The organism is Hydrogenophaga sp. 70-12 (assembly GCF_001897365.1).
In the GTDB taxonomy this organism is placed as follows: Bacteria; Pseudomonadota; Gammaproteobacteria; order Burkholderiales; family Burkholderiaceae_C; genus Hydrogenophaga; species Hydrogenophaga borbori.
Window position 1 is genome coordinate 1 of sequence record NZ_MKSS01000022.1, and the last position, 55,837, is coordinate 55,837.

Consider the following 55,837-nt stretch of genomic DNA (forward strand, 5'->3'; position numbering starts at 1 on the left):
CATCGCGCGCTTGCCGTACAACGTGGAGCGCGACCTTACCCCGGTGTCCCAACTGTTCCATGCGCCGCTGCTGCTGGTGACCAACCAGCCCGTGGCCAATGCGCAGGAGCTCATCGCGCGAATCAAGGAGAAGCCGGGCAAGTTCGCCTACGCGTCCATCGGCGCCGGCACCTCGACGCACATCGCCGCCGAGCTGCTGTCCCTCCAGGCGGGTCTGGACATGGTCCACGTGCCCTACAAGGGCAGCGCGCCGGCCGTCACCGATCTGGTGGGCAAACAGGTCCAGCTCATGTTCGACGGCGGCACCTCGTCGTTGCCTTTCGTGCGCGAAGGCAAGCTCAATCTGCTGGCGGTGACGACGCCCAAGCGATTCCCCTATCTGCCCGATGTGCCCACCATGGCCGAGGTGGGCTTGAAGGACTACGACGTCACGGCCTGGTGGGGGATCGTTGCGCCCGCCGGCACGCCAAAGGACATCGTGGAGCGGCTGGCGCGGGAGCTCAAGGCGGTCACGGAGGACGCCGCCCTGCGCGAGCAGCTGGCCCCGAACGGCGTCGTGCTGCAGGCCGACGGGCCGCGCGAATTCCGCGAGTTCATCCAGTCCGAGACCGTGCGTTGGCGCGCCTTGCTGAAGAAGACCAAGATCGACCTGGAGAACTGACATGGATCTCCAAGACCGCATCGCTGCCCTGATCGGCGATCGCGCCGACGAGGGGTGGTTCGATGTGCACCGGGACGTCTTCCGTGACCCGGCCATCTTTCAGCTGGAGTTGGAGCACATCTTCGAGGGCACCTGGGTCTTTGTCGGCCTGGAGTCCCAGGTGCCCCGGGCGCACGACTTCCTGACGACCTGGGTGGGCCGAACGCCCGTCGTGGTGACCCGGGCCGGCGATGGGCAACTGCACTGCGTGATCAACAGCTGCCGCCATCGGGGGGCGGCGCTGTTCCAGACCCGGCAGGGCAATCGAAAATTCCACGCCTGCCCCTACCACGGCTGGGTCTACGACTCGGGCGGCAAGTGCATCGACATCAAGGACCAGTCCTCCGGCGGCTACCCGGCGGCGTTTGACTGCCTCGATCACAACCTGGTGCCGGTCGCGCGCTTTGGCAACTACCGCGGGTTCCTGTTCGCCAGCCTGCGGCCGGACGTACCGGACCTGCTCGACCACCTCGGTGATGCGCGGCGGTTCCTGGACCTTGTGGTGGACCAAAGCGAGGAGGGCGTCGAGATCGTTCCCGGCGAGGTGGTCTACACCTACCAGGGCAACTGGAAGATGCAGGTGGAGAACGCCCTGGACCTGTACCACTTCACATCGACCCATCCGTCGTATCTGCAGGTTCTGCAGCAGCGTGGCCGCCGCCGGCAGCGAGACGGCGCGGGCCAATCTGGGGCGGCACAGTCGATCTACGAAAACCTGGGGGCGCAGCGGCAGGCCCAGCGCGGCAGCATGTCCTTCGCGCACGGCCACGTGGCGTACTGGGGTGACAACCCCAATGCCGCGGAGCGGCCGCTGTACGCGGGGTATGAACCCCTCGTGCAGCGGGTGGGCCGGGAGGTGGCCGACTGGATGCTGCGCGTGCGCAACCTGGTGATCTACCCGAACCTGCAGATCGTGGAGAACGCGTCCCTGCAGATGCGGGTGCTGCGGCCGCTGGCGGTGGACCGCACCGAGGTGACGTCCTATTGCCTGGCGCCCCGCAACGAGCCGGCACAGGCGCGCGAGAAACGCATCCGCCAGTACGAGGAGTTCTACAACCCCAGCGGCATGGCGACACCCGACGACGTGGCCGTGTACGAGGCCTGTCAGCGTGGCCATGGTGCCCGCGGCCTGAGCGACCAGCAGGGCTATCTGCGTGGCCTGGGGCTGGGCGCGGTGGCGCCCGGGCAAGGCGCGCGGGAACTGGGCATCGCGCCCGTGAGCGCCATGCAGGGCGGCTACGACCTCGCGGACGAGACCTGCTTTCACGCGGGCTACCGCGAATGGCAGCGGCTGATCCTCAAGGGGGTCGAACATGCATGAGGCCATGGCCGAAGCGCAAAGGCTGATCTACCAGGAGGCGCTGGCGCTCGATGAGCAGCGCTGGACCGATTGGCTGGACGGCCTGCACAGCGAGGCGGTGTTCTGGGTGCCGGCCTGGCGCAGTGACCATGAAACCACCGCGGACCCGCAGCGCGAAGTGTCCTTGATCTACTGCGCTGGGGTGCAGTCCTTGCGGGATCGGGTGGATCGGGTGCGCGGCGGCCGTTCGCCGGCCGGCACGCCCCTGCCGCGCACCGTGCACGCGGTCTCCAATGTCCTGGTGGAAGAAGCCAGCGACACGCTGTTGCGCGCGACATCGGTGTTCACCAGCACGGTCTACGACCTTCGGCGCGGCGAGTCGCACGCCTTCGTGGGGCGCTACGAGCACCGATTCGTGCGGGAGGCCCCGGGCCAAGCCTGGCGCATCGGGCGCAAGCACGTCGTTCTGGTGAACGACCGCATCCCGGGCATGCTCGATTTCTACTCCGTGTGAGGCGGCGATGGTGATGAAGCAATTGGGGCCCGTCGGCGGCTTTGCCCCCGGAACGGTCACGCAGGTATGGGTCGACGACGAGCCGGTGGCCGTCTTTCATCTGGACGACGGCCGCCTCTGCGCGACCAGCGACCAGTGCACGCACGGCAACGGCCTGCTGTCGGACGGATTCCTGTGCGGCAGCGAGATCGAGTGTCCGCTGCACCAGGGGCGGTTCGATGTGGTGACGGGCCGCGCCGTGGGCGTGCCCTGCACGCAAGACGTGCGCACCTTTGCCCTGAGCGTTGAGGACGGCGTGCTGTGGCTGCACACGCAGGAGGCCGCGCCATGAGCGGTGTCTGGGTGGTGGGCACGGGGCTGGCCGGCCACACGCTCGCGCGCGAGCTGCGCAAGTTGCGGCCCGAGGTGGAGATCACCCTGGTCACGCGCGATGCCGGCGACTTCTATTCGAAGCCGGCGCTGTCCAATGCCGTGTCGGCCGGGCTGGCGCCCGAGCAGCTCGTGCAGCGCTCGGCCGAACAGATGGCCGCTCAACTGCAGGTCCGCATCCTGCAGCAGGCCACGGTCGAATCGCTGGACACGGCCGGGCAGCGCCTGTGCATCGACGGCGAATGGCATCGCTACGACCAACTGGTGCTCGCGCTGGGCGCGGACGCGGTGGTGCCGCCCGTGGCGGGCCTGGCGCCTGATGCGCTGCTGCGCCTCAACGACCTCGACGACTACCGGGCGTTGTGGGCTCGCCTGGGCGGCGCGCGCCGGATCGCGGTCCTGGGCGCCGGGCTCATTGGTTGCGAAATCGCCGACGACCTGTCTCGCGCCGGTCACCAGGTGTGCCTGTTCGACCTGGCCGAGCACCCTCTGTCGCGCTTGGTGCCCCGGGAAATCGGGGAGGGCTTGCGCGCCGCCCTGCAAGCGCGGGGAATCGTCTGCCACTTCGGGGCCCCGGTCACGCACGCCCAGGCGCAGGGCGCTGCCTGGTGGCTGTTCACATCGAGGGGCGACAGCACGGTCGCCGATGTCGTGCTGGGCGCGGCGGGGGTGAGGCCCCGCGTTGAACTGGCCCGGCAGGCGGGCCTTTTGACGGACAAGGGCATCGTGGTGGACCGCCGCTTGAAAACCTCCGCCGAGCGGGTGTACGCCTTGGGGGACTGCGCGCAGATCGACGGGCTGCTGCTGCCGTTCGTGATGCCACTGATGCGCTCGGCCAAAGCGCTGGCGCGCACGCTCGCGGGCGATCCCACCGACGTGGTCTTTCCCTGCATGCCGGTGGTGGCGAAGACGCCCTCGTTTCCCGTGGTGGTCGCGCCGGTGGTCGACGGCTCGCCGTTCCGCTGGGAGAAGGCCGGGGAGGGCAGCGGCCACCGCGCCTGGTGCAAGGACGCCAACGATCAGGTCCGGGGCTTCGCGCTGGGGGGCGAGGCGGTCGGTGAGCGGTTCCGCTGGGAGCGCAGCGTTGCGGCCTGGCTCGCGGCGGACGCACCCATCTCCGAGGCCGCGCCGGCCCAGGCGTCAAACCCCTGAGGGGTTCAGCGCGTCATCCACCGCCGCGCCCCATGGCTGGCCGCGTCCACCAGCGCCACCATCAGCAGCATCGCGCCCAGGATGGTGGCCGTCTTGCCCATGTGGAACAGGCCCATGTGAAAGGCCAGCATCTGGCCCAGGCCGCCCGCGCCCACCACGCCCAGCACGGCGGCGGCGCGGATGTTGTTCTCCCAGCGGTAGAGCGTGTAGCTCAGCAGCTGCGGCAGCACCTGCGGCAGCGTGGCGTAGAAGAAGACCCGCGCGCCGCCCACGCCCTGCACGCGCAGCGCGGCGGCCGGGCCGGGCGGGGCGTTTTCGATCGCTTCGGCGAACAGACGGCCCAGCACGCCGGCCGTGTGGAAGGCCAGGGCCAGGGTGCCGGCGAAGGGCCCTAGGCCCGCGCTGATGAGCAGCAGCGCGGCCCACACCAGCTCGGGGATGCTGCGCAGGGCGTTGAGCAGCAACCGCGTTGGGCCGCGAGCCCAGGACGCGCCACCGTCCCCGCGCCGGCTGGCCGGCAGCGCGAGCGCCAGGCCCGCCACCGCCGCCAGGCCCGTGCCCAGGGCCGACATGGCCAGCGTTTCCCAGGTGCCCTGGACCACGCGGCGCAGGAACTCGGGTGAGGTGTCGGGCGGGAAGAACTCGCCGAGGAAACGGCCCATGCTGCGCGCCGCGTCCAGCGACAGGAATTCGCGCCACTGCAGGTCGAGCGACCAGAAGCTGGCGACGACCAGCGCCGCCAGCGCCAGCAAAAACCACAGGGCCTTGCTGTGCCAGCCCAGGAGCGCGGACGACCCAGGGGCGCCGGGGAGCCGGCTTTGCCGGGCCCCAGGTGCCGCCCCCTTGAGGGGGTCGCGGGAAGCGCGGCGGGGGTGTTTCAACCCAGTGCCTTTCGCAGTCCCGCGCTCACGCGGTCGGCCAGCCCCACCAGCAGCATGAAGACCAGCAGCATGGTGGCCACCTCGCCGCCGTTGAACATCTTCATGGAGTTGTCGAGCTGCTGTCCCAGGCCGCCCGCGCCCACGAAGCCCAGCACCACCGAGGATCGGATGGCGCATTCCCAGCGGTAGACGGTGTAGCTGGTGAGCTCGGCCGCGTTGGTGGGCAGCAGGCCGTAGCAGAAGGCCTGCAGGCGCGAGGCGCCGTTGCGCAGCAGGGTCTGCGTGGCGTGGGCTTCGCCGCTTTCCAGGATCTCGCCGTAGACCTTGCCGAGCATGCCGCCGTAGGTGAGGGCGATGGCCAGCACGCCGGCGGTGGGCCCCAGGCCCACCACGCGCACGAAGACCAGGGCCCAGACCAGCTCGGGGACGCTGCGCAGCACGATCAGCAGCCAGCGCACCGCCTGGCGCCCCACCCAGGGCCCGCGCGCCATGCGCCCCGACAGGGCGGACAGCGAGAGCACGCGGGTGGCGGCGAGCGTGAGCGGCGCGGCGATCAACAGGGCCAGCGCCATGCCGGCGGTGGCGATGGCCACGGTGCGCCAGGTCTCGCGCGCCACCAGCGCGAGGAAGTCGCCGTCCAGTGTGGGCGGCAGAAAGCTGCCGAGGAACTGCGCCGAGACCCGCAGGTTGCGGGGCTCGAACAGCACCCAGGGCCGGAACTCGGTGGCCACGCCCAGCGGCCACAGCAGCACCAGCGCGGCGCCGATCCAGAACACCCGGGTCAGCCAGGCCGGGTCGCGGGTGGGGGCGGCGCGGGGCGCCGTGGCGGTGTTCATCGCAGGCTTCAGCGGCACATCAACACGGGTGGCACGGCCGCCTCGGGCTCGGGCGATGGGTTCGCGGGCGCGCCGCCTTGCAGCTCGTGCTCGAACCGGTCGTACAGGCCCGCCAGGCGCTCGCGCGTGACCTCGGCCGCGGGCAGGTCGAAGGCCAGGCGGCCGTCGCGCAGGCCCACGATGCGCGGGAAATGCGCCAGCGCCACGTCCACCTGGTGCAGGGTGGCCACCAGCGTGGCGCGGCGCTCGCGCGCGCCCTCGACGAGGGTGTGGATGGCCTGGCGCGCGCGCGTCGGGTCGAGGGCCGAGAGCGGTTCGTCCACCAGCCAGGCCGTGGCCGGCGCCAGCAGGGTGCGCGCCAGGCCCACGCGCTGGCGCTCGCCGCCGGAGAGGCGGTCCACGCGCTCGAAGAGCTTGTCGCCCAGGTCGAAGCGCTCCAGCGCGGCGAAGGCGGCGGGGATGTCGGACGGGTGCAGCAGCGAACGCAGGCTGGCCCACAGGCCCATGGCGGGCAGCCGGCCCGCCAGCACGGCCGTGACCACGCGCTGGCGCGGCGGCAGCGGCGGGACCTGCGGCGCGAGCAGGAGGCGCCCGCGCAGACGGCGCAGCTCGGCGCGTGGCAGCGACCAGGGATCGGCGCCATCGAGCCGCAGGGCCCCTTCGCTGGGCGGCATGGCGCAGGCCATGAGCTGCAGCAGCGTGGTCTTGCCAGCGCCCGACGGGCCGATCACCGCGAGTTGTTCGCCCGCGGCCACGCGCAGGCTCAGGCCCTGCACGGCGGCGGGCTGGGCGGCGCGCGCGGCGGGGTGGCGCGCGCTGAGCTGTTCGAGGGCGATCTGCAAGACGACTGGCTCCGGTGCGGGGGCGAAGCCCGGATTAGACCGCGAACGCCCCACCCGGCCGCGGGGGCGGTGTTCAGCGCGGGGCCGGCAGCGCCACGCTGCGAAAGCCCGCCAGGATGTCGGTGCGCGGCGCGCCGAAGAAATTGCGGTAGCGCGGGTGGCGCATCTGCGGCGCGGTGGCCCAGCTCGCGCCCTTGAGCACGGGCCGGCCGTCGAACCAGGGCTGGGAGTAGTCGCGGTAGGGGTGCGGCTCGAAGCCCGGGTGCGGGGCGAAGGCGCTGGCGGTCCACTCCCAGACCTGGCCCCAGGCGAAGCCGGGCGCGCTGAGCGCCGCGCGCTCCCACTCGGCTTCGCTGGGCAGGCGCCGGCCGGCCCAGGCGCACCAGGCCTGTGCTTCGGTGGCGCTGACGTGGCAGACCGGGGCCCGCGGGTCCAGGGCCCGCCAGCGGCCCTGGGCGCGCTGCCACCAGCCGCCGGCCTCGCGTTGGAGGAAACGCGGCACGGGCACGGCGCCGGCCTCGACGGCGGGCAGGTAGCGCGCCCAGTTCACTGGGGCCGCATCGATGTCGACGGCGGCGAGCTCGACCGTCTGGCCTGGCAACTCGTTGTCGAAGGCGAAGCCCGGGCCGTGCCAGCCCAGGGTCCAGGGACCGGCCGGCAGGCGCAGCGTGCCTTCGCACGCGGCCAGCGGCGGCGCGGTCTCGCCCGGGTCGATGTCCAGCACCTGGGCCATGTACACCCAGGCCTCGCCGTGCATGTCCTCGTGGAAGAGGGCCAGGCGAAAGGCGTACAGGCCGTCGTCGGTTTCGGGCGCGTGCGCCAGCAGGGCCAGGGTGTCGTCCAGGCTGGCCTGCAGGTCGGCGCGGGTAGCGGCCAGGTCGGGCAGGGGCAGCGACCATCGGGTGTCGTGCGGCACCGCGCTGCTGTCGTAGAGCGCGTCGGCGTCGAGGCCGCGCATGGCCTGGCGCGCCGGAGCCAGCGGCGCCGTGGGGTCGGCGCGCGCGCCGCGCTCGCGTTGCGGTGCGGGCTGGCGCGCGATCCAGCGGTCGGCGAACCAGCCGAGGTGGCCCAGCTCCCACAGCGGCGGGTTGAGTTCGGGCGACCGCGGCACGCGCAGGCGGGGGCCCAGCGCGGCCTCGTAGGCCTGGGCCAGGCGCAGGGTGCGCGCGCGCGTGCGGCGCAGCAGGGCGGCCAGCGTTTCCCGACCGCCCCGGCGGGCCTGCTCGGCCGCCGCGCCGGGGGCGTCGCCGGGCTCCGACACAATCCCTTGTTCGATGGCCACCATCCACAAACCCCTGTTGTGCCTTGTCACGCCGGCGCTGGCCGACGCGAACAACGGCAATTGGCAGACCGCGCGGCGCTGGGCGCGCCTGCTGGCGGGGCATTATCGGGTGGTGGTCGTGCGCGAATGGCCCGAGGCCACGCTGCACGAGACGCCGGCGGTGCTGATCGCGCTGCACGCTCGGCGCTCGGCGGCGTCCATCGCGGCCTGGGCAAGGGCGCATCCGCTCGTGCCCCTGGTGGTGGTGCTGACGGGCACCGACCTGTACCGCGACATCCAGGGCGACGCCGACGCCCGCCGCTCGCTGGCACTCGCGCACCGCCTGGTGGTGCTGCAGGAGCGCGGGCCGCTGGCGCTGCCGCCGCCGCTGCGCGAGCGCTGCCGGGTGGTGTTCCAGTCCGGGCCCGCGCGCGCGCCCCTGCCCAAGCCCCGCCGCTTCCTGCGCGCGCTGATGGTGGGCCACCTGCGCGAAGAGAAATCGCCGCAGACGCTGTTCGAGGCGGCGCGGCTGATCGCCCCGGGCGAAGGCATCCGCATCGACCACATCGGCGAGGCCCTGGACCCCGCGCTCGGCGCGGCCGCGCGGGCCACCGCCGCGGCCTGCCCGCACTACCGCTGGCTGGGCCCGCTGCCGCACGCCGAGGTGCTGCGCCGCCTGCAGCGCGCGCACGTGCTGGTGCACGCCAGCCGACTGGAGGGCGGCGCGCACGCCGTGCTGGAGGCGGTGCGCGGCGGCACGCCGGTGCTGGCCTCGCGCATCGACGGCAACCTCGGCATGCTCGGCGAGGCCTATGGCGGCTACTTTCCGGTGGGCGATGCGCCCGCCCTGGTGGCCCTGCTGCGCGGATGCCGTGCGGACATGGCCGCGCCCGATGGCAGGCTCGCGCGCCTGGCCGCACAATGCGCCGCACGCGCGCCGCTGTTCGAGCCCGAGGCCGAACGCCAGGCGCTGCTGGCCCTGTTGAACGACGTCCGCCCGCGCGAGCCCGCGCCGGCCACCGAACCGGAGACCCCTTCGTGAACGCCCCCATCCCCACCGCCGCCGCCCAACCCCGCCTCACCAGCCTGTCGCATGGCGGCGGCTGCGGCTGCAAGATCGCCCCCGGCGTGCTCAGCGACATCCTCAAGGGCAGCACCGGCATGCCCATGCCCAAGGAGTTGCTGGTGGGCATCGAAACCGCCGACGACGCGGCCGTCTACCGCCTCAACGACGAGCAGGCGCTGATCGCCACCACCGACTTCTTCATGCCCATCGTGGACGACCCCTACGAGTTCGGGCGCATCGCGGCCACCAACGCCATCAGCGACGTCTACGCCATGGGCGGCACGCCCATCATGGCGCTGGCGCTGGTGGGCATGCCCATCAGCGTGCTGAGCACCGAGACCATCGGCCGCATCCTGCAGGGCGGGCAGGACGTGTGCCGCGCCGCCGGCATCCCCATCGCGGGCGGCCACACCATCGATTCGGTGGAGCCCATCTACGGCCTGGTGGCCATGGGCCTGGTGCACCCGGCGCGGGTCAAGCGCAACGCCGACGCCCAGGCTGGCGACCGCCTGGTGCTGGGCAAGCCGCTGGGCGTGGGTGTGCTGTCGGCCGCGCTCAAGAAGGAGCGGCTCGATCCGGCCGGCTATGCCGCCATGATCGACACCACCACCCGCCTGAACACGCCAGGCCCCGACCTGGCCAAGCTGCCCGGCGTGCACGCCCTGACCGACGTGACCGGCTTCGGCCTCGCGGGCCACGCGATGGAGATGGCGCGCGGCGCGAACAAGACCGTGCGCCTGGACTGGTCGCGCGTGCCGCTGATCCCCGGCGTGCGCGAGCTGGCGGGCGCCGGCATGGTGACGGGCGCCTCGGGCCGCAACTGGGCGGCCTATGGGCACGAGGTGCGCCTGGGCGCGGGCCTGCAGTCGGTCGATCAGGCCTTGCTGAGCGACCCCCAGACCAGCGGCGGCCTGCTGGTGGCCTGCGAGGCCGCCAGCGTGGACGAGGTGCTGGCCACCTTCCGCCGCCATGGCTTCGAGCAGGCGGCCGAGATCGGCGAGGTGCTGGACGCCACCGGCGATGGCGCGCGCCTGCGGGTGGATTGAGGCCGGGGGCGCGGCCGGCGCCCTCAATGGCCTTCGAGCGTTTCCAGCAGCTCCGTCTCGATCTGGATCTGCCGCTTGTTCACCTGCAGCTCGGGCCCGCTGATGAGGAAGGTGTCCTCCACGCGTTCGCCCAGGGTGGTGATCTTGGCCAGTTGCACGCTGATCTCGTGGCGCGCCAGCACGCGCGAGATGCCGTAGAGCAGGCCCGCGCGGTCGCTGGCCGACACCGACAGCAGCCAGCGCTGGGCCTTCTCGTCGGGCCGCAGGTCCACGCGCGGCGTGATCGGAAAGCTCTTCACGCGCCGCGACAGCCGGCCCTTGGTGGGGGGCGGCAGCGGGCCGCGCTCGTCGATGACCTGCGGCAGCCGGGCCTCGACCATGGCCACCAGTTCGCGGTAGTGCTCGGCCATCTCGGGCACGATGACCTGGAAGGTGTCCAGGGCGTGGCCGGTCAGGGTGGTGTGCACGCGCGCGTCCAGGATGCTGAACTGCGACATGTCGAAGTAGCCGCAGATGCGCGCGAACAGGTCGGCCTGGTCGGCCGCGTACACCAGCACCTGCAGGCCTTCGCCGGCCGGTGAGAGGCGCGCGCGCACGATGGCGCGGCTCGGGTCGCGCCCGGGCTTGGCGAGCTCGCGCGTGAGCACCCGCGTGTGCCAGGCGATCTCGTCGGCCTGGTGGCGCATGAAGTAGCTCACGTCCAGCGTGTCCCACAGGGCCTTGTGCGCGTTGTGGGGCAGGGCGTGCAGCGCGAGCATCTGCAGCGCCTCGCGCTTGCGGCCTTCGATCTCGGCGCCCGGGTCGGGCGCGCGCCCGCCCAGCACGCGCAGCGTGTAGCGGTACAGGTCTTCCAGCAGCTTGCCCTTCCAGGCGTTCCACACCTTGGGGCTGGTGCCGCGGATGTCGGCCACGGTGAGCAGGTACAGCGCCGTGAGGCGGCGCTCGTCGCCCACGCGCTGCGCGAAGGCGGCGATGACGTCGGGGTCGGACAGGTCGGCCTTCTGCGCCAGCCGGCTCATGGTGAGGTGCTCGGCCACCAGGAATTCGATGAGGCGCGTGTCCTCGCGCGGGATGCCGTGCTGGCGGCAGAAGCTGCGCACGTCGCGCGCGCCGAGCTCGGAGTGGTCGCCGCCGCGGCCCTTGGCGATGTCGTGGAAGAGGGCGGCGATGTAGAGCAGCCAGGGCTTGTCCCAGCCGGCCGCGAGCTGCGAGCAGAAGGGGTACTCGTGCGAGTGCTCGGGGATGAAGAAGCGGCGCATGTTGCGCAGCACCATCAGGATGTGCTGGTCCACGGTGTAGACGTGGAACAGGTCGTGCTGCATCTGCCCCACGATGTGGCGGAACACCCAGAGGTAGCGGCCCAGCACCGAGGTCTGGTTCATCAGCCGCATGGCGTGCGTGATGCCCTGCGGCTCCATCAGGATGCGCAGGAACAGGGCGCGATTGGCCGGGTCGGCGCGGAACTTCGCGTTCATCACGGGGCGCGCGTTGTACAGCGCGCGCAGGGTGCGCGCCGACAGGCCCTTGATGCCGACCGTGGTCTGGTAAATGTGGAAGGTCTCGAGGATGGCGTGCGGCTGCTGGAAGTAGAGGTTGTCGCTGGCCACCTCCAGCATGCCGGCCTTGTCGAAGAAGCGCTCGTTGATGGGGCGCAGGCGCATCACGCCGGGCTCGGTGTCGCCCAGGCGCTCCTCGATGTTGAGCAGCAGGATCTGGTTGAGCTGCGCCACCGCCTTGGCCGCCCAGTAGTAGCGCTTCATCAGCGCCTCGCTGGCGCGGCGCGTGCCGCGCGGGTTGGTTTCGCCGGGTGCGGGCAGCTGGGGCTTGAAGCCGAAGGTCTCGGCCACGGCGGTCTGCAGGTCGAAGACCAGGCGGTCCTCGCGGCGGTGGGCGAGCAGGTGCAGGCGCGCGCGGATCAGGCTCAGCAGGGCCTCGTTGGCCTTGATCTGGCGCGCCTCCAGCGGCGTGGCCAGGCCGCGGCGGGCGAGCTCGTCCCAGCTGCGGCCCAGGCCGGCGGCTTTCGCCACCCAGAGGATCATCTGCAGGTCGCGCAGGCCGCCGGGCGATTCCTTGCAGTTGGGCTCCAGCGCGTAGGGCGTGTTCTCGAACTTGTGGTGGCGCTGTCGCATCTCCAGCGTCTTGGCCACGAAGAAGGCCTTGGGGTCCATGGCCTCGCCCAGGCGGGCCACCAGGCGCCGGAAGCCCTCCTGGTGACCGGCGATGAGCCGGCACTCGAGCAGCGAGGTCTGGACGGTCACGTCCTTCTCGGCTTCGGTGGCGCACTCGTCGACGGTGCGCACGCTGGAGCCGATCTCCAGGCCGAGGTCCCAGCAGGCACCGATGAAGCCTTCGATGCGGGCCTTGAGGGCGTCGTCGGCGTCGGGCTCGCAGCCCTCGGGCAGCAGCACCAGCACGTCGACGTCGGAATGCGGGAACAGCTCGCCGCGCCCATAGCCGCCCACGGCCACCAGGGCGAAGCGCGGGCCGAAGCCGGCGCGCTGCCACAGGGTGCGCAGGGTCTGGTCGGTCAGGCGGGCGAGCTGGTGCAGGGCCCGGCGCACGCCGCGGGTGGAGGCCCCGGTCTGCAGCAGGGCGGCGAATACCGCCTGCTTGTGCTCGCGGTACTGCTGGCGCAGGCTGGCCAGGTCGTCCACCGGGACGCCCCTTCAGGCCGCGACGCTGGCCGGGGCCGGGTTCACGAAGGCCGGCGGCGCGATGTTGCCGGCCGACCAGGTGAGCACCTCGTAGCCGGTCTCGGTGACCAGCACGGTGTGCTCCCACTGGGCCGAGAGCGAGCGGTCGCGCGTGACGATGGTCCAGCCATCGCCCAGTTCCTTGATCTCGCGCCGGCCGGCGTTGATCATGGGCTCGATGGTGAAGGTCATGCCGGGCCTGAGCTCTTCCAGCGTGCCCGGGCGGCCGTAGTGCAGCACCTGGGGTTCTTCGTGGAAGCGCTGGCCGATGCCGTGGCCGCAGAACTCGCGCACCACGCTGAAGCCGTTGCCTTCGGCGTAGGTCTGGATGGCGTGGCCAATGTCGCCCAGGCGCGCGCCCGGGCGCACCAGCACGATGCCCTTCCACATGGCCTCGAAGGTCACCTGGCACAGGCGGCGGGCCTGGAGGGAGCAGGCGGCCTCGCCGCCGATCAGGAACATGCGGCTGTTGTCGCCGTACCAGCCCTCGGGCGTGATGACGGTGACATCCACGTTGAGGATGTCGCCCTTCTTGAGCGGCTTTTCGTTCGGGATGCCGTGGCAGACCACCTGGTTGATGGAGGTGCACAGGTGGCCGGGGTAGGGCGGGTAGCCGCTGGGCTGGTAGCCGATGGTGGCCGAGCGGGTGCCCTGCTGCTTCATGTAGTCGGCCGCCAGGCGGTCGATCTCGAGCGTGGTCATGCCGGGCTGGATCAGCGGCGTGAGGTAGTCCAGCACTTCGGAGGCGAGGCGGCAGGCGGTGCGCATGCCCTCGATGCCGGCGGCGTCCTTGTAGGTGATGCTCATGGGGCGCGATTATCCCACCGGACCCCGCCCGCACACGCCCCGCCGGGCCAATCGCCATGGGGGCGGCGGGTAGAATTCGAGGCTTCCCAACGCCTTAGCCAACCACTTCGCTTCGCGCGACCCGCACCGCTTGCCGGGGTCGAACCAAGAGGCACCACGGAACCGGCTTTGCCGGGCCGCAGGTGCCGCCCCCTGGAGGGGGGCGCGCGCAGCGCGGCGGGGGTGATTCCATTTCATGTCCCTGCACCTGCGCACTTTTGATGGCGGGCACGCCATCAGCGACTTCAAAGTCCAGCAGCTCCTCCCCCGCCTTCAAGCCATCCACGACAGGATCGTCGGCCTCAGCGCCCGTTTCGTGCACCTGGCGGCCTTCGACGCCGCGCCCGACGCCGCCACCGAGCAACGCCTGGGCGAGCTGCTCACCTACGGCGAGCCCGCGCAGCCCGCCCACCTGGCGCTCGAGACCGAGGGCGCGCCGGCCCTGCTGGTGATGCCCCGCCTGGGCACCGTCTCGCCCTGGGCCTCCAAGGCCACCGACATCGCCCGCAACTGCGGCCTGGTGGTGCACCGGGTGGAGCGCCTCGTCGAGTACCGCCTGGCGCTCAAGCCCGGCCTGCTCGGCGGCAAGCCCAGCCTCGCGCCGGAGCAGACCTGGGCCGTGGCCAGCCTGTTGCACGACCGCATGACGGAGGCCGTGGTGGCCACGCGCGAGGAGGCCCACGCCCTGTTCACCGAGCTGCAGGCCGCGCCCATGGAGCGCGTGGACGTGCTGGGCGGTGGCCGGGCGGCGCTGGAGCGCGCCAACGCCGACTGGGGCCTGGCCCTGGCCGAGGACGAGATTCACTACCTCATCGAGGCCTTCCAGGGTCTGGGCCGCAACCCCACCGACGTGGAGTTGATGATGTTCGCGCAGGCCAACAGCGAGCACTGCCGCCACAAGATCTTCAACGCCCAGTTCACCATCGACGGCGTGGCGCAGGACAAGAGCCTGTTCGGCATGATCCGCCACACCCACCAGCGCAGCCCGCAGCACACGGTGATCGCCTACGCCGACAACGCCTCGGTGATGGAAGGCCACGCGGTGCAGCGCTTCGTGGCGCGCTACGACGGCGGCCAGGCGCCGGCCTACCGCGCCGAGCCCATCACCCAGCACGTGCTCATGAAGGTGGAGACCCACAACCACCCCACGGCCATCTCGCCCTTCCCGGGCGCCTCTACCGGCGCCGGCGGCGAGATCCGCGACGAGGGCGCCACCGGCCGCGGCGCCAAGCCCAAGGCCGGCCTCACGGGCTTCACGGTCGGCAAACTCTGGGGCGGCCTGAGCGACCAGCCGGGCGGCAAGCCCGAGCACATCGCCAGCCCGCTGCAGATCATGACCGAGGGCCCGCTGGGTGGCGCGGCCTTCAACAACGAGTTCGGCCGACCCAACCTGCTGGGTTACTTCCGCGAGTACGAGCAGCTCGTCGACGGCGTTCAGCGCGGCTACCACAAGCCCATCATGATCGCCGGCGGCGTCGGCACCATCGACGCCGCGCTCACCCAGAAGGTGCTGTTCCCGGCCGGCACGCTGCTCATCCAGCTCGGGGGGCCGGGCATGAAGATCGGCATGGGCGGCGGCGCGGCCAGCTCCATGGCCACCGGCACCAACGCCGCCTCGCTCGACTTCGACTCCGTGCAGCGCGGCAACCCCGAGATCGAGCGCCGCGCGCAAGAGGTCATCAACCACTGCTGGGCGCAGGGCGAGAAGAACCCCATCCTCGCCATCCACGACGTGGGCGCGGGCGGCCTGTCCAACGCCTTCCCCGAAATCACCCACGACGCCGGCCGTGGCGCGCGCTTCGACCTGCGCGCCGTGCCGTTGGAAGAAAGCGGTCTGGCACCCAAGGAGATTTGGAGCAACGAGAGCCAGGAGCGCTACGTGCTGGCGATCGCGCCCGAATCGCTGCCGCAGTTCCAGGCCTTCTGCGAGCGCGAGCGCTGCCCCTTCGCGGTGGTCGGCGTGGCCACCGAGGAACGCCAGTTGCAGCTGGTCGACGAAGGCCAGGACAGCCCTGTGGACATGCCCATGGACGTGCTGCTCGGCAAGCCGCCCAAGATGCACCGCGACGTGACGACCGTGGCGCGCCACTCGCCGGCCATCGACCTCACCGGCGTTGACCTGCAGAAGAGCGTGATCGACGTGCTGAGCCACCCCACGGTGGCCTCCAAGCGCTTTCTCATCACCATCGGCGACCGCACGGTGGGCGCCTTCAGCCACCGCGACCAGATGGTGGGCCCCTGGCAGTTGCCCGTGGCCGATTGCGCCGTGACCCTGGCCGACCACGCCGGCTTCGCGGGCGAGGCCATGGCCATGGGCGAGCGCACGCCGCTGGCCGCCACCAACGGCGCCGCCTCGGGCCGCATGGCCGTGGCCGAGGCCATCACCAACCTGCTGGCCGCGCCCATCGAGCTGCCGCGCGTGAAGCTCAGCGCCAACTGGATGGCGGCCTGCGGCGAACCCGGCGAGGACGCCGCCCTGTACGAGACCGTGAAGGCCGTGGGCATGGAGCTGTGTCCCGCGCTGGACGTGTCCATTCCCGTGGGCAAGGACAGCCTGTCCATGCGCACCCAGTGGCAGGCCGATGGGCAGACGAAGAAGGTCACCGCACCGGTGAGCCTGATCGTCAGCGCCTTCGCCTCGCTGGCCGACGTGCGCGGCACCTTCACGCCCCAGCTGAACCGCGACATCGACGACACCACCCTGGTGCTGATCGACCTCGGCAAGGGCCGCCACCGCCTGGGCGGCAGCGTCCTGGCCCAGACCCTGGGCCACCCCGGCGGCGAGGTGCCCGACCTCGACAGCCCGCAGGACCTGAAGAACCTGGTGAACGCGGTGAACGCCCTGCGCGCGCAGGGCCGGGTGCTGGCCTACCACGACCGCAGCGACGGCGGCCTGCTGGCCACCGTGGCCGAGATGGCCTTCGCTGGACGGGTGGGCGTGGCGCTCAACATCGACCAGCTGATCACCGAGGGCGACGGCATCAGCGACAGCCGCGCCGAGACCGGCGACGCCAAGAACTGGGCCCAGCAGGTGGGCGCGCGGCGCGAAGAGCTCACGCTGCGGGCCCTGTTCAACGAAGAGCTGGGCGTGGTGCTGCAGGTGCGCACCGAGCAGCGCAACGAGGTGATGCAGGTGCTGCGCGAGCACGGCCTGTCCAAACACAGCCACTTCATCGGCAAGACCCGTCCGGCCTCGTCGGCGATGGACGCTGGCAAGGGCGAGCTGCAGGTCTGGCGCGACACCAAGGCGGTGTTCAGCGCCAGTCTGTACGACCTGCAGCAGGTCTGGGACAGCGTGAGCTGGAAGATCAACCAGCGGCGCGACAACCCCGAGTGCGCCGACGCCGAGCACGCGGCGGCCGGCGACCCGGCCGACACCGGCCTGCACACGCTCCTCACCTTCGACCCCAAGGAGGACGTGGCCGCGCCCTTCCTGAACCTCTCGCGCCCCCGGGTGGCGATCCTGCGCGAGCAGGGCGTCAACTCGCACGTGGAGATGGCCTGGTGCTTCACCCAGGCCGGCTTCGAGGCCTTGGACGTGCACATGACCGACCTGCAGGCCGGTCGCGCCGACCTGAAGGACGTGCGCGGCGTGGTGGCCTGTGGCGGCTTCAGCTACGGCGACACGCTGGGCGCGGGCATCGGCTGGGCGCGCTCCATCACCTTCAACCCGCGCCTGGCCGATCAGTTCCAGGCCTTCTTCGCGCGAGCCGACACCTTCGGCCTGGGCGTGTGCAACGGCTGCCAGATGTTCGCCGAGCTGGCCGACATCATTCCCGGGGCCCAGGCCTGGCCGCGCTTCACCACCAACCGCAGCGAGCGTTTCGAGGCGCGCCTGTCGCAGGTGGAGGTGCTCGATTCGCCCAGCCTGTTCTTCCAGGGCATGGCCGGCACGCGCCTGCCCATCGCCGTGGCGCACGGCGAGGGCTACGCCAACTTCCGCCACCGGGGCGACCCGGCCCAGGCCATCGCCGCCATGCGCTTCGTCGACAGCCAGGGCCAGGCCACCGAGCGCTACCCCTACAACCCCAACGGCAGCCCGGCCGGCCTCACGGCCGTCACCACCGCCGATGGCCGTTTCACCGCGCTCATGCCGCACCCCGAGCGTGTCTTCCGCAACGCGCTCATGAGCTGGACCGACCAGGACGTGTCCGCCCCCAGCGGCTGGACGCGCATGTGGCGCAACGCGCGCCGATGGGTGGGCTGAACATGCCCCCCCGAAGCGCCTGCGGCGCCTCCCACCGGGGGGCAACACCTGCAGCCCGGCGGAGCCGGTTCTGTGGTGTTCCCGATGAAGGCACGGCACATGGCCCGCACCCACACGCTTGACCTGCCCACCATTGAGGCCTACGCGCGCGACGGCGCCGTGGTGCTGCGCGGCGTCTTCACCCCGGCGGAGCTGCGGCGCCTGGAGGAGGGCATCGAGCACAACCTGGCGCACCTGAGCCCGCTGGCCCTGGTGGCCAGCGAACCCGACGACCCGGGCCGCTTCGTCGAGGACTTCTGCACCTGGACCCACAACCCGGCCTACGCGGACGTGCTGCGCCACTCCGCGCTGCCGCACCTGTCGGCCCAGCTCATGGGCAGCCGCCAGGTGCGGCTGTACCACGACCACCTGCTGGTCAAGGAAGCCGGCACGCGCCAGCCCACGCCCTGGCACCAGGACCAGCCCTACTACAACGTGGACGGCGCGCAGAACGTGAGCTTCTGGATCCCGGTGGACCCGGTGCCGCTGGCGAGCACGCTGCGCTTCGTGGCCGGCTCGCACCACGGCACCTGGTACATGCCGCGCACCTTCCGCGACCAGCAGGCCAAGTGGTTTCCCGAGGGCACGCTGGCCGAGCTGCCGCCGGTGGAGCAGGAGCCGCAGCGCTACCCCCAACTGGCCTGGGCCCTGGAGCCAGGCGACTGCGTGGCCTTCCACATGCTCGCGCTGCACGCCTCCAGCGGCACCGGCCCGGGCGCGCGCCGCCGCGTGTTCTCGGCCCGCTACCTGGGCGACGACAGCGTGCACGCGCCGCGCCGCTGGCGCACCTCGCCCCCGTTCCCGGGGCTGGACGCCCGCCTGTCCCCCGGCGCGGCCATGGACGATCCCCTGTTTCCCGTGGTCTGGCCCCCAACGCCCACCTAAACCCGCGGAGCCCCCATGGCCGGAACCAGCCTGCTCGCCCTCATCGACGACATCGCCACGCTGCTCGACGACGTGTCGGTCATGACCAAGGTCGCGGCCAAGAAGACGGCGGGCGTGCTGGGCGACGACCTCGCGCTCAACGCCCAGCAGGTCACCGGCGTAAAGGCCGACCGCGAGCTGCCCGTGGTGTGGGCGGTGGCCAAAGGCTCGCTGCTGAACAAGGCCATCCTGGTGCCGGCGGCGCTGCTCATCAGTGCCTTCGTGCCCGCGCTCATCACGCCGCTGCTCATGCTCGGCGGCCTGTTCCTGTGCTTCGAGGGCGTGGAGAAGCTGGCCCACGCGCTGGGCGCGCACAAAGCCGAGGACACGAAGGGCCGCGAGGCGCTGGTGAAGGCCGCGGCCGACCAGGCCGTGGACCTCGTGGCCTACGAAAAGGCGAAGATCAAGGGGGCCATCCGCACCGACTTCATCCTCTCGGCCGAGATCATCGTCATCAGCCTGGGCACGGTGGCCAGCGCCACCATGGGGCAGCGCATCGGTGTGCTGGTGGGCATCGCCCTGGTGATGACCGCGGGCGTGTACGGCCTGGTGGCCGGCATCGTGAAGCTCGACGACCTGGGCCTGCACCTGACCCGGCAGGCGCAGGCCTGGAAGCAGGCCATCGGCCGCGGCATCCTGGCCTTCGCGCCCTGGCTGATGAAGTCGCTGTCGGTGCTGGGCACGGCCGCCATGTTCCTGGTGGGCGGCGGCATCCTGCTGCACGGCCTGCCGCTGCTGGCGCACGGCGTGGACACCTGGGCCGAGAGCCTGGGCTGGTTCGGCGCCTTCGTGCCCAGCCTGGCCGGCGCGCTGATGGGCATCGCGGCCGGCGCGGTGGTGCTGGCCGTGGTGGAAGGCATCCAGCGCCTGCGCGGCGCGCGGTCCACGGCCGGCTGAGCTTTGTGGCCTTGACCTGGGTCAAGGCGCCGCGGCGGGCGCGGCATAGACTGGATTGGCCCACCGATTCCGCAGGAGTCCTGCCATGAACAGCACCGCCACCCCCGATCAAGCGCCCCTGACCAACTTCACGCAATGCCACGCGGGCATCGTGCGCCGGCTGCACGCGCTCGATGGGTTGCCCGCGCTGCTGGAGCCCGCCATGCAGGCCCGGCGCATTGCCGAGGAGTCGCTTGCCTTTTTCCGCGAAGCCATCTTCGAGCACCACCTCGACGAGGAGCGTGAGCTCTTTCCCGCCGTGCTGGCCAGCGCCGAGCCGGGGCCGGAGCGCGAGCGCGCACAACGACTGGTGGAGCACCTGACCACCCAGCACCGACAGTTGGAGGCGCTGTGGCGCTCGCTGGAGCGAGAGCTCAAGCGCGTGGCGCGCGGGCAGGACAGCGAACTCGATGTCGGCGACGTGCGCCGGCTGGTGGCGGACTACACGGCGCACGCGCGGCTGGAAGAGTCGGAGTTCCTGCCACTGGCCGAGGCCATCCTCGGGCGCAACGGCAACCACATGGCGGCGCTGGGCCTGTCGCTGCACCTGCGGCACGCGCCGCAACCGGTGCCCTACGTCTGAACCTGGGCCGACGCCTTGAGCGCCTCATTCAGTTCGTTCACCGCGACTCGCAAAGCAAGGGTGTTGGTGGTTCTCTTCAGATGGATATACCCCTGCAAGTTGCTGGCCGCTTCTCGAACCCGGGGATCCGCATGCCAGCGCTTCAGGACCCTGCAAGCAATGTTCAGTTGCCCGGCACCCCGTTGTTGTTCTTTCTTATAGGTGAAGGGGTTGCTATGAAAAAAGCCCTTTACCGCCACACGCAGCCGTCCCTCGGAGTTGGGGCCCATGACGATGGCTTTGTTCACATGGCTGTTATAGAGGACACCATAGATGCTATCCATCACTACGGTCGCGCCCCTGAGCGCCTGCTCCTTCGCGTCGTGGCGGGAGACCTTGCGGCGGTCGTAGATGAGGGTGAGCGAATGGCCATCAAAGTTGGCCGGCAACTGCTGGGCCGCTCGCTGCCGGGCTTTCTTGATCGCCCTGACCAAGGGAACACAAGAAAAGTGTGGGGAGCTTGTGCTGATGTGGCCCGCGGGAACGTGGTGTTTGCTGCTGGAAGGTCTCATACAAAAGGAAGCGGTACAAAGACAATGCCTTCTTCTGTAATAGGGGGGAGGGCTTGGTTCCAGGATCGGCCATGAGGCCGTGGAGTACGGCGGCAGCGGCTTGGCGCGTGAACCTCCCGTCGAGACTCAGTGCGCGCCGCGCGCGGTGGGTCGCGTGCGGTGGAAGGTGATGGGGCTGGCCGCCGCGGCCTTCATCACCGAGGGCTTGATGCGGCCCACCACATGCATCTCGCAGGGCTTGCAGTCGAAGCGCAGGGTGAGCTTCTCATCGTTGTGGGTGATGGTCAGCGGCTCGGCGCGCACCGTGCCCTGCACGCCGGTGACGCCCTTGGCCTGCTTGGGGCACAGGCTGAGCGAGAAGCGCACGCAGTGCTTGGTGATCATGAGGCTGACCTCGCCGGTCTCCTCGTGCGACTCATAGGCGCTGGCGATCACCTTCACGCCGTGCTTTTCGTAGAAGGCGCGCGCCCGGTGGTTGAACACGTTGGCCAGGTAGGTCAGCGTGTCCTCGGGGTAGGGCGCGGGCGGCTTCACCGCCTGGCCGCGCGGCAGGCGTTTGAAGGCCTTGGCGCGCGCGGCTTCCAGCGCAGCCACGGCCTCGCGGCGCAGCGGGTTCAGCAGCGAGGCCGGCACGAACCAGGGCTCGCTGAAGGCGAGCGAGATGTCGATGGGCGCGAACAGCGTGTCACCCAGCCGGCCCAGGGCCTCGCGCAGCTTGTCGTGCGCCTGCGCGGCGTCGCGCGCGGGCTCCAGCGCGCAGGCCAGCTCGGCGTGGGCGGCGTGGCCGTCTTCGTCGGTGAGGTCCAGGCGCAGGCCCTCGGCCGTGCGGGAGAGGGCCATCCAGACGCCGATGCGGCGCTCGGCGGACTTCTTGTCCAGCGCGCGCACCCAGTCCATGTCGCGGTTGCGGTTCACCACCGTGCCACGCTTGAGGTGGCGCAGGCCTTCCAGGGCGTCCTTGGGGAAGACGCGGAAGCGGCCCGGCGCGCCAGCGGGCTCGGCGCGGTTGATCTGCAGGCCCACGAGTTCGCGGTGCAGGTCCAGGTAGCACAGGCCGTCGCCGTTGTGGATGACCGTGGCCTCGTCGTCGCACTGCAGCTCGACCCAGTTCGGGCCCAGCTGCGTGACGAAGCCGATGGGGCGGCCCGGGTTCTTGGGCGTGTCGAAGGCGCCGATGTCGTCCTGGCGGCCATTGACGAAGTAGTCGGTGAATTCGCGGTTGAAGTTCTGGTCGGGGTCGGGCGCGAAGCTGAAGTGGCAGCGGCCCGAGGAGGCGCGGCCCAGCTCGGGGCGCTCTTCCAGGATCTCGTCGAACAGCCGGCGGTAGTGCGCGGTGATGTTCTTGACGTAGCCCAGGTCCTTGTAGCGGCCCTCGATCTTGAAGCTGCGCGCGCCGGCCTCGATGAGGGCGCGCAGGTTGCCGCTCTGGTTGTTGTCCTTCATCGAGAGCACGTGCTTGTCGTGCGCCACGATGCGGCCCTGGCTGTCCTTCACCTCGTAGGGCAGGCGGCAGGCCTGCGAGCAGTCGCCGCGGTTGGCGCTGCGGCCGGTGTGGGCGTGGCTCACGTAGCACTGCCCGCTGTAGGCCACGCACAGCGCGCCGTGGATGAAGAACTCGACGAGGCAGCGCTGCTCGTCCAGGGCCTCATAGATGGCGCGGATCTGCGGCAGCGTGAGTTCGCGCGCCAGCACCAGCTTGGACAGGCCCGCGTTCTGCAGGAACACGGCCTTGTCCACCGTGCGGATGTCGGTCTGCGTGCTGGCGTGCAACTGGATGGGCGGCAGGTCGATTTCCAGCAGGCCCATGTCCTGGACGATGAGCGCGTCGGCGCCCGCGTCGTAGAGCTGGTGGATGAGCTTTCGCGCGGGCTCCAGCTCGTCGTCGCGCAGGATGGTGTTGACCGTGACGTAGATGCGGCTGCCGAAGCGGTGCGCGTGCTTGGCCAGGCGGGCGATGTCCTGCACGCTGTTGTCGGCCGAGGTGCGCGCGCCGAACGAGGGGCCGCCGATGTAGACGGCGTCGGCGCCGTGGTTGACGGCCTCGATGCCGATGTCGGCCGTGCGGGCGGGGGAGAGCAGCTCGATCTGGTGGGGCAGCATGGGGGCGGGCAGAATCGCGGAACCGCGTATTGTCCCGGAGAAGGCCTTTGTCCGCACACACGTCCATCGTCCTGGTCCACGGCGCCTGGCACGGCGCCTGGTGCTGGCGCCGCGTGTTGCCGCTGCTGCGCGCGGCCGGCGCCGAGGCGCACGCCGTTACGCTCACCGGCCTGGGCGAGCGGGCCCATCTCATGGGCCCGGCCATCGACCTGCACACGCACATCCAGGACGTGGTGGGCCTGATCGAGGCCGAAGAGCTGGGCCGCGTGGTGCTGGTGGGCCACAGCTACGCGGGCATGGTCATCACCGGCGTGGCCGACCGCCTGCTGCGCGAGCGCCCGGGCTGTCTGGCGCAGCTGGTCTACCTGGACGCCGCGCTGCCGTACCCCGGCGACAGCTGGAGCAGCCACCACAGCGAAGAAACGAAGGCCGCGCGCACCGCCGCCGCCCAACCCAGCGGCGGCCTGCACTTTGCGCCGCCGGATGCCTCGCTGTTCGGCCTGCAGGGCGCGGACCGCGATTGGGTCAACCGCCGCCAGACGCCGCAGCCGTTCCGGCTCTACCAGCAGCCGCTGGAATTCGACGGCGAGGCCTGGGCCCGCGTGCCGCGCTGCTTCATCGACTGCACCGCGCCGGCCCTGGCCACCATCGCGCCGTCGCGGGCGCGCGTGCGGCAGGAGCCTGGCTGGCGGCTCATCGAAATGGCCACCGGCCACGACCCCATGGTGAGCGAGCCCCAGGCCCTGGCAGGGCACCTGCTGGCGCTCTGGCGCGGCGCTTCGGCATGAGCGGCACCCGGTACGACCGCATCGACCAGCTGCGCGCCCTGGCGCTGCTGTGGATGACGGTCTACCACTTCTGTTTCGACCTCGATTACTTCGGCCTGATCCACCAGGCCTTCCTCAGCGACCCCTTCTGGACCATGCAGCGCACGGCCATCGTGAGCCTGTTCCTGTTCACGGCCGGCCTGTCGCAGGCGGTGGCGCTGCAACAGGGCCAGGGCTGGCCGCGCTTCTGGCGCCGCTGGGCGCAGGTGGCGGGCGCGGCGCTGCTGGTCACGCTGGGCTCGTGGTTCATGTTCCCCAAGAGCTTCATCTACTTCGGCGTGCTGCACGGCATCGCGGCGATGCTGGTGGTGGCGCGGCTCACCGGCGGCTGGGGGCGCTGGCTGTGGCCGCTGGGCGCGCTGGCGATCGTGCTGCCCTGGCTGGCGCCTGCCGCCATGGCGCAATGGCCCGCGCTGGAGGTGCTCAACCTACGCGGCTGGAACGCGCTGGGCTTCATCAGCCGCAAGCCCTTCACCGAGGACTACGTGCCCCTGCTGCCGTGGATGGGCGTGGTGTGGTGGGGCCTGGCCGCCGGGCGCTGGGTGGGGGCGAACCGCCCGCAGTGGCTGGGCGGTTCGGGGCAGGGCGGCGCGCTGGGCCGCTTCATGGCCCGCTGGGGCCGCTGGAGCCTGAGCTACTACCTGCTGCACCAGCCCGTGCTGATGGGGCTGGTGGGGCTGGCGGTGATGGTCGGACCGGACTGAGGCGCTGCGCTCACTGAGGGGACAGGAATGTATCGGCGCGGCACGCTGCCCGCACCGCATCGTTCAGCGCCTTCACCGCCCCCCTCAATTCGCGGGTGATGTTGGTTTCCTTCAGGTGGATGTACCCCAGCAAATCGCTGGTCTTGTTTCTGAAGCGCTTGGCTGTTGGCTCGCCAATAGGACTTCGTGCCCGAGGATGGGTGGGACTTGGTGGTTTGAGGTCTCATGCTGAATCCGGGCTAAACAGAGTGGGAACGCCGATTCAGCGGGGGCCAGGGCGCTCCAGTTCCGGACCCGTCCATGTGGTCGATGGCCTGCCTGGTCATCTGCATCTTGCGGGAGGGGGCCGGTCCACGGGCCCCAGACGTCGGACCGATCCGCGCCTCAGCGCGGCGCCGTGGCCGCCAGCGTCTGGCGGATCAATTCCAGCGTGGACTGCTGCGTGAGCGTGGTCGGTCGCTGCGCGCTGGTGGCCAGGCTCAGGCGCGTGCGCAGGGGCGGATCGATGCCGCGCAGCCGGTAGGCCGAGGGCCGGATCGAGCTGGCCACGGCGTTGCGCGAGAGCAGGGCGGCGCCCGCGCCGTCGGCCACCAGGTCCAGGATGGCCGAGACGCCATCGATCTCCAGCGCCACCTTCGGGCGCAGGCCGATGGCCGCGAGCTCGTGCTCCAGCTGCATGCGCACCGCGTTGGGCCGGCTGGGGATGATCAGCGGCAGATCGGCCAGGTCGCGCAGCGCGATGGGCGAGGGCGGCGGGTCTTCCGGCAGACCGGGCGGGCGCGGCTGCACCAGCCACAGGTCCTCTTCGGCCAGGGGCTGGATCTCCAATTCCGGCACCGGCTGGGCGTTGTAGAGCACGGCGATGTCCAGCCGGCCGGTGAGCAGCCATTCCTGCATGGTGGCCGACAGGCCCTCGGTGATGGACAGCGAGGCCTCGGGCAACTGCTGGCGGAAGGCCCGCGTGAGCGGCACCGACAGCGTGCGCGCCAGCGTCGGCGGCAGCCCGATGGCCACCCTTCCGGCCAGCGCGCCGCGCACGCGGCCCAGTTCCTCTCGCGCGCGCTCCACCTGGTGCAGGATGCCGCGCCCGTGCGCCAGCAGCAGCTTGCCGGCCTCGGTGGGCGTGGCGCCGCGGCCGTTGCGCACCAGCAGGTTCTGGCGCAGCTCCACTTCGAGCAGCCGCACCTGGCGCGACAGGGCGGGCTGCGCGACGTCCAGCGCGATGGCGGCGCGCGTGAAGCTGCCGAGCTCGGCCACGCGCACGAAGTATTCGAGTTGCTTGAGGTCCATGGGGGGAAAGGCCGAATCGGCGTTGGACAGCAGGTATGTGATTTTGTTCTAGCTGCTAGCCGGTTGTATGGGTTTTCGTACAGCGCCAGGCTGCCGACAATGACTGTCTTTCTTCTGGACGCCCATGAACGCCCCCCTGACCGGCATTTCTTCCATGGCCACCCGCCAGGTGCTGGCCGAACTCACCGGTGCCTACACGGCGCGCACCGGACAGGCCGTGGCCATCGAGTCGGTGGGCGGCGTGGACGCGGCCAAGCGCGTGGCGGCCGGCGAGGCCTTCGACGTGGTGATCCTGGCCTCGGACGCCATCGACAAGCTCATCGCCGCCGGCCACCTGCAAGCGGGCCGCGTGGACCTGGTGCGCAGCGGCGTGGCCGCCTGCGTGCGCGACGGCGCGCCAGCGCCCGACCTGTCGAGCGAGGCGTCGGTGCAGGCCGCGCTGCTGGCGGCGGACAAGATCAGCTACTCCACCGGCCCCAGCGGCGTGGCCTTGCAGAAGCTCTTCGAGCGCTGGGGCATCGCCGAGGCCATGGCCGCCAAGACCGTGCAGGCGCCGCCCGGCGTGCCGGTGGCCTCGCTGGTGGCCAAGGGCGAGGTGGCGCTGGGTTTCCAACAGCTCAGCGAGCTGCTGCACGTGCCGGGCATCGCCATCGTCGGCGGCCTGCCCGAACCGATCCAGATCGTCACCGTCTTCAGCGCCGGCATCCCGGTGAACGCGCCGCGCGCCGAAACGGTGCGCGCGCTGCTGGCCTTCATGACCTCGCCCGACGCGGCCGAGGCCAAGCGGCGCCAGGGCATGTCGCCCGCCTGATTTTTTTGAATCCCCAGAACACCCGAGAGGAGCCCCCCACATGTCCCTGATCATCGACTGCCACGGCCACTACACCACGGCACCCAAGGCGCTGGAGAACTGGCGCAACGCCCAGATCGCGGGCATCAAGGACCCGGCCCAGATGCCCAAGGTCGCCGACCTGAAGATCAGCGACGACGAGCTGCGCGAGTCCATCGAGACCAACCAGCTCAAGCTCATGAAGGAGCGTGGCAGCGACATCACGCTGTTCAGCCCGCGCGCCAGCTTCATGGCCCACCACATCGGCGATTTCGGCGTGTCCAGCACCTGGGCCGCGATCTGCAACGAGCTCTGCTACCGCGTCTCCACGCTGTTCCCCGAGCACTTCGTGCCCGTGGCCATGCTGCCGCAAAGCCCTGGCGTGGACCCGGCCACCTGCATCCCCGAGCTGGAGAAGTGCGTCAAGGAATACGGCGCGGTCGGCATCAACCTCAACCCCGATCCCTCCGGTGGCCACTGGACCAGCCCGCCGCTGACCGACAGGCACTGGTACCCCATCTACGAAAAGATGGTCGAGTACGACCTGCCGGCCATGATCCACGTGAGCACGAGCTGCAACGCTTGCTTCCACACCACCGGCGCGCACTACCTCAACGCCGACACCACGGCCTTCATGCAGCTCATCCAGGGCGACCTGTTCAAGGACTTCCCGACGCTGAAGTTCCTGATCCCGCACGGCGGCGGCGCGGTGCCTTACCACTGGGGCCGTTTCCGCGGTCTGGCGCAGGAGATGAAGAAGCCGCTGCTGGACACCCACCTGATGAACAACGTGTTCTTTGACACCTGTGTGTACCACCAGCCCGGCATCGACCTGCTCAACACCGTGATCCCGGTCAAGAACGTGCTGTTCGCTTCGGAGATGATCGGCGCGGTGCGCGGCGTGGACCCGACCACGGGCCATTACTACGACGACACCAAGCGCTACATCGAGGCCTCGAAGATCCTGTCCGCCGAGGACAAGCACGCGATCTACGAAGGCAACGTGCGCCGCGTGTTCCCGCGCCTGGACGCGCGCCTGAAGGCCAAGGGCCTGTAAACCACCGATACCGAAAGAGGAGCACAAACATGTACGAACTGGGCGTCGTCTACCGCAACATCCAACGCGCCGACAAGGAAGCCGCCGATGGCCTGGCCGCGCTGGGCTCGGCCACCGTGCACGAGGCCATGGGCCGCGTCGGCCTGCTCAAACCCTACATGCGCCCGATCCAGACCGGCGTGCAGGTCAGCGGCACCGCCGTCACCGTGCTGCTGCAGCCGGGCGACAACTGGATGATGCACGTCGCCGCCGAGCAGATTCAGCCGGGCGACATCGTGGTCGCCGCCGTGACCGCCGAATGCACCGACGGCTACTTCGGCGACCTGCTGGCCACCAGCTTCCAGGCCCGCGGCGCGCGTGCCCTGGTCATCGACGCCGGCGTGCGCGACGTCAAGACCCTGAAGGAAATGAACTTCCCGGTCTGGAGCAAGGCCATCAGCAGCAAGGGCACGATCAAGGCCACCCTGGGCTCGGTGAACATCCCCATCGTCTGCGCCGGCATGCTGGTCACGCCGGGCGACGTGATCGTGGCCGACGACGACGGCGTGGTCTGCGTGCCCGCCGCGCGCGCGACCGAGACGCTGGCCGCCGCCCGCAAGCGCGAGAGCTTCGAAGGCGAGAAGCGCGACAAGCTCGCCAGCGGCGTGCTTGGCCTGGACATGTACAAGATGCGCGAGCCGCTGGCCGCCGCCGGCTTGAAATACATCGACTGAACAAGGAGCACCCCCGCCGCGCTTCGCGCGATCCCCTCCAGGGGACACAGCTGCGGTCCGGCAAAGCCGGTCCCGCGGTGTTCTCGCCAGCTTCACCTCACGCGTAGGACTTTGCGAATGACCAAACCGACATCAGGAGACTTCACCAAGACCGCCGGCTGGCTCGACTGGTTCGACGGCCCGAGCAAGCCCCGCTTCCAGCTGCCCCCGGGCAGCGTGGACGCGCATTGCCACGTGTTCGGCCCCGGCGCCGAATTCCCTTACGCGCCCGAGCGCAAGTACACGCCCTGCGACGCCAGCAAGCAGCAGCTGTTCGCCCTGCGCGACCACCTGGGCTTCTCGCGCAACGTGATCGTGCAGGCCACCTGCCACGGCGCCGACAACCGCGCCATGGCCGACGCCTGCCGCAGCAGCGGCGGCAAGGCGCGCGGCGTGGCCACGGTCAAGCGCAGCGTCACCGACCAGGAGCTGCAGGACCTGCACGCCAGCGGCGTGCGCGGCGTGCGCTTCAACTTCGTCAAGCGCCTGGTGGACTTCACGCCCAAGGACGAGTTGATGGAGATCGCCGGCCGCATCAAGGCCCTGGGCTGGCACGTGGTCATCTACTTCGAGGCCGTGGACCTGCCGGAGCTGTGGGACTTTTTCACCGCGCTGCCCACCACCGTGGTGGTGGACCACATGGGCCGCCCCGACGTGAGCAAACCCATCGACGGCCCCGAGTTCCAGCTCTTCCTGAAGTTCATGCGCGAGCATGAGAACGTCTGGAGCAAGGTGAGCTGCCCCGAGCGCCTCAGCCTGGGCGGCCCCAAGGCCCTGAACGGTGAGCAGGCCGCCTACCGCGACGTGGTGCCCTTCGCGCGCCAGGTCGTCGAGAGCTTCCCCGACCGTGTGCTGTGGGGCACCGACTGGCCGCACCCCAACCTCAAGGACCACATGCCCGACGACGGCCTGCTGGTCGATTTCATCCCGCACATCGCCACGACGGCCGAGCTGCAGAAGAAGCTGCTGGTCGACAACCCGATGCGCCTCTACTGGCCCGAGGAGGTCTGACATGGCTCTCGACAAACCCTACAAGGACGTGCCCGGCACGACCATCTTCGACGCCGAGCAGAGCCGCAAGGGCTACTGGCTCAACCAGTTCTGCATGAGCCTGATGAAGGCCGAGAACCGCGAGCGCTTCAAGAAGGACGAGCGCGCCTACCTCGACGAGTGGGCCATGACGGAAGAGCAGAAGCAGGCCGTGCTGGCGCGCGACCTCAACTGGTGCATCCGCCTGGGCGGCAACATCTACTTCCTGGCCAAGATCGGCGCCACCGACGGCAAGAGCTTCCAGCAGATGGCGGGCTCCATGACCGGCATGACCGAGGAGGAGTACCGCAACATGATGATCGGCGGCGGCCGCTCGGTCGAAGGCAACCGCCGCATCGGCGAGGACGGCGACGCGCAGGCGCACCGCCAGCCCCAGGGTTCGCAAGGGAAACATTGATATGGCACGCATCACCGCATCCGTCTACACCTCGCACGTGCCCGCCATCGGCGCGGCCATGGACCTGGGCAAGACCGGCGAGCCGTACTGGCAGCCGCTCTTCAAGGGCTACGAGTTCTCCAAGCAGTGGATGAAGGACAACAAGCCCGACGTGGTGTTCCTGGTCTACAACGATCACGCCACCGCCTTCAGCCTGGACTTCATCCCCACCTTCGCCATCGGCACAGCCGCCGAGTTCCAGCCCGCCGACGAGGGCTGGGGCCCGCGCCCGGTGCCCGTGGTCAAGGGCCACCCCGAGCTGGCCGCGCACATCGCGCAGAGCGTGATCCAGCAGGACTTCGACCTCACCATCGTCAACAAGATGGACGTGGACCACGGCCTGACCGTGCCGCTGTCGCTGATGTGCGGCCAGCCCCAGGCCTGGCCCTGCCCGGTGATCCCCTTCGCGGTGAACGTGGTGCAGTACCCCGTGCCCAGCGGCCAGCGCTGCTACAACCTGGGCAAGGCCATCCGCAAGGCGGTGGAGAGCTACGACGAAGACCTGAACGTGCACATCTGGGGCACGGGCGGCATGAGCCACCAGCTGCAGGGCCCGCGCGCCGGCCTCATCAACAAGGACTTCGACAACCGCTTCCTCGACCTGCTCGAGACCGACCCCGAGGCGGCGGCCGCGATCCCGCACATCGACTACGTGCGCGAGGCCGGCAGCGAGGGCATCGAACTCGTGATGTGGCTGATCGCGCGCGGCGCCATGGCCGACGCCGCCGGCGGGCCGCGCCCGAAGGTGGCGCACCGCTTCTTCCACGTGCCCGCGAGCAACACCGCCGTGGGCCACCTGATCCTGGAGAACCAATAAATGAGCACCAACAAGACCATCAAAGTGGCGCTGGCCGGCGCCGGCGCCTTCGGCGTCAAGCACCTGGACGGCATCAAGAACATCGCTGGTGTCGAGGTCATCTCGCTGATCGGGCGCGAGCTCGACAAGACCCAGGAAGTCGCCAGCAAGTACGGCATCGGCCACGTCACCACCGACCTGAACGAGTCGCTGGCCATCCAGGAGCTGGACGCCGTCATCCTGTGCACGCCCACGCAGATGCACGCCGAGCAGAGCCTGGCCTGCCTGAAGGCCGGCAAACACGTGCAGGTGGAGATTCCCCTGGCCGACAGCCTCAAGGGCGCGCAGGCCGTGGTGGACCTGCAGAAGCAGACCGGCCTGGTGGCCATGTGCGGCCACACGCGCCGCTTCAACCCCAGCCACCAGTTCGTGCACCAGAAGATCCAGGCCGGCGAGTTCAACATCCAGCAGATGGATGTGCAGACCTATTTTTTCCGCCGCACCAACACCAACGCGCTGGGCCAGGCCCGCAGCTGGACCGACCACCTGCTGTGGCACCACGCCGCGCACACCGTGGACCTGTTCGCCTACCAGGCCAACAGCCCCATCGTGCTGGCCCACGCGATCCAGGGCCCGATCCACCCGGTGCTGGGCATCGCCATGGACATGAGCATCCAGCTCAAGGCCGCCAACGGCGCCATCTGCACGCTCTCGCTCTCGTTCAACAACGACGGCCCGCTGGGCACCTTCTTCCGCTACATCGGCGACACGGCGACCTACATCGCGCGCTACGACGACCTGTTCAACGGCAAGGACGAGAAGATCGACGTGTCCAAGGTGGACGTGAGCATGAATGGCATCGAGCTGCAGGACCGCGAGTTCTTCGCCGCCATCCGCGAAGGCCGCGAACCCAACGCCAGCGTGGGCCGCGTCTTCGCCTGCTACCAGGTGCTGCACGACCTGGAGCAAAAGCTCAACGCCCAGGGCTGAGCCCGGCCGCTTCTGCCCAGGCCGCTAGGATCGGGGCATGCATCCCAGTGCCCTTGACAACGGCGGCCTCTTTTTCGACACCTACCTGAACGCGGGCGAGGCGCTCACGGTCCTGGACATCGGCGCCCAGGACGTGAACGGCTCGCTGCGCGCGCGGGCACCCGCCGCCTGCCGCTACATCGGCGTGGACTTCGCGCCCGGTCGCGGCGTCGACGTGGTGCTCGACGACCCCTACCGGCTGCCCTTCGCCGACCAGAGCATCGACGCCGTGGTCAGCAGCTCGTGCTTCGAACACGTCGAGATGTTCTGGCTCAGCTTCAACGAGATCCTGCGCGTGCTCAAGCCGTCGGGGCTCTTCTACCTGAACGCGCCCTCCAACGGCGACTTCCACCGCTACCCGGTGGACTGCTGGCGCTTCTATCCCGACGCCGGCGTGGCGCTGGTGCGCTGGGCCGTGCGCTCGGGGTACCGGCCGGCCTTGCTGGAGTCGTTCACGGCCTACCAGAAGCTCGACGTGTGGAGCGATTTCGTGGCCGTCTTCGTGAAAGACGAGGCCCAGGTGGCGCGCCACCCGCGGCGCATGCTCGACCGCCTGGACCGCTACATGAATGGCCGCCGCCACGGCGAGGAGGGCATCCTGTGCCCCCACGAGCACCCGGAGGACGGCGCGCGCCTGCGCCGCCTGACCGGCCACCCCAAGGGCCTGGACTGAAGCGTTCGAGCCGGCCCGCCGAGGCCACAATGAGACCCGCACCGCGACCGCCCCACCACCGCCCATGCCGCACGCCGACCCTTCTGCCCGATTCGATCCGCGCACCGTGGCCCAGCTGGACGCGGCCTGGGGCGACCCCGCGAGCTGGACCGAGCACGGCCTGCAGTGGACCCATCTGTCCACCGTCAAGGCCCGCATCGCCCAGGCGGTGTCGGGGGACCCGGCGGTGCACCCGCTGCAGTGGTTCTTCCAGCGGGTCGCCGCCGAGCGCCCGCTGCCGCTGCGCCGCGTGCTGGTGCTGGCCTGCGGCGAGGGCCACGTCGAACGCGAGACCGTGAGCGCCGGCTGGGCCGAGTCCGCGGTGGCGCTGGACCTGTCCAGCCGGGTGCTGGAGCGCGCGCGCGAGGCCGCCCAGGCCCAGGGCCTGGCGATCGACTACCTCCAGGCCGACATGAACCAGCTGCCCGTCGGCGCACCCGGCTTCGAGCCCGGCAGCTTCGACGCCGTGCTCGGCGTGGCCGCGGTGCACCACTGCAGCGCGATCGAGCGTCTGTACGCGGACGTGGCGACGCTGCTGCCCCCCGGGGGCTGGTTCTTTCTCGACGAGTACGTCGGCCCGGACCGCTTCCAATGGTCGCCAGGCCATGTGCGCCACCTCAATACCTTGCTGGAGCTGCTGCCGCCGCGCCTGCGCACGACGCTGGACGGCCGCCTCAAGGCCCACGCGCGCCGGCCCACGCCGCAGGAGGTGATCGCGGTGGACGCGAGCGAGGCGGTGCGTTCCTCCGAGCTGCTGCCGCTGCTGTCGGGCCATTTCGAGCGCCTGGCCTGGCGCCCCTACGGCGGTGCGCTGCTGCACGTGCTGCTGAGCGACATCGCGCAGAACTTCCTCGGCGATGCCGAGGCGCCTTACCTCGATGCCCTGCTGGAGGCCGAAGAGGAGCTCTTGCGCAGCGGCCAGCTGGACCCCTGCTTCGGCTGCGTCATCGCGCGCCGGCCGCGCTGAGCCAGCGCGCCAGCCACACCGGGTCGTTGGGGCCCAGCGCCAGCACGCGCCCGGGCTCGGCCACCACAGCTTCAGGGGGCAGGGCGGCGTAGCTCTCGCGGATGGCCTGGCGCCGCTCCGGCAGCCGCGTGGACGATGGGTCCAGGCCCGTCACCACCGTGAGGCCGGTGGGCGCCGTGGACAGGGTCACGACGCGCAGATCGGGCCGCAGGGCGCGCAGGCAGGGCACGATCTTCCAGCCGTCTCCCGTGTGAAAGCCCGTGCGCCGCTCGCGGCCCGCCGTCGCGGCCGTCAGCGGCACGGTGTCGTGCAGCAGCAGCACGGCGCCCGGCGCGGCCAGGCGTTCGGCGCCGATGAAGTCGTCCAGCACCGCGTCGAAGGCGTGGTCGCCGTCGATGAACGCGAGGTCGAAGCCCTGTGCGGCCAGCGGATCGTCCGCGCCCAGCTCGGCGAAGAACGCGGCGCTGGTGCAGGGGAACAGGCGCGTGGGCGCCTCGCAGCCGCTCAGCGGGTCGCCGCGCGGCGCGGGGTCGACGCCGGTGGCCTGGGTCCCCGGCCGCGCCAGCCTCAGGGTGTGGCCGAACTCGACGCCGATCTCCAGGTAGAGGCGCGGTTTCAGGTGGGCGTGGAACCAGGCCAGCCAGTGCCGGTAGTCGGGGCCCGGCCAGCGCTGGCGCGCCAGGGCCACGTGCACGCCGGGCAGGTTGGGCTCCTGGGCCAGCGCGTCCCACAGCACGGCATCGGCGTCGGCGCCGCGGCCTTCGGCGCGCAGGCGGCGCCAGCGGCGCAGCGCCGCGGTTTCGAGCGGGTGCACAGCAGCGCTCATGGAACGGCCCTCCGCGCGGCGCACGGCAGGGCTGAGCGCCTTGGGATCGGCCCGGCGGCGCTCATGCCGACTCCTCGGGACGGCCCCGCAGCGCCTGGCGCAGGACCTGGGCGAAGCGCTCGGGCGCGTAGCGCTCGGCGCAGCGTTGCCAGGCGGCCGCCTGTTGGCGCTGCCACAGGGCGTCGTCGCGCAGCAGACGCAGGACGCCGGCGGCGAAGGCCTCGGCGTCGCGCGCGGACTGGATATCGCGGCCCGCGATCCAGCCGAGCTGGCGCACCAGCAGCGCCGAGGCCACGACCGGGATGCCCTGGGCCGCGGCCTCGATGACCTTGGCCGGCACGCCACCGGCGAAGCGCACCGGCGCGATGAAAACCCGCGCGCCGTCGTAGTGAGGCGCCAGCGCCTCTTGCGGACCCAGCAGGCGCACGTGTTCGCTGGCCAGGCGCGTCAGCCGGGGCGAGCGGTTGACGCCGACCACGGACAGCACGGGCGGCTGCGGCAGTCGCTCGCGCAGCCGCGGCATCACCTGCTCGATGAACCAGAGCAAGCCGTCCTCATTGGGCGTGTCGGGGTGCAGCGCGCCCACGAAGAGCAGGCCCTGGCGCGTGGCCGGGCCGGGCACCTCACGGCGCACCGCCATGCCGTGGCTCAGCAGGCTGACGCGGTGGCCGGCGGCGGCAAAACACGCGGCGTCGCGCTCGGAGACCACCAGCACCTCGCTGGCGCCGCGCGCCAGGGCGATCTCGCGCGCCAGGTGCGCCTGCGCGGCCGCGCGGGGCATGGGCTGGCCGCGCACCGCCGCCTCGGCGATCTCGCGCAGCGCGAACAGGGCCTCGGCGTCGTAGACCAGGCGCATGCCGGCGAAGAGTTCGGGCCGGCGCGCGCGCAGCGGCTGCAGCGCCTTCAGGTTGGGTGGGCGGCTCACCAGCAGCACGTCGTAGACGCCGCGGCGGCGTTCCAGGAAGGCCTCCAGCCGCGCCATGCCGTGGCCCAGCACCACCTCAACGCTGCTGGGCAGCGAGGCCTGGATGTCGCGCCAGTCGTCCTCGGTCTGCCAGAGCGGGAAGAAGCTCACGGGCCAGTCGCGCAGGGCCTGCAGCATGAGGCGCGCGCGCGGCAGGCCGCCGCCCTTGTGCATGTGCGGCACCTCGTTGTCGATGATGAGCACGCGCGGGCGGCGCGGATGGTCCTCGGGCGAGCGCCAGCGGTCGCCGTCCAGGCGTGGCGTGTGCGGGTGGGGCTGGCCGCGCAGCCAGTCCGCGTGGCGGGCCTGGAAGCGCGCGCGGTTCTCGCGCATGCGGCGTTCGGCTTCGTCACCGGGCGCACTGCCCCATTCCAGGTGTTCGACCAGCACGTCGGGGTCGACCACCACGCGAAAGCCCGCGCGCCACACGCGCAGGCAGAAGTCGCTGTCTTCGTAGTAGGCGGGGGCGAAGGCCTCGTCGAAGCCGCCCAGCATGCGCCACAGCGGCGCTGGCACGGCCAGGAAGACGCCGGAGACGTAGTCGGTGGCGCGGCTGCACATGGCGGCCGGGCAGAAGGGGTCTTCGCCGCGCCCCACGCCGTGGGCGCTGCCGTCGCGAAAGAGGACGTTGCCCACCTCCTGCAGTCCGCCGGCGCTGAGCACGATGCGCCCGCCCAGGGCGCCGATCGCGGGCTCGGCGTCGAGGCGGCGCACGGCGGCCCGCAGGCTGCCGGCTTGCACGATGGCGTCGTTGTTGAGGAACAGCAGGTGGCGCCCGCGCGCCAGGGCCGCGCCCTGGTTCGCGGCGCGCAGGAAGCCCAGGTTCTGTTCATTGACCACCACGCGCGCGCCCGAGACGCGCGCGAGCAGCTCGGCCGTCTCGTCGCCGGACGCGTTGTCGATGACGATGGTCTCGAAGCGCAGGCCGCGCTCATCGGCCAGCGCCTGCAGGGTGCGGCGGGTGAGTCCGGCCTGGTTGTAGAGCACGACGATGACCGACAGATCGGGCGGCGTGTCGCCATCGGCCGGGGGCAGCGCCAGCCGCGTGGGGCGGTCCAGCCAGGCGCGCAGCGCGCGGCGCGCCTGGGCGCGCTGGCGGGCCTTGGGGTCGGCGCCGAACTCGGCGGGGTCGGCGCTGTCGACCGCTTGCTGGCAGAGGGCTTCGATCTGCCGGGCCACGCGGCGGCCGTCGCAGAGCGGCGAGTCCAGCAGGCGCTGGCGCAGGCTGGCGCGGTGCTGGGCCAGCGCGTCGGGGTCCTGGGCCAGGGCCGCGGCGGTGGCGACGAAGGCCTCTGGCGTGTCGGCCACCCAGTCCTGCAGGCCCAGGGCGGCCAGCAGCGAATGGCCCTGGCGGGCGCCGGCCCAGGCGCCGCTCAGCGTGAGCACGGGCACGCCCATCCAGAGCGGGTCCAGCAGGCTTAGGCCCCCGTTGCCGGGGAAGCTGTCGAGCACCAGGTCGATCCGCTGGCACCAGCGCAGCAGGTCTTCGTAGGCGCAGGGCGGGTCGAAGGCCACGCGCGTGGTCGCCACGCCGTGCGCGTCCAGAGTGCGCAACACCTGGGCGCGCTGCGGCCAATCGAGTGCGAGTTCGCCGATGAAGCGCAGGCTGGCCCCTGGCGTGGCCAGCAGGACGCGGGCCCAGGCCCGCAGGCTGGCCTCGTTGATCCGCAGGCCGCGCGCGAGCACCCCGAAGGTGGGCGCACCGGTGGCCTGCATGGGCAGAGTCAGCGGCGGGGGCGCGTGCAGCGGCGGGTCCCAGCACCACTGGCCGCCGTCCAGGCGCCACAAGGCTTCCTCGTGCAGCGCTTCGTGCGCGGGTGGCACCGAGGCGGCGTCGCACAGCAGGGCGTCGAACAGGCCGCCGGACGTGCCCCAGCAGCCCAGCCAGCCGATCTGCAGCGGCGCGGGTCGCCGCGCCAGGGCCTGAAGGACCTCGAACTGGCCTTCGAAGGGGTGCAGTCCGCCGGCGTCGATCAGCACGTCGATGCGCAGCGCGGCGCAGCGGCGCGCCAGTTCGGCCGGGTCCAGGGCCCGCTGGTGGATGTGGGCCGGCAACCCGGCCATCGGTCGGTTCGTGAAGACATGGACCTCGGCGGCCTGCGCCTCGTGGCTCGCCAGCACACGGCGCAGCAGCCGCTCGTGCCCTTGGCCCGCGAGGTAGGCGATGCGGGGCCGTGATCCGGGCCGGCGTGCGGGCGCACCGGGGGCCTGGCGGTCCAGGCCCGCGCGCAGCTTGAGCGCGCGGTAGGCCTGGCGTGAGGCCAGGGCCAGCCCCTGCGCCGTGGACCGCTCGCTGAGCGAACGCGCGTAGAGCGCGGCGCTGCCGAGCCAGAGGTCGTCGGGACAGTCCGCCTCGGCCCACTGGGCCAGGCGCAGCAGCGCGCCGTGGCCGTGGCGGTGGGAGGCCTCGGCCAAGGCCTCGCGCAGCGCGGCGCGGCGGTCGCCCCGGGGCAGCAGCGCCAGCACCGGCGCCGCTTCTTCCACGCCCAGGGCGTGCAGGCGCAGCAGCGAGCGCGCCGCGTCGCTGGCGCGCTCGCGGGCACCGATGAGTTCGCGGCACAGGGCCACGGCCTGGCGGTGGTCGGTGGCGGTGGAGAGGGGGTCTTCGCTGAGCAGGCGCGCGAGCAACAGGCGCGCCGGCGTTTCGCCGGGCCGCAAGGACAGCAGCCGCTCCACGGTCCGCCGGCCCAGCGCGAACTCGCCCGAGCGCAGACAGGCCTCGGCCAGCTCGCGCAGCGGCACCGGGTTCTGCGGGTCGAGTTCGCTGGCGTGCAGGAAAGCCAGCCGCGCCGCGCCGAAGCGCTGTGCGTCGAGCAGGATCCAGCCGAACTGGCGCAGCGTGGCGGGGTCGGCGGGCGCCAGCGCCAGGGCGGTTTCGGCGGCGGACTGGGCCTCGTCCAGGCGCCGTTGCTGGCAGCGCACCTGCGCCAGCGCGCGCCAGGCCGGCGCGAAGGCCGGGTCCTGCGCGACGGCGGCCTCGGCCTGCTGCTCGGCCGCCGCGAGGTCTTGCGCGGCCGCGAGCACGAAGGCGGCTTGCACGCGCACCGCGAGGTCTTGGGGGCGGCGGCGCAGCAGCTCGCGCACGGCGCCCGCGGCGGTGGGCAGATCGCCCTGGTCCTTGGCGAGCCAGGCGAGCTGGCGCAGCACATCGACCGCGTCGGCGCCGGCGCGGTCGGCGCGCGCCAGGCAGCGGCGCGCCAGCGCCCAGCGGCCGCGCTGCGCGTGCACTCGCGCGAGCACCTGCCAGGCGTCGGGGTGGCGCGGTTGGGCGCGCAAGGCCTGCAGCAGATGGCGGCGGGCCGCGTCCCGCTGGCCCAGATCGAGCTGGGCCTGCCCCAGCAGCGCTTGCGCGGGCAGGCAATGGGGCTGGCGCGCCAGCACCTGCATCAGCAGCCACTCGGCGTCCAGCGGGCGTTGCCAGTGCAATTGAATCTGGGCCCGCCGCAGCAGCGCGTCCCAGCGGTCCATGTCGCGCTGCTGCACTTCGTTGAAGCTGGTGTCGGCGCCGCTCAGGTCGCCGGCGCGCTGTTGCAGCGCGCCCAGCAGGTGCCAGGCGGCGGCATCGTCCGGCGCGGCGTCCACCCGCTGGCGCGCCAGGGCGATGGCGCGTTCCAGGTGGCCGTGCCGGCATTCCCATTCGATCAGGGCGTCCAGCAGTTCGGGGTGGGTGGGCCAGCGCTCCAGGCCCTCGGCCAGGCACGCGGCGGCGCGCAGGGGTTGGCCGAGCGCGGCCAGGCACTGGGCGCGGTGCAGGTGCAGGCGCACCTGCTCGGGCGCGGCCCAGGCGTAGGCGGCGATGGCTTCTTCGTACAGGTCCAGCGCGGCGGCGGGATCACCGCTCTTTTGGCGCAGCCAGGCCAACTGCAGCAGCCGACCCGGCTGGCGTTCGGCCTGCAGGGCGCGCTCGGCCCAGGCCACGGCCTCGGGCAGCTGGTCCAGGTCGTGCAGCACCCAGGCCAGCGTGAAGACGGCCTCATGCCGCGAGGGATCGAGCAGGCAGGCCATGCGCAGCGCCTCGGCGGCCCGCGCCAGCTCGCCGTGCCGCTGGTGCTGCAGGCCCTGTTGCCAGTACCGCGCGGCCTCGGCGGGGGCGTCGTCCGGTTCCTGGCCGCTCACGCCCTCAGGCCCCCGGTCGTTCGCAGACCACGGTGAACATGGGCACCTGGCGGTTCTGCGAGGGCTGGCTCTGCTCGTGCAGGATGACCCGCGCCTCGGTGAAGCCCAACAAGCCCAGCGTGGAAACGAAGAACTGCGGCGTGAACAGCCACCAGGTGTCGACCTGCTGCACGCCGCGGTGCGGCTGCAGCTGGCACAGCGCGCGCGGGCCGAGCGACGGGTCGTACAGCTCGGTGACGATCACCGTGCGCCGCGTGCGCGCCGCCACGCTTTGCACCATGTCGAAGGGCCGGCGGCAGTGCAGCAGCACCGAGGCCATCAGGCCGATGTCGAACTCGCCGAGCTCGGCCGGCAGGGCATAGGGATCGGCCTCGATCAGGCGCACGCGCGAGCGGCGTTGCCGGTGCACGTACCAGAACGAATGGCGCACGCCTTCGATGGAGCGCGTGAAACCGTGCCGCCACCGCGGCGTGTCGAAACCCTCGTGGGGCACCACGTCCCACAGGTGCGACATGGGTGGCTCCAGGCAGGTGACCTGGGCGCCGGCGGCTTCCATGTGGAAGGACAGGTGGCCGCTGGCGGGGCCGATTTCCAGCACCGACCGGCCGTTGAAGTCCACGCCGCCCAGGTACTGCGCGGTGTTGGGCCGCAGGTCCCAGTCGCCCACCACCTCCTCGCCATCGGGCAGCGTGGTGGAGTGGTAGAAGAGGCAGTCCTCGCGGCGCGGCTGGCGGGGCGGCACCTCGCGCACGGCGGCGTGCGCGGGCGTCGGCGACGTGGCCGGGGCCGGGGGCGGCGCGGGCACTGGCTCGCGTGGCGCCACGCTCGCGGCGTGCAGCTGCAGCAGGCCCAGCAGCCGGGCCACGGTGGACGCGGTGCCCGCCACGTGCGCGGCGCCGCGGCGCAGGGCGGCCGCGCGCTGCGCTGCCGCGCCAGGGCCGTGCAGGTGGCGCAGCGCCGCCGCCCAGTCGGCCAGCGGCGCCTCCAGGTCCAGCACGGCGCCGCCGTCGCCCACCAGCTCGGGCAGCGCACCGCGCCGGCTGGCCAGCACGGGCAGGCCATTGAGCTGGGCTTCCACCACGGTGCGGCCGAAGGATTCTTCCCAGACCGAGGGCATGAGCAGCACGCGCGACTGACCGAACACCTCGCGCATGCCGTCGCTGGGCCCGCGCCATTCGACGTTGCCCAGCCGCGCCGCGCGCGCCTGGCCGTGGGCGCGCCAGGCCGGGTCCAGCGGCCAGCTTTCCATCACCAGGAAGGGCAGCTCGGGGCAGGCCGCGGCCAGCTCGAACAGGCGCTCCACGCCCTTGATGGGCGTGGGGTTGACGAACAGCACCTTGTCGCCCTGGCGCTCGGCCCGGTAGGTAGGGGCCGAGACGATGGGCGGGATCACCGCGCAGTCCAGGCCGTAGAGCGCGCGCCAGCGCCGCGCAGTGAAGTCGGAGTTGGCCAGGTAGAGCAGCGAAGGGTCGGCCACCAGGTGCCCGCCGAGTTGGTGGGTTTCGACGTTGTGCAGGTAGACGGCCGTGGGCCGGCCGGTGTCCAGGCTGGCCAGCACCAGCGAACTCAGGTAGGTGCCGCTCTGCACCACGATGGCGTCGGCCTCCCAGGCGGCCGCCACCTGGGGCAGGGCCTCCAGAGGCCGCGTCGCGCGCAGCACCGGGTAGCCCAGGTGCTCGTCGCGGGTGAGCGTGTCGTCGGTGTCCATGGCCACGGCCGGGGCCCGTCCGCACAGCACGGCGGCCTCGGCCCCCAGTTCGCGGATCGCGAGGCAGAGGTCGTGGGTGGTGGTCTGCAGCCCGCCGGTGACGTCCGGCAGGTGCGGGTAGCTGGAAACAAAAAGGACGCGCATGGCGGCGAGGGGCGGTGCTCGCGCCAGGGCGCGGTGGGCCGCCGGTCAGGGTGAAGGGCGCCGGCGGCCGGGGCTCAGGACACCTGCAGCACTTGGCTGCTGCCCAGGAGGTCTCTCAAGGTCAGGGAGGGGCTGCTGCCGGTGTTGACGTCCACGACGTTCTTCAGGCGGTCGTTGGCCAGGGCGCTGCCGGGGTTGCTGGCGCCGCCAGGGCGGTTGCCCGTGGAAAGGAGCTGGCCCGCCGGCGCTGGCGGGGGATTGGCATTGCCGGTGTTCGTCGGGCGCGACTCGAGCCGATTGAGCAGGGCGTTGAGGTCGCTCGTGGGGGGGGGCCGCGGCGTGCTCATGGAGGTGCCCGACAGGTCGACGCCAAAGCCGGGGCGGGTGATCGTCGTGGTGTCGCCGCTGTTGCTGGTCGCGCGCATCTGCTGGCCGAACAGGAAGATGCCGCTCGTGCGATCGCTGTTGGTCTCCGCCAAGGCGATCCCGCCCAGGAGTTCGAGCTTGCCGTGCGGCGTGGCGATGACGGTGGCGGTGTTCTTGCTGATCTGTCCGCCCACGACGCGCACCACGCCCTTGGCCAGGCCGAGCCGGATCTGGCCCTGGCGGGTGGCGGGGTCGAAGCGGAACTCGTCGATGGTGAGTTCGGAGTCGGGGCCCAGGGTCAGGGCCGACTGGTCGAGGAAGAGCAGGTGCAACTGGCCGTTGGCGTCGGTGCGCAGCCGCTGGCCGGGCAGCACGCTGCTGCCCACCACCATCACTTCGTTGTTCCCGGTGACGGTGCCGCCGGGCGCGACCGCAGTCACCACGCCGGTGCGGTTGGCCGATGCCGAGGGGGCCTGGGCCATGGTCGTGGGCAGCGCGGCGGTCGACAGGGCGGCGGCGAGCCACCAGTCCTTGGAAATCGGCGGGGTCATATCGGGTCCTCGGGAAACGGTCTTGAGTGGGGGCCGTGGGTGGGCGCGCGCGTCAGAAACGGTAGGCGGCTGCCACGAACAGCGAGGTGTTCTTGTTGTCGTAGTTGGGCAGCTTGCTGTCCGTCTTCACGTGCTCCAGCTGCACCAGCAGGGACCAGGCCGCCGACAGCGGTACCGTCTGGCCGATGCCAATGCGCCATTCGGTGTCGCGGCGCGCGGTGTTCGGGTCGATGGCCGGGTCGGCCGCGTCGTAGGCGCGCCGCTGCAGGCCGCCCCAGACCGAGGTGGTCCACAGGCCGCCGCCCTTGAGCGGGCTGGCGTAGCTGTGCAGGTAGGTCACGCGCGCTTCCTGGCTGTCGTTGTCGTAGTAGCGCCGGTCGGTGCGCTGCCAGTACGCGCGCAGCTCGCCGCTGAGCAGCTGGCCCGGTGCGAGTTCGCGCGTCAGGCGCACGCGCAGCAGCTTGCTGGGGCCGCCGAGTTCGCTGGCGGCGGGCACGTCGATGCGGGTGGCGTAGTCGACGTCGCGGTACTCGAGGCCGCCGTCGACGAGGGTGCGCTCGTTGAGGCTGTAGGCCGCGTCCAGGCCCAGACCGTAGTTGCTCAGGTAACGGTGGCCCTGGGCCGAGAGCGTGGCGGCGATCAGGTGCGGGCGGATGCTCAGGCCGGGCAGGCCGGCCGGCGAGGGCTTGAAGCGCAGGCCGGAGGTGAGCTCGACCAGGGCCAGGTTGTACGGATCGGTCTGGTTCACCTGCAGCGTGCTGCCGGACGAGGAGCTGAACTTGACGATCTGCGCGGCGAGCGAGCTGACGATGGCGGCCTCGTTCTGGCGGCCCAGGTCGTACTGGTGGTCCAGGCGCAGGCCCAACTGCAGGTCGGTGTCCGACTGGGGCTTGAGCGCGTCGGGCACGGCCACCGGCGCGCCAGCGGCCAGCACCGTGTCGCGGCTGGTGCGCGAGCTGGGGTTGGTCTGGGCCCGCAGGCCCAGCAGCACCTGGCCGTCGAGGCGCGAGACCTGGGTGCGCTTGCCGATGTCGCGCAGCAGGGTGTCGGCCTGGCCTCGCTCCACCGGACCCAGGCGCGGGTCGTCCAGGGCGCGGCGCAGCATGCCGGCGGCCATGTCGTAGGAGCCGAGGCGGTAGTACAGCACGCCCAGGTCCAGGCGCACGGAGGGCGGTGCGTTCGGGTCCAGCAGCAGGCGCTCGAGGGCGGCGATGGCGCCTTCGTGGTTGCCCGACTGTTCCAGCAGGCGCGCATAGCGCGCGGTGGCGTTGCCGTCGGCGGGCGATTGCAGGGTCTGGCGGAAGGCTTCGTCGACCTGGCTTTGCAGGGGCGCGTTGGGCGCGGTCTGGGCCCAGGCGCTGGAACAGAACAACGCCGTTGCCAACAATTTGATAGCAAGAACCTCAGAAGAATGGCTGGCCGCGGGGCGCTTCAATTGGGGTTCCTCCTGGATGGCTGGGCTGGCTGAAAGAGCGCGGACGATTGTTACACATTTGCAAGCACGCTTATCATTCCCGGCCCGAACCCGGAGGGGCCCTGCGCACCTCGGGCCGACTGTGTTTCGACCGACGCCGAGCGTCTTCTGATGGCCGCGATTCCTTCTCTTCCCGTGGCGCCGCCGGCGCCCCGGCACCCGCTCGATTTCCGCTTTGGCGCCCAGGGCCCGAAGGCCCGCACGGTGTTGGTATATGGCAACTGCCAGACCCCCTACCTGGCGCGCATGCTCAGCGCGCTGGACGACCTGAACGACGACTACCGCTTCGTGGCGGCCCTCAACCACGCGCAGCCGGGCGATGCCCAGGCGCTGCCGGTGGCCGACGAGGACATGAAGAATGTGGCGCTGCTGCTGCGCCAGCACGAGATGGCGCCCGGCAACCCGGCCTTGGCGGCGATCGAGGCGCGCCTGCCCCCGGGCTGTCCGGTCATCACCTTCCCGAGTTACCTGCTGAACTGCCTGTGGCCCTTCGAGTGCGCCGAGCCGCGCGAGCGCCACGACCCGGCCTATCCGACCTGGAAGCGCTACCCGACGGGCGACCTGGTGGCGCTCGAAATCGCCGAAACCGGCCTGAGCGGTCCGATCGCCGTGGCCGCCTACATGGACCTGTCCGCGCGCCGGATGCCCGACCTGCAGCGCCGCCTGGAGGACGACCTGGACCTGATGCGCCTGTTCGACGCCCACTGCGACGTGCGCCTCGCCGACCACGTGGCGGCGAACTTCCGCGACCAGCACATGTTCTGGACGCGCGGCCACATGTCGGCCGCCGCGATGCGCGAGCTGGCGCGCCGCGTCGCCGATCAGGCCCGCCGCGTGATCGGCGGCCAGGCGCAGCGCGCCGAACTGTGCCTGGACGCGGCCATGGACTTCGACGGCATGGGTGGCGTGCAGACGCCCGTCCACCCGCTGGTGGCCGACGCCCTGAAGCTGAGCTATTGCCCACCGGAGCGCACCTACCAGTGGGTGACGCAGCGGTGGACCTTCTACGAATACATCGAGCGTTACATCGCCTACGACACGAGCTGGTAGCCTGGGGCCGCAGTGCCTGGGTACGCGCCCGCTTCCATTCCCCCTTTCCTTTTCCCGACCGGATCCCGCCATGCCGCAGCAACGACCACTTGGACCCTTCACCGTCTCAGCCATCGGCCTGGGCTGCATGAACATCTGCCACGCCTACGGGCCGCCCGTGCCCGAGGCGCAGGCCGAGCGCCTGCTGCTGGCCGCGCTGGACGACGGCGTGACGCACTTCGACACCGCCGCGCTCTACGGCTTCGGCGCCAGCGAAACCCTGATCGGCAAGGTGCTGGCCCCGCACCGCCACCGCTTCACCCTGGCCAGCAAGTGCGGCATGCAGGGCGTGGACCTGAAGGGCGACGGCCAGCTGGTGCGCGTGATCGACGGCCGGCCCGAGACCCTGCGCGCCACCTGCGAGGCCTCGCTGCGCCGCTTGCGCACCGAGGTGATCGACCTGTACTACCTGCACCGCTGGGACAAGTCGGTGCCGATCGAAGAAAGCGTGGGCGCGCTGGGCGACCTGGTGCGCGCGGGCAAGATCCGCGCGGTCGGCCTGTCCGAGGTCTCGGCCGCCACCTTGCGCAAGGCGCACGCCGAGTACCCCATCAGCGCGGTGCAGACCGAGTACTCGCTGTGGACGCGCAACCCCGAGATCGCGGTGCTCGACGCCTGCCGCGAGATCGGCGCGGCCTTCGTGGCCTTCAGCCCGACGGCGCGCGGCTTCCTGGCGATCGACCTCGACCCGCAGGCCTTCGACGCCAAGGACATCCGCCGCGCGATGCCGCGCTTCACGCCCGCGCACTGGGCCGCCAACCAGCGCCTGCTGCCGGCCTACCGCGCCCTCGCGGCCGAGGTGGGCTGCACGCCCGCGCAGCTGTCCATCGCCTGGCTGCTGCACAAGGCGCCGCACATCCTGCCGCTGCCGGGCACGGGCAACGTGGACCATCTGCTGGAGAACAACCGCGCCGACGGCGTGCGCCTGAGCGCCGACGTGATGCAGCGCCTGGAGGCGCTGATCAACCCGCAAACCGTGAGCGGCAACCGCTACAGCGAGCAGTCCAACCGCGAGGTGGACACCGAGGTGTTCGCGTGAGCGCCACCCCGGGTGCCGAGCGCCCCATCCTGGTGGTGGCCGCCGGCCAGACCTTCGAGGAGCTGAGCCGCGCCGAAGGCGATTTCCCCGACTGGATCGCGCGCGGCCTGGGCGATGGCGTGCCGCTGCGCCACGCCGACGCGCGCGAGGCGCCGGACTACCCCGACCCGCGCACGCTCGGCGGGGTGGTGGTGAGCGGCTCGCACGCCATGGTCAGCGACCGCGCGCCCTGGAGCGAACACCTGGCCGGCTGGCTCAAGGACTGCGTGGCGGCGGAACTGCCGGTGCTGGGCATCTGCTTCGGCCACCAGCTGCTGGCGCACGCCCTGGGCGGCGAGGTGGACCGTTTGCCCGAGGGGCCGGAGGTGGGCACGCGCGAGGTGCGGCTCGGCCCCGAGGCCGGCGACGACGCCCTGCTGGGCGCCTTGCCGGCCCGCTTCCCCGCGCAGCTCATCCACTACCAGTCGGTGCGGCGTCTGCCGGCGGGCGCGGTGCCGCTGGCGCGCAGCGACATCGAATCCCACCAGGCCTTCCGCGTGGGGCGGCGCGCCTGGGGCGTGCAGTTCCATCCGGAGTTCTCGGCCACGGCCATGCGCGGCTACCTGGAGCGCCTGAAGGGCGAGCTGGGCGAAGAGGCGGCGCGGCGCCTGGACGAGGTGGGCCCCACGCCGCAGGCGGCGCAGGTGCTGCGCCGTTTTGCCGAGGTGGTGCGGGCCGGCTGAGCTCAGGCGCCGCCCGTGGCGTAGCGCTCGGCCAGCGCGTCCCAGGCGGGCTTGCCCACCAGGGCCTGGCGCTCCAGGAACGGGGCCACCCGCTCGGGGTCTTCGGCCAGCAGGCCCTCGGCCTGGAGCGCGCCGAGGGCGCGCCGCATGCCCAGCAGCGCCGACTGCAGGGCCGCGTTGGCGTACAGCACGAAGCTGTAGCCCTGGGCGCCGAGCGCGTCCGCCCGCTGCAGCGGCGTCTTGCCGCCCAGCACCAGGTTGATCAGCAGGGGCTTGTCCACCAGCGTGGGCAGGCGCGCGATGTCGTCGGACCGGGTGAGCGCCTCGACGAACAGCAGGTCGGCGCCGGCCTCGGCGAAGCGCTGGGCGCGTTCCACCGCGGCCTCGAAGCCCAGGCTGGCCGCGGCGTCGGTGCGGGCGACCACCATCAGGTCCGGGTCGCGGCGGGCGTCGACGGCGGCGCGGATCTTCGCGACCGCTTCGTCGAGCGGGATCACCTCCTGCCCACTGAAGTGGCCGCAGCGCTTGGGCGCCACCTGGTCCTCGATCTGGATGGCGTCGGCGCCGCAGCGCTCCAGCACGCGCACCGCGTGGCGCACGTTCAGGGCGTTGCCGAAGCCGGTGTCGGCGTCCACCATCAGGGGCAGCTCCACCGCGTCGCGCAGGCGCGCGGTGTGCTCGGCCAGCTCGCTCAGGCCCACGAAACCCAGGTCCGGCAGGCCCAGGGCCATGTTGCTCAGGCCGGCGCCCGTGAGGTAGACGGCCGGGTAGCCCAGGCTTTCGATCACCCGCGCCGACAGCGCGTTGAACGCGCCCGGCAGGATGAGCCCCTGCCGCCGCTCGGCCAGGGCGCGCAGCGCCCGCTTGGGCGGCAACGCCGCCGGTGCCGCGCTCACCGCGCCGCCTCCACGGCGCGTTCGCGCGTGGCCCGCAGCCGCAGCAGGGCCGGCACGGTGAGGATGAGCGCGGTCGCGATCCACAGGCCGGTGGCGATCGGGCTGTGCACCAGCACGGCGGCGTCGCCGTTGCTGATGGACAGGGCGCGGCGCAGGTTCTGCTCCATCAGCGGGCCGAGCACGAAACCCAGGATCAGCGGCGCCATGGGCACGCCCTGCTGGCGCAGCAGGTAGGCCGCGAAGCCCAGCGCGGCCATCAGCAGCAGGTCGAAGGTGGTGGCGTGCACCGCGTAGACGCCCACGCTGGAGACCGCCAGGATGCCGGGCACCAGCACCCAGTAGGGCACGTTCAGGATGCGGGTGAACAGGCCCACCATGGGAATGTTGAGCACCAGCAGGATCACGTTGGCCAGGAACATCGAGGCGATCAGGCCCCACACCAGGTCGGGCTGCTGGCTGAACAGGGCGGGGCCGGGCGTGATGTTGTAGAGCGCCAGCGCGCCCATCATCACGGCCGTGGTGCCCGAGCCCGGCACGCCCAGGGTCAGCATGGGCACGAAGGAGCCGGTGGCGGCCGAGTTGTTGGCGGCCTCGGGCACGGCCACGCCGCGGATGTCGCCCTGGCCGAACGTGCCGTCCTTGTCGATCAGCCGCTTCTCCATGGCGTAGGTCATGGCGCTGGCCACGGTGGCGCCCGCGCCGGGCAGCACGCCCACCACGAAGCCCACGACGCTGGCGCGCAGGGTGCTCCACCACGTGTGGGCCATCTCGCGCAGGTTGAAGAGCGTGCGGCCGGTCTGGGGGATGGGCCCCGCGCTGGCGTGGTGTTCCCTCAGCATGAGCAGGATCTCGCTGATGGAGAACACGCCGATGACCACCACCACGAACTGGATGCCGTCGGACAGGTGCACGTCGCCGCCGGTGAAGCGGTAGACGCCGGAGTTGGCGTCCAGGCCCACGCAGGACATGGACAGGCCGATGAGGGCCGCCAGGCCGGCCTTCACCGGCGCGTTGCCCAGCAGGCCGGCGATGCAGGCGAAGGCGAAGCACATCAGCGCGAAGTACTCGGCCGGCCCGAAAGACAGCGCCCAGGCGGCCAGCAGCGGCGCGAACATCACGATGCCCAGCGTGGCGATGAGCGAACCCACGAAGGAGCTCCAGGCCGAGATGGACAGGGCCACGCCCGCCAGGCCCTGGCGGGCCATGGGGTAGCCGTCCAGCGCGGTCATGATGGCGCCGGCGTCGCCCGGCACGTTGAGCAGGATGGAGGAGATGCGTCCGCCGTACTCGCAGCCGATGTAGACGGCGGCCAGCAGGATGAGCGAGGCCTCGGGCGGCAGTTTCATCGCGAAGGCCAGGGGCATGAGAATGGCCACGCCGTTGATGGGACCCAGGCCAGGCAGCAGGCCGACCACGGTGCCGATGAAGGAGCCGATGGCGGCGATCAGCAGGTTGATGGGGCTGAAGGCCACGCCGAAGCCGTCCATCAGGTGTCGCAAGGTGTCCATGGCGCGGCCCTCAGAGCAGGAAGGACAGCAGGCCGGCGGGCATGGTCACGTCCAGCAGCCGGTCGAAAAGAAAATGCAGGCCCACGCCCAGCGCGGCGCCGCTGGCCAGCGACTGCTTCCAGCCGCCGCCGAAGGCCCTGCCCACGGGCAGGGCCATCAGCAGCGTGGCGAGAATGAAGCCCAGCCACTGGAACAGCGCCGCGTAGGCCAGCACCGTGCCCGCGCACAGCAGCGTGCCCTTCCAGGGCACCTGGGCGAAGGCGCCGCCGCCGGCCGAGGGGCGCAGCACCAGCCACAGGCCGCCCAGGCCCATGCAGGCCGCCAGCAGCAGGGGAAAGGCCTTGGGCCCCAGCGGTTCGTAGGAATAGGCGGCGGTATAGCCCTGCGCGGCCCAGGCCATGGCCGCGGCCGTGGCGACGCACACCGCGCCAAGAAGGCGGTCACTCATGGAGACTCCAAGGGAAAGGGCGGGCCGCCGCGCGGGCGGCTCGCGGGACAGCGGAGGGGGCCGCTCAGTTCGCCGGCTTGGTCGACAGGCCGAACTCTTCGGCCAGCTTGCGGTAGCCGGCCACCTGCTGCTTCACGTAGGCGTCCAGCGGCGCCCCGGTGATGGCCAGGGGGAACAGGCCGCGCTCTTCGCGCAGCTTGTCGTAGGCCGGCGTGGCCATCATCTTGGCGAAGGCCTCGGCCCAGGCCTGGTAGTCGGCGTCGCTGACCTTGGGGCCGAGGTAGAAGCCGCGCACGATGGGCCATTCGACGTTGAAGCCCTGTTCGGCCGCGGTGGGGATGTTGGCCATCTCGCCCGGCAGGCGCTTGTCGTTCATGACGGCCAGGATGCGGATCTTGGCGCCCGCCTTGCGCTGCTGCAGGGCCTCGGCCGCGTCGCCGGTGAAGACGTGGATGTGGCCGCCCTGCAGGGCGGTCATGGCCTCGCCGCCGCCTTCGAAGGCCACGTAGCGCATGGTCTTGGGGTTCACGCCGCCGGCGCGCGCGGTCAGGGCGGCTTTCATCCAGTCCTGGCTGCCCACCGTGCCGCCCGCGCCCAGCACCACCTTGTTCGGGTCGGCCTTGATGGCCGCCATGACGTCCTTGAGCGACTGGTAGGGCGAGTTCTCGGCCACGATGACCGCGCCGTAGTCGGTACCGATGGCGGCCAGCCAGCGCACGTCGTTCTCGGTGTAGCGGCCGAACTTGCCCTGCGCCAGGTTGAGCAGCGAGCCGCCGGAGAAGGCCACGATGGTGCTGGCCGCGTCGGGGCGCTGGGCCACGATGGTGTTGTAGGCCACCGCGCCGATGCCGCCTGGCATGTAGGTCACGCGCATCGGGTCGGCGATGAACTTGCCGTCCTGCAGCGCGGACTGGGCCAGCTTGCAGGTCAGGTCGAAGCCGCCACCGGGTTTGGCGGGGGCGATGCACTCGGTCTTGGCCAGCGGGTTGGCCATCGCGCCCAGCGCGCTGGCCGCCAGGGCCGCGGCCACGAGGTGCCTGGAAAGCGTCATGGTGTGTCTCCTCGGAATGGAATCAACGGGCGGCATTCGGGGATGCCGCGGAGGCACTGTAGGAGGCCGGCACTTTCAGGCCGCTTTCAGCCGAGGCGCGATAAACCGCGGGTAAACCCGCGGCCCATGGCCGCGCGTCAGGCCCCGCCGGCCGGCAGCGGCAGGACCATCTCCACCTGAAGGCCGCGGCCGTCCGGCCCCGGCCGGGCGCGCAGTTCGCCGCCGTGCCGCTGCGCCACGGTGCGCACGAAGGCCAGGCCCAGGCCGGAGCCCGGCACGGCCGCGCCGCTGCCGCGAAAGAAGCGCTCGCCCAGGCGCTCCAGGTCGGCCGCGGGCAGCCCGGCGCCGTCGTCGACCACGGCCAGGCAGGCCTCGCGCTGGCCCGAGGGCATGACGCGTTCGCGCACCGACAGCGTGACGTGGCAGCCCGCGCCACCGTGCCGGATGGCGTTGTGCACCAGGTTCGACAAGGCCTCGCGCAGCAGGTCGGCGTCGCCGGTGAAGGCCAGGCGCCGGGCCGGGGCGTCCAGACCCAGGTCGACCGACTGGTCGCGGGCCGCGTGCCAGCCGTCGCGCACCACGGATTCGGCCAGCCACACCAGGTCGACGGCCTGGAAGTCCAGCGGGGCGCTGTCGGCGCGCGCCAGCGAGAGCAACTGGTTGGTCTGGCGGATGGTCTGGTCGAGTTGCGCCCGGATGGACTCAAGCACCGGGCGCTGCTGCGCGGGGTCCTGCTCGCGCAAGGCGTAGGCCACCTGGGTGGAGAGCGTGGCCAACGGCGTGCGCAGCTGGTGCGAGGCGTCGTCGACGAAGCGCCGGCGCAGCTCGGCCTGCTCTTGCGCGCGCGCGACGTGCCGGTTGATGGCCTGCACCAGCGGCAGCACCTCGGCCGGCACGCCGTCGGGCGACATGGGCGTGAGGTCGTCCGGCTGGCGCGCCTCGACCTCCTGGCGAAAGCGCGACAGGGGGTGCATGGCCCAGGCGATCGACACGGTGAGCAGGCCGGTCGCCAGCACGATCAGCAGCAGGTCGCGCGCCAGGCTGCGCAGCAGCAGGTCGCGGCGGAAATCGTTGCGCGCCTCCAGGGTTTCGGCCACCTGCACCACCACGCGCTGCGGCGGCCGCTGGCCGGCCAGCGGCTCGGCCAATTCGCGCGCGTAGCTGCCCACGCGCACTGGCTGGCCCAGGTATTCGCCGTCGTGGAACTGCGGCTTGCCGGACTCCAGCGGCCGGGGCGGGCGGGGCAGGTCGGGGCTGCCGATCTCGACCAGGCCGTCCTCGGACGCGACGCGGTAGTGCACCTGCCCCTGCGCGGTGAGTTCAAAAAACTCCAGCATGCGGTAGGGCAGCTCCACGCCCAGGCCGCCGCTGGCGGTGGAGATGCTGGAGTCGATGGACTTCACCGCGCCCAGCAGCGAGCGGTCGTAGGCGGCGTCGGCGGCGTCGTTGGCGGTGGTCCAGGACAGCCAGAGCTCGGCCGCCGTCACCGCCAGCATGCCCGGCAGCAGCATCAGCAGCAGCAGGCGCCGGATGCTGGCCAGCGGCCAGCGCGGCCGCTTCATGCCTGAGCCTCGAGCATGTAGCCCAGGCCGCGCAGGGTCGTCACGCGAACGGGGCTGTTCTCCAACCGTTTGCGGATGCGGTGGATCAGCACCTCGATGGCCTCGGGGTGCACGTCCTGCTCGTCCGAGAACACGCGCTCGAGCAGCTCGCGCTTGGACAGCGGCTCGCCCGGGTACTGGATCAGGGCCCGCAGCACGGCGTGCTCGCGCGGCGTCAGGGCCAGGGGCTCGTGCTGCAGGCGGAACTGCTTGGACGCGCTGTCGTAGCTCAGCGGGCCGCAGGCAAAGCGTGGGTGTTCCTGGCCCCGGGCGCGGCGGATCAGGGCCGTCAGGCGGGCCTCCAGCTCGGCGACGTCGAAAGGCTTGGCCATGAAGTCGTCGGCGCCGCCATGCAGGCAGCCCACGCGCTCGTTCAGGGAGTCGCGCGCGGTGAGGATCAGCACCGGCAGCCGCTGGTCCGCTTCGCGCAGGTCGCTCAGCACGTCGTGCCCGTCCAGCCCGGGCAGGCCGAGGTCGAGGATCAGGGCGTCGTAGCGCGTGGCCTTGAGGCTGCGGCGCACCAGGCGGCCGTCGGCGACCCAGTCGACCTGGAAGTCGTTCTGCCCCAGGGCCTTGACCAGCCAGGTGGCCAGATCGGCTTCGTCTTCGGCGAGCAGGATGCGCATGCCGTGGGTCCGCCTCAAGGCCGCACCGGGCGCAGGCAGCCCAGGTCGCCTTCGGGGCAATGGAGCTGGCGGCGCAATGCCTGGGTGCGCTCGCGGGTCAGCCGCGTCTGGCAGTGCAGCCGCACCATGGGTTCGGCGCTGCCGCCGCGCACCGCGCTGGCCTCGAACCCGCAGGTGGCGGTGCGGTAGGTCAGCCAGTCCTTCTGGGCGGTGCGCAGCAAGGTGCGCCTGGCGGGGTCGAGACTCGCGGACAGCTCGCGCAGCACCGCCGCGTGGGCCGCTTGCGCGTGTTCGAAGTCCTGGTAGGCGCAGGCGGTGAGCTGGCGCTGCGTCTCGGCCTGGGCGCAGTCGGCCGGCAGGTCCTGCGCGGGCGCGGTGGCGCCGGCCCAGGGGGCGAACAGCCCCAGGCAGAGCAGGGCGGCGAGACGTGGCATGAAAGGTCCTTCCCGGCGGAACGCGGCGACGGGCCATTCTCCGCCGAAACAAAACGACAAGAAGCGATACCGCCCCGAGACCCGGTGTCGGCGCCCGCCGCGCACCATGGCGGCCACGTTCCACCCCGTCCAAGAAAGGACCCGTCATGAAACCCTGGATCAAGCGAACCCTCATCGGCCTCACCAGCGTCACCGTGCTCGCGGGCGGCCTGGCGGCCTGCGGCCACCGCGCCCACTACGCCGACGGCCCGGCCTCGCCCGAACGCGTGGCCGAGTGGCGCGGCAAGGCGGTCGATCGCGTGACCCGCAAGCTCGACCTCACGGCCGAACAGCGCCAGAAGCTGGAGCTGCTGGCCGACAAGCTGATCGCGCAGCGCAGCGCCATGATCGGCCAGACCCCCAACCCGCGCGCCGAGATGAAAGCCCTGGTGGCTGGCGAGAAGTTCGACCGCGCCCGCGCCCTGCACCTGCTCGACGAAAAAACCCGCGCGTTGCAGCTCACCACACCCGAGGTCATCGCGGCCCTGGCCGATTTCTATGACAGCCTGAACCCCGCCCAGCAGGCCGAGGTGCGCGAGTTCCTCGAAAAGCGCCGCGGCTGGTTCCACCGCGGTTGAGCGGGGCGCGCCATGTCGCCCGCGCTGCAAGCCATCGCCCATCCGCTGCGCGAGCACGGCCCCGTGCTGCTGGCCGATGTGAACGACCCGCACGACGAGGTGCTGGCCCTGGTGTGGGGCCCGCGCTTCGACCGCGAGCACGCGATGTGGCTGTGGTCGCGCCTGTCGCGGCGCGCGCCGCAGCAGGCCGTGCCGGTGCTGCCCGCGCTCATGGGCGCGGCGGAGCGCTTCGACGCGCTCGATGTGCCCGCGCAGCGGCGCGTGCGCCGGCTCATCCTGCGCCACCGCGCCCTGCGGGCCGCACTGGCGGTGTGAGAATGTGCGAATGCCCCGCATCCTGCTGATCGACGACGACACCCAGCTCGGGCCGCCCCTGGCGAGCTACTTCCAGCGATTCGATCTGGCGCTGGTGCACGCGCACACGCCCAGCGAGGGCCTGGAGCATCTGCGCCGGGGCGGCTTCGACGCCGCCATCCTGGACGTGATGCTGCCCGAGATGGACGGCTTCGAGCTCTGTCGCACCATCCGCAAGGACAGCGACATCCCCATCGTCATGCTCACCGCGCGCGGCGACGTGATGGACCGCGTGGTGGGCCTGGAGCTGGGCGCCGACGACTATTTGCCCAAGCCCTTCGAGCCGCGCGAGCTGGTGGCGCGCGTGCAGACCGTGTTGCGCCGCCGCCCGGCGGTGGCGGCGGCCGCGCCCGACGTGCTGGCCTTCGAGGGCCTGAGCATCGACCCCGCGCGGCGCCAGGTGCTGCGCCAGGGCGAGGCGGTGGAACTCACGGGCACCGAATTCGAGCTGCTGCACCTGCTGGCGCGCGAGGCCGGGCGCGTGCTCAGCCGCGACGACATCCTCAACCACCTGCGCGGGCACGAGGCCGAGCTGCTCACGCGCGCGGTGGACATCGTGGTGAGCCGGCTGCGCAAGAAGCTGGAACCGCTGGACTGCATCAAGACCCTGCGCAACGCGGGCTACTCGCTCGCGCTGCGGCGCGCACCGGCACCGCGCCCATGAAGCCGGCCGCCGACCCGAGGCCGCGTTGGCGGCATTCGCTCAAGCTGCGCCTGCTGGGCGTGTTCCTGCTGCTGGCCTTCCTGGTGGCCTTCATCTTCATCGGTGGCGCCCAGAAGGCTTTCACCCTGGGCTGGAAGGAGGCTGGGCGCCCGCTGCTGATGGACTACGTGACGCGGCTGGCGAACGACGTGGCGCCCCAGGGCCGGCCCGACGTCGAGAAGGCCCGCGCGCTGGTGGAGCGTCTGCCCATCGTCACCATCGACATCACCGGGCCGGTCGTGCAGTGGCGCTCGCACCCGGCACTGCCGCGCCCGCACTGGCGCAAGGACAGCGGCGCCGGCGACTGGAACGACGACGAGACCTGGCGCGCCCTGGTGCAGCGCCGCACCGCCGACGGGCACGTGATCGAGTTCGGCCTGAACGATGCCGCCATCGAACGCCGCCCGCGCCTGTTCGTCTTCGCGCTGGTGGCCCTGCTGGTGGTCACCGGGCTGGCCTTCTGGTACGTGCGCCGCCTGCTGAGCCCGCTCGACGCCATCCGCGCCGGGGCCATGCGGTTCGGCGCGGGCGATTTCTCGCAGCCCATCGCCGTGCCCGCGCGCCGCTGCGACGAGCTGGGCCAGCTCGCGCAGACGGTGAACACCATGGGCCAGGACATCGAGCAGATGCTGCAGGCCCAGCGCGCGCTGCTGCTGGCCATCAGCCACGAGCTGCGCAGCCCGCTCACGCGCGCGCGCCTGAACACCGAACTGCTGCCCGAATCGCCCGAGGTGAACCCGCAGCGCGAGGCCCTGCTGCGCGACCTGGGCGAGATGGCGCGCCTCATCAGCGACCTGCTGGAAAGCGAGCGCCTGGCGGGCCGCCACGCGGCCCTGAACCGGGAGCCCACCGAGCCGGCCACGCTGGCGCGCGAGGTGATCGCCGAACTGGCGGCGACGCGGCCCGAGGCGCGGCGCATCGGCCTGCGCCTGGACGAGGGCTTGCCCCCGGCCTTGCTGGACCGCGTTCGGGTTCGCCTGCTGCTGCGCAACCTGCTCGACAACGCGCTGCGCCATGGTGCGGAGGCCGCCACGCCGCCGGAGCTGCGCGTGGAGCGCGTGGACGCTGGGGGGCTGCGCTTCGTGGTGCGCGACCACGGCCCGGGCGTGCCCGACGACCAGATCGCGCACCTGGCCCAGGCCTTTTACCGCCCCGACAGCGCCCGCACCCGGCACGCGGGCGGGGTGGGGCTGGGGCTCTACCTGTGCCGGCTGGTGGCGCAGGCGCACGGGGGCCGCTGCGAGATCCGCAACGCCCGTCCGGGGCTGGAGGTGAGCGTCACGCTGCCGGCACAGGCGTGAGGCG

The 55,837-nt window shown here is 71.5% G+C and carries 50 protein-coding genes; 29 read left to right on the top strand and 21 right to left on the bottom strand.

The features are described from left to right. The 5 genes from BGO22_RS01455 to BGO22_RS01475 all read left to right on the top strand — a co-directional run. The coding region (locus BGO22_RS01455) for a tripartite tricarboxylate transporter substrate-binding protein (RefSeq protein WP_286848460.1) at positions 1 to 661 on the top strand (661 nt) is incomplete at its 5' end. A gap of 1 nt (position 662) precedes the next feature. Next, on the top strand, positions 663 to 2,021 hold the full coding sequence (locus BGO22_RS01460; RefSeq protein WP_286848461.1) for an aromatic ring-hydroxylating oxygenase subunit alpha: 1,359 nt from the start codon (positions 663 to 665) through the stop codon (positions 2,019 to 2,021). A 4-nt stretch (positions 2,022 to 2,025) separates the two neighbouring features. Then, positions 2,026 to 2,514, top strand: a complete 489-nt coding sequence (locus BGO22_RS01465) for an aromatic-ring-hydroxylating dioxygenase subunit beta (RefSeq protein WP_286848463.1) — start codon at positions 2,026 to 2,028, stop codon at positions 2,512 to 2,514. A gap of 13 nt (positions 2,515 to 2,527) precedes the next feature. Continuing rightward, positions 2,528 to 2,845, top strand: coding sequence for a non-heme iron oxygenase ferredoxin subunit (locus BGO22_RS01470; protein ID WP_204742319.1), 318 nt, complete (start codon positions 2,528 to 2,530; stop codon positions 2,843 to 2,845). After that, positions 2,842 to 4,035: an FAD-dependent oxidoreductase gene (locus tag BGO22_RS01475; protein WP_286848465.1), complete on the top strand. Its 1,194-nt coding sequence runs from the start codon at positions 2,842 to 2,844 to the stop codon at positions 4,033 to 4,035. Before BGO22_RS01470 ends, BGO22_RS01475 begins: the two co-directional genes overlap by 4 nt. Before the next feature lie 5 nt (positions 4,036 to 4,040). Here the strand turns inward: BGO22_RS01475 and phnE are convergent, their stop codons facing one another. The 4 genes from phnE to senA form a co-directional block, all read right to left on the bottom strand. Then, complete coding sequence (gene phnE / locus BGO22_RS01480; protein ID WP_070398742.1) at positions 4,041 to 4,817, bottom strand: phosphonate ABC transporter, permease protein PhnE; 777 nt, start codon at positions 4,815 to 4,817, stop codon at positions 4,041 to 4,043. A gap of 95 nt (positions 4,818 to 4,912) precedes the next feature. Beyond that, on the bottom strand, positions 4,913 to 5,752 hold the full coding sequence (locus BGO22_RS01485) for a PhnE/PtxC family ABC transporter permease (RefSeq protein ID WP_286848466.1): 840 nt from the start codon (positions 5,750 to 5,752) through the stop codon (positions 4,913 to 4,915). A gap of 8 nt (positions 5,753 to 5,760) precedes the next feature. Further along, entirely contained in the window at positions 5,761 to 6,594 is an 834-nt protein-coding gene (locus BGO22_RS01490; RefSeq protein ID WP_204742322.1) for a phosphonate ABC transporter ATP-binding protein, read from the bottom strand. A 73-nt stretch (positions 6,595 to 6,667) separates the two neighbouring features. Further along, positions 6,668 to 7,855, bottom strand: coding sequence for a selenoneine synthase SenA (gene senA / locus BGO22_RS01495; RefSeq protein ID WP_286848468.1), 1,188 nt, complete (start codon positions 7,853 to 7,855; stop codon positions 6,668 to 6,670). Between the two features lie 13 nt (positions 7,856 to 7,868). Here senA and senB point away from each other — a divergent pair, with 13 nt between their 5' ends. Together senB and selD are read left to right on the top strand one after the other, a co-directional pair. After that, positions 7,869 to 8,897, top strand: a complete 1,029-nt coding sequence (gene senB, locus BGO22_RS01500) for a selenoneine biosynthesis selenosugar synthase SenB (RefSeq protein ID WP_070398582.1) — start codon at positions 7,869 to 7,871, stop codon at positions 8,895 to 8,897. Continuing rightward, complete coding sequence (gene selD, locus BGO22_RS01505; protein ID WP_070398581.1) at positions 8,894 to 9,967, top strand: selenide, water dikinase SelD; 1,074 nt, start codon at positions 8,894 to 8,896, stop codon at positions 9,965 to 9,967. The genes senB and selD overlap by 4 nt, the downstream gene beginning before the upstream one ends. Before the next feature lie 23 nt (positions 9,968 to 9,990). Here the strand turns inward: selD and BGO22_RS01510 are convergent, their stop codons facing one another. Next, the gene (locus BGO22_RS01510; RefSeq protein ID WP_070398580.1) at positions 9,991 to 12,621 is read right to left on the bottom strand and encodes a [protein-PII] uridylyltransferase; all 2,631 of its coding nucleotides are present in this window, start codon (positions 12,619 to 12,621) and stop codon (positions 9,991 to 9,993) included. 12 nt (positions 12,622 to 12,633) lie between these two features. Next, positions 12,634 to 13,467: a type I methionyl aminopeptidase gene (map, locus tag BGO22_RS01515; protein WP_070398579.1), complete on the bottom strand. Its 834-nt coding sequence runs from the start codon at positions 13,465 to 13,467 to the stop codon at positions 12,634 to 12,636. Between the two features lie 235 nt (positions 13,468 to 13,702). Between map and purL the strand changes: the two genes are divergently transcribed. From purL to BGO22_RS01535, 4 genes are all read left to right on the top strand, one after another. Beyond that, positions 13,703 to 17,713, top strand: a complete 4,011-nt coding sequence (gene purL / locus BGO22_RS01520; protein WP_070398578.1) for a phosphoribosylformylglycinamidine synthase — start codon at positions 13,703 to 13,705, stop codon at positions 17,711 to 17,713. 99 nt (positions 17,714 to 17,812) lie between these two features. Then, on the top strand, positions 17,813 to 18,637 hold the full coding sequence (locus tag BGO22_RS01525; protein ID WP_083293067.1) for a phytanoyl-CoA dioxygenase family protein: 825 nt from the start codon (positions 17,813 to 17,815) through the stop codon (positions 18,635 to 18,637). Positions 18,638 to 18,652: 15 nt separating this feature from the next. Next, positions 18,653 to 19,573, top strand: a complete 921-nt coding sequence (locus BGO22_RS01530) for a DUF808 domain-containing protein (protein ID WP_070398576.1) — start codon at positions 18,653 to 18,655, stop codon at positions 19,571 to 19,573. 85 nt (positions 19,574 to 19,658) lie between these two features. Next, complete coding sequence (locus tag BGO22_RS01535; RefSeq protein ID WP_070398575.1) at positions 19,659 to 20,195, top strand: hemerythrin domain-containing protein; 537 nt, start codon at positions 19,659 to 19,661, stop codon at positions 20,193 to 20,195. On the opposite strand, the gene BGO22_RS01540 is transcribed toward BGO22_RS01535, so the two are convergent. Further along, complete coding sequence (locus BGO22_RS01540; protein WP_070398574.1) at positions 20,186 to 20,668, bottom strand: hypothetical protein; 483 nt, start codon at positions 20,666 to 20,668, stop codon at positions 20,186 to 20,188. The two genes, BGO22_RS01535 and BGO22_RS01540, sit on opposite strands and share 10 nt — an antisense overlap. 204 nt (positions 20,669 to 20,872) lie before the next feature. Then, a complete protein-coding gene (locus BGO22_RS01545; RefSeq protein WP_070398573.1) occupies positions 20,873 to 22,846 on the bottom strand; it encodes a peptidase U32 family protein in 1,974 nt (657 codons plus the stop codon). Between the two features lie 47 nt (positions 22,847 to 22,893). On the opposite strand from BGO22_RS01545, the gene BGO22_RS01550 reads away from it, so the two are divergent. Together BGO22_RS01550 and BGO22_RS01555 are read left to right on the top strand one after the other, a co-directional pair. Then, entirely contained in the window at positions 22,894 to 23,634 is a 741-nt protein-coding gene (locus tag BGO22_RS01550) for an alpha/beta fold hydrolase (RefSeq protein WP_070398572.1), read from the top strand. Beyond that, on the top strand, positions 23,631 to 24,377 hold the full coding sequence (locus BGO22_RS01555) for an acetyltransferase domain-containing protein (protein ID WP_070398571.1): 747 nt from the start codon (positions 23,631 to 23,633) through the stop codon (positions 24,375 to 24,377). The genes BGO22_RS01550 and BGO22_RS01555 overlap by 4 nt, the downstream gene beginning before the upstream one ends. 384 nt (positions 24,378 to 24,761) lie before the next feature. Here BGO22_RS01555 and BGO22_RS01560 read toward each other — a convergent pair whose 3' ends face one another. Next, the gene (locus BGO22_RS01560; RefSeq protein WP_070398570.1) at positions 24,762 to 25,667 is read right to left on the bottom strand and encodes a LysR substrate-binding domain-containing protein; all 906 of its coding nucleotides are present in this window, start codon (positions 25,665 to 25,667) and stop codon (positions 24,762 to 24,764) included. Between the two features lie 124 nt (positions 25,668 to 25,791). Here BGO22_RS01560 and BGO22_RS01565 point away from each other — a divergent pair, with 124 nt between their 5' ends. The 9 genes from BGO22_RS01565 (at position 25,792) to BGO22_RS01605 (ending at position 33,295) form a co-directional block, all read left to right on the top strand. Then, on the top strand, positions 25,792 to 26,478 hold the full coding sequence (locus BGO22_RS01565) for a substrate-binding domain-containing protein (RefSeq protein ID WP_083293065.1): 687 nt from the start codon (positions 25,792 to 25,794) through the stop codon (positions 26,476 to 26,478). A 40-nt stretch (positions 26,479 to 26,518) separates the two neighbouring features. Then, positions 26,519 to 27,553 (top strand): amidohydrolase family protein, encoded by a 1,035-nt coding sequence (locus BGO22_RS01570; RefSeq protein WP_070398568.1) that lies wholly within the window; start codon positions 26,519 to 26,521, stop codon positions 27,551 to 27,553. Positions 27,554 to 27,582: 29 nt separating this feature from the next. Then, positions 27,583 to 28,266 carry a 4-carboxy-4-hydroxy-2-oxoadipate aldolase/oxaloacetate decarboxylase gene (gene ligK / locus BGO22_RS01575; RefSeq protein ID WP_070398567.1) on the top strand — a complete coding sequence of 228 codons (684 nt, stop codon included), beginning with the start codon at positions 27,583 to 27,585 and terminating at the stop codon, positions 28,264 to 28,266. 117 nt (positions 28,267 to 28,383) lie between these two features. Continuing rightward, complete coding sequence (locus tag BGO22_RS01580) at positions 28,384 to 29,316, top strand: amidohydrolase family protein (protein WP_070398566.1); 933 nt, start codon at positions 28,384 to 28,386, stop codon at positions 29,314 to 29,316. Position 29,317: 1 nt separating this feature from the next. Further along, positions 29,318 to 29,752: a protocatechuate 4,5-dioxygenase subunit alpha gene (ligA, locus tag BGO22_RS01585; RefSeq protein WP_070398565.1), complete on the top strand. Its 435-nt coding sequence runs from the start codon at positions 29,318 to 29,320 to the stop codon at positions 29,750 to 29,752. Between the two features lies 1 nt (position 29,753). Beyond that, a complete protein-coding gene (locus BGO22_RS01590; protein WP_070398564.1) occupies positions 29,754 to 30,608 on the top strand; it encodes a class III extradiol dioxygenase subunit beta in 855 nt (284 codons plus the stop codon). Next, positions 30,609 to 31,577 (top strand): Gfo/Idh/MocA family oxidoreductase, encoded by a 969-nt coding sequence (locus BGO22_RS01595; protein ID WP_070398563.1) that lies wholly within the window; start codon positions 30,609 to 30,611, stop codon positions 31,575 to 31,577. A gap of 37 nt (positions 31,578 to 31,614) precedes the next feature. Continuing rightward, positions 31,615 to 32,289 (top strand): methyltransferase domain-containing protein, encoded by a 675-nt coding sequence (locus BGO22_RS01600; protein ID WP_070398562.1) that lies wholly within the window; start codon positions 31,615 to 31,617, stop codon positions 32,287 to 32,289. 64 nt (positions 32,290 to 32,353) lie between these two features. Further along, positions 32,354 to 33,295 carry a class I SAM-dependent methyltransferase gene (locus BGO22_RS01605; protein ID WP_070398561.1) on the top strand — a complete coding sequence of 314 codons (942 nt, stop codon included), beginning with the start codon at positions 32,354 to 32,356 and terminating at the stop codon, positions 33,293 to 33,295. Here the strand turns inward: BGO22_RS01605 and BGO22_RS01610 are convergent. From BGO22_RS01610 to BGO22_RS01630, 5 genes are all read right to left on the bottom strand, one after another. Further along, positions 33,273 to 34,121, bottom strand: coding sequence for a class I SAM-dependent methyltransferase (locus BGO22_RS01610; protein WP_070398560.1), 849 nt, complete (start codon positions 34,119 to 34,121; stop codon positions 33,273 to 33,275). The two genes, BGO22_RS01605 and BGO22_RS01610, sit on opposite strands and share 23 nt — an antisense overlap. A 61-nt stretch (positions 34,122 to 34,182) precedes the next feature. Next, entirely contained in the window at positions 34,183 to 39,201 is a 5,019-nt protein-coding gene (locus tag BGO22_RS01615) for a glycosyltransferase (protein ID WP_070398559.1), read from the bottom strand. A 4-nt stretch (positions 39,202 to 39,205) separates the two neighbouring features. Beyond that, positions 39,206 to 41,053: a glycosyltransferase gene (locus BGO22_RS01620; RefSeq protein ID WP_286848479.1), complete on the bottom strand. Its 1,848-nt coding sequence runs from the start codon at positions 41,051 to 41,053 to the stop codon at positions 39,206 to 39,208. 74 nt (positions 41,054 to 41,127) lie between these two features. Then, positions 41,128 to 41,970, bottom strand: a complete 843-nt coding sequence (locus BGO22_RS01625) for a FecR family protein (protein WP_070398557.1) — start codon at positions 41,968 to 41,970, stop codon at positions 41,128 to 41,130. Positions 41,971 to 42,022: 52 nt separating this feature from the next. After that, entirely contained in the window at positions 42,023 to 43,342 is a 1,320-nt protein-coding gene (locus tag BGO22_RS01630) for a surface lipoprotein assembly modifier (RefSeq protein WP_254668133.1), read from the bottom strand. Between the two features lie 213 nt (positions 43,343 to 43,555). Between BGO22_RS01630 and BGO22_RS01635 the strand changes: the two genes are divergently transcribed. The 3 genes from BGO22_RS01635 to BGO22_RS01645 all read left to right on the top strand — a co-directional run bounded on the left by BGO22_RS01635 (position 43,556) and on the right by BGO22_RS01645 (position 46,294). Continuing rightward, positions 43,556 to 44,494 (top strand): WcbI family polysaccharide biosynthesis putative acetyltransferase, encoded by a 939-nt coding sequence (locus BGO22_RS01635; protein WP_175442821.1) that lies wholly within the window; start codon positions 43,556 to 43,558, stop codon positions 44,492 to 44,494. A gap of 70 nt (positions 44,495 to 44,564) precedes the next feature. After that, on the top strand, positions 44,565 to 45,572 hold the full coding sequence (locus BGO22_RS01640; RefSeq protein WP_070398555.1) for an aldo/keto reductase: 1,008 nt from the start codon (positions 44,565 to 44,567) through the stop codon (positions 45,570 to 45,572). Continuing rightward, a complete protein-coding gene (locus BGO22_RS01645) occupies positions 45,569 to 46,294 on the top strand; it encodes a glutamine amidotransferase (protein ID WP_083293061.1) in 726 nt (241 codons plus the stop codon). Before BGO22_RS01640 ends, BGO22_RS01645 begins: the two co-directional genes overlap by 4 nt. Before the next feature lie 2 nt (positions 46,295 to 46,296). Here BGO22_RS01645 and BGO22_RS01650 read toward each other — a convergent pair whose 3' ends face one another. The 7 genes from BGO22_RS01650 to BGO22_RS01680 all read right to left on the bottom strand — a co-directional run bounded on the left by BGO22_RS01650 (position 46,297) and on the right by BGO22_RS01680 (position 52,858). Beyond that, a complete protein-coding gene (locus BGO22_RS01650; RefSeq protein WP_070398554.1) occupies positions 46,297 to 47,169 on the bottom strand; it encodes an isocitrate lyase/PEP mutase family protein in 873 nt (290 codons plus the stop codon). Between the two features lie 17 nt (positions 47,170 to 47,186). Further along, positions 47,187 to 48,698, bottom strand: coding sequence for a tripartite tricarboxylate transporter permease (locus tag BGO22_RS01655; RefSeq protein ID WP_070398553.1), 1,512 nt, complete (start codon positions 48,696 to 48,698; stop codon positions 47,187 to 47,189). A 10-nt stretch (positions 48,699 to 48,708) separates the two neighbouring features. Continuing rightward, positions 48,709 to 49,146, bottom strand: a complete 438-nt coding sequence (locus BGO22_RS01660; protein ID WP_070398552.1) for a tripartite tricarboxylate transporter TctB family protein — start codon at positions 49,144 to 49,146, stop codon at positions 48,709 to 48,711. 64 nt (positions 49,147 to 49,210) lie between these two features. Next, positions 49,211 to 50,197 (bottom strand): tripartite tricarboxylate transporter substrate binding protein, encoded by a 987-nt coding sequence (locus BGO22_RS01665; protein ID WP_070398551.1) that lies wholly within the window; start codon positions 50,195 to 50,197, stop codon positions 49,211 to 49,213. A gap of 137 nt (positions 50,198 to 50,334) precedes the next feature. Continuing rightward, the gene (locus BGO22_RS01670) at positions 50,335 to 51,759 is read right to left on the bottom strand and encodes a sensor histidine kinase (protein WP_070398550.1); all 1,425 of its coding nucleotides are present in this window, start codon (positions 51,757 to 51,759) and stop codon (positions 50,335 to 50,337) included. Next, entirely contained in the window at positions 51,756 to 52,424 is a 669-nt protein-coding gene (locus tag BGO22_RS01675; RefSeq protein WP_070398549.1) for a response regulator, read from the bottom strand. The genes BGO22_RS01670 and BGO22_RS01675 overlap by 4 nt, the downstream gene beginning before the upstream one ends. 14 nt (positions 52,425 to 52,438) lie before the next feature. Beyond that, on the bottom strand, positions 52,439 to 52,858 hold the full coding sequence (locus tag BGO22_RS01680; protein WP_175442820.1) for a lysozyme inhibitor LprI family protein: 420 nt from the start codon (positions 52,856 to 52,858) through the stop codon (positions 52,439 to 52,441). Positions 52,859 to 53,004: 146 nt separating this feature from the next. Here BGO22_RS01680 and BGO22_RS01685 point away from each other — a divergent pair, with 146 nt between their 5' ends. From BGO22_RS01685 to BGO22_RS01700, 4 genes are read left to right on the top strand one after another with little or no spacing between them, the layout of a single operon-like run. Beyond that, positions 53,005 to 53,475 (top strand): Spy/CpxP family protein refolding chaperone, encoded by a 471-nt coding sequence (locus BGO22_RS01685; RefSeq protein ID WP_070398548.1) that lies wholly within the window; start codon positions 53,005 to 53,007, stop codon positions 53,473 to 53,475. Between the two features lie 12 nt (positions 53,476 to 53,487). Beyond that, entirely contained in the window at positions 53,488 to 53,790 is a 303-nt protein-coding gene (locus tag BGO22_RS01690) for a hypothetical protein (RefSeq protein WP_070398547.1), read from the top strand. Between the two features lie 10 nt (positions 53,791 to 53,800). Continuing rightward, positions 53,801 to 54,493, top strand: coding sequence for a response regulator transcription factor (locus BGO22_RS01695; RefSeq protein WP_070398546.1), 693 nt, complete (start codon positions 53,801 to 53,803; stop codon positions 54,491 to 54,493). Next, a complete protein-coding gene (locus tag BGO22_RS01700; protein WP_070398545.1) occupies positions 54,490 to 55,833 on the top strand; it encodes a HAMP domain-containing sensor histidine kinase in 1,344 nt (447 codons plus the stop codon). Before BGO22_RS01695 ends, BGO22_RS01700 begins: the two co-directional genes overlap by 4 nt. Positions 55,834 to 55,837 lie beyond the last annotated feature (4 nt).

What these genes read in the sequence shown, in the direction of transcription:
- BGO22_RS01460 (WP_286848461.1), top strand. Translation starts at nt 663, where the DNA reads ATGGATCTCCAAGACCGCATCGCTGCCCTGATCGGCGATCGCGCCGAC.
- BGO22_RS01465 (WP_286848463.1), top strand. Translation starts at nt 2,026, where the DNA reads ATGGCCGAAGCGCAAAGGCTGATCTACCAGGAGGCGCTGGCGCTCGAT.
- BGO22_RS01470 (WP_204742319.1), top strand. Translation starts at nt 2,528, where the DNA reads ATGAAGCAATTGGGGCCCGTCGGCGGCTTTGCCCCCGGAACGGTCACG.
- BGO22_RS01475 (WP_286848465.1), top strand. Translation starts at nt 2,842, where the DNA reads ATGAGCGGTGTCTGGGTGGTGGGCACGGGGCTGGCCGGCCACACGCTC.
- BGO22_RS01485 (WP_286848466.1), bottom strand. Translation starts at nt 5,752, where the DNA reads ATGAACACCGCCACGGCGCCCCGCGCCGCCCCCACCCGCGACCCGGCC.
- senB (WP_070398582.1), top strand. Translation starts at nt 7,869, where the DNA reads ATGGCCACCATCCACAAACCCCTGTTGTGCCTTGTCACGCCGGCGCTG.
- map (WP_070398579.1), bottom strand. Translation starts at nt 13,467, where the DNA reads ATGAGCATCACCTACAAGGACGCCGCCGGCATCGAGGGCATGCGCACC.
- purL (WP_070398578.1), top strand. Translation starts at nt 13,703, where the DNA reads ATGTCCCTGCACCTGCGCACTTTTGATGGCGGGCACGCCATCAGCGAC.
- BGO22_RS01525 (WP_083293067.1), top strand. Translation starts at nt 17,813, where the DNA reads ATGGCCCGCACCCACACGCTTGACCTGCCCACCATTGAGGCCTACGCG.
- BGO22_RS01530 (WP_070398576.1), top strand. Translation starts at nt 18,653, where the DNA reads ATGGCCGGAACCAGCCTGCTCGCCCTCATCGACGACATCGCCACGCTG.
- BGO22_RS01535 (WP_070398575.1), top strand. Translation starts at nt 19,659, where the DNA reads ATGAACAGCACCGCCACCCCCGATCAAGCGCCCCTGACCAACTTCACG.
- BGO22_RS01545 (WP_070398573.1), bottom strand. Translation starts at nt 22,846, where the DNA reads ATGCTGCCCCACCAGATCGAGCTGCTCTCCCCCGCCCGCACGGCCGAC.
- BGO22_RS01555 (WP_070398571.1), top strand. Translation starts at nt 23,631, where the DNA reads ATGAGCGGCACCCGGTACGACCGCATCGACCAGCTGCGCGCCCTGGCG.
- BGO22_RS01560 (WP_070398570.1), bottom strand. Translation starts at nt 25,667, where the DNA reads ATGGACCTCAAGCAACTCGAATACTTCGTGCGCGTGGCCGAGCTCGGC.
- BGO22_RS01565 (WP_083293065.1), top strand. Translation starts at nt 25,792, where the DNA reads ATGAACGCCCCCCTGACCGGCATTTCTTCCATGGCCACCCGCCAGGTG.
- BGO22_RS01570 (WP_070398568.1), top strand. Translation starts at nt 26,519, where the DNA reads ATGTCCCTGATCATCGACTGCCACGGCCACTACACCACGGCACCCAAG.
- ligK (WP_070398567.1), top strand. Translation starts at nt 27,583, where the DNA reads ATGTACGAACTGGGCGTCGTCTACCGCAACATCCAACGCGCCGACAAG.
- BGO22_RS01580 (WP_070398566.1), top strand. Translation starts at nt 28,384, where the DNA reads ATGACCAAACCGACATCAGGAGACTTCACCAAGACCGCCGGCTGGCTC.
- ligA (WP_070398565.1), top strand. Translation starts at nt 29,318, where the DNA reads ATGGCTCTCGACAAACCCTACAAGGACGTGCCCGGCACGACCATCTTC.
- BGO22_RS01590 (WP_070398564.1), top strand. Translation starts at nt 29,754, where the DNA reads ATGGCACGCATCACCGCATCCGTCTACACCTCGCACGTGCCCGCCATC.
- BGO22_RS01595 (WP_070398563.1), top strand. Translation starts at nt 30,609, where the DNA reads ATGAGCACCAACAAGACCATCAAAGTGGCGCTGGCCGGCGCCGGCGCC.
- BGO22_RS01600 (WP_070398562.1), top strand. Translation starts at nt 31,615, where the DNA reads ATGCATCCCAGTGCCCTTGACAACGGCGGCCTCTTTTTCGACACCTAC.
- BGO22_RS01605 (WP_070398561.1), top strand. Translation starts at nt 32,354, where the DNA reads ATGCCGCACGCCGACCCTTCTGCCCGATTCGATCCGCGCACCGTGGCC.
- BGO22_RS01610 (WP_070398560.1), bottom strand. Translation starts at nt 34,121, where the DNA reads ATGAGCGCTGCTGTGCACCCGCTCGAAACCGCGGCGCTGCGCCGCTGG.
- BGO22_RS01620 (WP_286848479.1), bottom strand. Translation starts at nt 41,053, where the DNA reads ATGCGCGTCCTTTTTGTTTCCAGCTACCCGCACCTGCCGGACGTCACC.
- BGO22_RS01625 (WP_070398557.1), bottom strand. Translation starts at nt 41,970, where the DNA reads ATGACCCCGCCGATTTCCAAGGACTGGTGGCTCGCCGCCGCCCTGTCG.
- BGO22_RS01635 (WP_175442821.1), top strand. Translation starts at nt 43,556, where the DNA reads ATGGCCGCGATTCCTTCTCTTCCCGTGGCGCCGCCGGCGCCCCGGCAC.
- BGO22_RS01640 (WP_070398555.1), top strand. Translation starts at nt 44,565, where the DNA reads ATGCCGCAGCAACGACCACTTGGACCCTTCACCGTCTCAGCCATCGGC.
- BGO22_RS01655 (WP_070398553.1), bottom strand. Translation starts at nt 48,698, where the DNA reads ATGGACACCTTGCGACACCTGATGGACGGCTTCGGCGTGGCCTTCAGC.
- BGO22_RS01660 (WP_070398552.1), bottom strand. Translation starts at nt 49,146, where the DNA reads ATGAGTGACCGCCTTCTTGGCGCGGTGTGCGTCGCCACGGCCGCGGCC.
- BGO22_RS01665 (WP_070398551.1), bottom strand. Translation starts at nt 50,197, where the DNA reads ATGACGCTTTCCAGGCACCTCGTGGCCGCGGCCCTGGCGGCCAGCGCG.
- BGO22_RS01670 (WP_070398550.1), bottom strand. Translation starts at nt 51,759, where the DNA reads ATGAAGCGGCCGCGCTGGCCGCTGGCCAGCATCCGGCGCCTGCTGCTG.
- BGO22_RS01675 (WP_070398549.1), bottom strand. Translation starts at nt 52,424, where the DNA reads ATGCGCATCCTGCTCGCCGAAGACGAAGCCGATCTGGCCACCTGGCTG.
- BGO22_RS01680 (WP_175442820.1), bottom strand. Translation starts at nt 52,858, where the DNA reads ATGCCACGTCTCGCCGCCCTGCTCTGCCTGGGGCTGTTCGCCCCCTGG.
- BGO22_RS01685 (WP_070398548.1), top strand. Translation starts at nt 53,005, where the DNA reads ATGAAACCCTGGATCAAGCGAACCCTCATCGGCCTCACCAGCGTCACC.
- BGO22_RS01690 (WP_070398547.1), top strand. Translation starts at nt 53,488, where the DNA reads ATGTCGCCCGCGCTGCAAGCCATCGCCCATCCGCTGCGCGAGCACGGC.
- BGO22_RS01695 (WP_070398546.1), top strand. Translation starts at nt 53,801, where the DNA reads ATGCCCCGCATCCTGCTGATCGACGACGACACCCAGCTCGGGCCGCCC.
- BGO22_RS01700 (WP_070398545.1), top strand. Translation starts at nt 54,490, where the DNA reads ATGAAGCCGGCCGCCGACCCGAGGCCGCGTTGGCGGCATTCGCTCAAG.